The organism is Streptomyces sp. NBC_00637 (assembly GCF_045161545.1).
Lineage (GTDB): Bacteria > Actinomycetota > Actinomycetes > Streptomycetales > Streptomycetaceae > Streptomyces.
In genome coordinates this window covers 3,845,940-3,903,083 of record NZ_CP109046.1, presented here as the reverse complement: position 1 = coordinate 3,903,083, position 57,144 = coordinate 3,845,940, and the positions used below count along the sequence as shown (strand labels likewise).

Annotated in this window: 53 protein-coding genes (2 of these 53 running past the window's edge); 31 read left to right on the top strand and 22 right to left on the bottom strand. The window is 71.1% G+C overall.

The genetic code is table 11. The annotated features are described in order from the left end of the window. Positions 1-257, top strand: the 3' portion of a protein-coding gene (locus tag OG440_RS16990; RefSeq protein ID WP_406007666.1) for a hypothetical protein. 37 nt of this gene lie to the left of the window's left edge; 257 of the gene's 294 nt are visible here — the last part of the coding sequence; its start codon lies off the left edge, out of view; the stop codon is at positions 255-257. Positions 258-277: 20 nt separating this feature from the next. On the opposite strand, the gene OG440_RS16985 is transcribed toward OG440_RS16990, so the two are convergent. The 4 genes from OG440_RS16985 to OG440_RS16970 form a co-directional block, all read right to left on the bottom strand. After that, complete coding sequence (locus OG440_RS16985) at positions 278-928, bottom strand: hypothetical protein (RefSeq protein ID WP_351766993.1); 651 nt, start codon at positions 926-928, stop codon at positions 278-280. A 59-nt stretch (positions 929-987) separates the two neighbouring features. Further along, positions 988-3,567 (bottom strand): glycosyltransferase, encoded by a 2,580-nt coding sequence (locus tag OG440_RS16980; protein ID WP_406007665.1) that lies wholly within the window; start codon positions 3,565-3,567, stop codon positions 988-990. Beyond that, positions 3,564-4,265, bottom strand: a complete 702-nt coding sequence (locus OG440_RS16975) for a GntR family transcriptional regulator (RefSeq protein WP_406007664.1) — start codon at positions 4,263-4,265, stop codon at positions 3,564-3,566. The genes OG440_RS16980 and OG440_RS16975 overlap by 4 nt, the downstream gene beginning before the upstream one ends. Positions 4,266-4,420: 155 nt before the next feature. Next, positions 4,421-5,776, bottom strand: coding sequence for an aspartate aminotransferase family protein (locus tag OG440_RS16970; RefSeq protein WP_406007663.1), 1,356 nt, complete (start codon positions 5,774-5,776; stop codon positions 4,421-4,423). Positions 5,777-5,979: 203 nt separating this feature from the next. Here OG440_RS16970 and OG440_RS16965 point away from each other — a divergent pair, with 203 nt between their 5' ends. From OG440_RS16965 to OG440_RS16950, 4 genes are all read left to right on the top strand, one after another. Continuing rightward, positions 5,980-6,588 (top strand): DJ-1/PfpI family protein, encoded by a 609-nt coding sequence (locus OG440_RS16965; RefSeq protein WP_406007662.1) that lies wholly within the window; start codon positions 5,980-5,982, stop codon positions 6,586-6,588. Next, on the top strand, positions 6,585-7,043 hold the full coding sequence (locus OG440_RS16960) for a MarR family winged helix-turn-helix transcriptional regulator (RefSeq protein WP_406007661.1): 459 nt from the start codon (positions 6,585-6,587) through the stop codon (positions 7,041-7,043). Before OG440_RS16965 ends, OG440_RS16960 begins: the two co-directional genes overlap by 4 nt. A gap of 93 nt (positions 7,044-7,136) precedes the next feature. Then, a complete protein-coding gene (locus OG440_RS16955; protein WP_406007660.1) occupies positions 7,137-9,029 on the top strand; it encodes a protein kinase domain-containing protein in 1,893 nt (630 codons plus the stop codon). Positions 9,030-9,130: 101 nt separating this feature from the next. Further along, positions 9,131-10,651, top strand: a complete 1,521-nt coding sequence (locus OG440_RS16950) for a substrate-binding domain-containing protein (protein ID WP_406007659.1) — start codon at positions 9,131-9,133, stop codon at positions 10,649-10,651. 71 nt (positions 10,652-10,722) lie between these two features. Here the strand turns inward: OG440_RS16950 and OG440_RS16945 are convergent, their stop codons facing one another. Continuing rightward, complete coding sequence (locus OG440_RS16945) at positions 10,723-11,457, bottom strand: SLATT domain-containing protein (RefSeq protein ID WP_406011378.1); 735 nt, start codon at positions 11,455-11,457, stop codon at positions 10,723-10,725. Between the two features lie 320 nt (positions 11,458-11,777). On the opposite strand from OG440_RS16945, the gene OG440_RS16940 reads away from it, so the two are divergent. The 3 genes from OG440_RS16940 (at position 11,778) to OG440_RS16930 (ending at position 13,452) form a co-directional block, all read left to right on the top strand. Further along, entirely contained in the window at positions 11,778-12,116 is a 339-nt protein-coding gene (locus tag OG440_RS16940) for a YbaB/EbfC family nucleoid-associated protein (protein WP_406007658.1), read from the top strand. A gap of 78 nt (positions 12,117-12,194) precedes the next feature. Continuing rightward, entirely contained in the window at positions 12,195-12,794 is a 600-nt protein-coding gene (recR, locus tag OG440_RS16935) for a recombination mediator RecR (RefSeq protein ID WP_406007657.1), read from the top strand. After that, a complete protein-coding gene (locus OG440_RS16930; RefSeq protein WP_406007656.1) occupies positions 12,787-13,452 on the top strand; it encodes a DUF5063 domain-containing protein in 666 nt (221 codons plus the stop codon). The genes recR and OG440_RS16930 overlap by 8 nt, the downstream gene beginning before the upstream one ends. Before the next feature lie 147 nt (positions 13,453-13,599). Here the strand turns inward: OG440_RS16930 and OG440_RS16925 are convergent, their stop codons facing one another. Further along, complete coding sequence (locus OG440_RS16925; RefSeq protein ID WP_406007655.1) at positions 13,600-14,328, bottom strand: sulfite exporter TauE/SafE family protein; 729 nt, start codon at positions 14,326-14,328, stop codon at positions 13,600-13,602. Between the two features lie 129 nt (positions 14,329-14,457). On the opposite strand from OG440_RS16925, the gene OG440_RS16920 reads away from it, so the two are divergent. Then, positions 14,458-14,646 (top strand): hypothetical protein, encoded by a 189-nt coding sequence (locus OG440_RS16920; protein ID WP_406007654.1) that lies wholly within the window; start codon positions 14,458-14,460, stop codon positions 14,644-14,646. 108 nt (positions 14,647-14,754) lie between these two features. Continuing rightward, positions 14,755-15,252: an SgcJ/EcaC family oxidoreductase gene (locus OG440_RS16915; RefSeq protein WP_406007653.1), complete on the top strand. Its 498-nt coding sequence runs from the start codon at positions 14,755-14,757 to the stop codon at positions 15,250-15,252. On the opposite strand, the gene OG440_RS16910 is transcribed toward OG440_RS16915, so the two are convergent. Both OG440_RS16910 and OG440_RS16905 read right to left on the bottom strand, forming a co-directional pair. After that, positions 15,253-16,617: an ATP-binding protein gene (locus OG440_RS16910; RefSeq protein ID WP_406007652.1), complete on the bottom strand. Its 1,365-nt coding sequence runs from the start codon at positions 16,615-16,617 to the stop codon at positions 15,253-15,255. Continuing rightward, entirely contained in the window at positions 16,614-17,387 is a 774-nt protein-coding gene (locus OG440_RS16905) for a response regulator transcription factor (protein WP_406007651.1), read from the bottom strand. Before OG440_RS16905 ends, OG440_RS16910 begins: the two co-directional genes overlap by 4 nt. 228 nt (positions 17,388-17,615) lie before the next feature. On the opposite strand from OG440_RS16905, the gene OG440_RS16900 reads away from it, so the two are divergent. From OG440_RS16900 to OG440_RS16885, 4 genes are all read left to right on the top strand, one after another. Then, positions 17,616-18,908, top strand: coding sequence for an aspartate kinase (locus tag OG440_RS16900; protein ID WP_406007650.1), 1,293 nt, complete (start codon positions 17,616-17,618; stop codon positions 18,906-18,908). After that, positions 18,908-19,966, top strand: coding sequence for an aspartate-semialdehyde dehydrogenase (locus OG440_RS16895; protein ID WP_406007649.1), 1,059 nt, complete (start codon positions 18,908-18,910; stop codon positions 19,964-19,966). Before OG440_RS16900 ends, OG440_RS16895 begins: the two co-directional genes overlap by 1 nt. 501 nt (positions 19,967-20,467) lie before the next feature. Further along, positions 20,468-21,091, top strand: a complete 624-nt coding sequence (locus OG440_RS16890; RefSeq protein ID WP_406007648.1) for a SigE family RNA polymerase sigma factor — start codon at positions 20,468-20,470, stop codon at positions 21,089-21,091. Positions 21,092-21,225: 134 nt separating this feature from the next. Then, entirely contained in the window at positions 21,226-22,251 is a 1,026-nt protein-coding gene (locus OG440_RS16885) for a hypothetical protein (RefSeq protein WP_406007647.1), read from the top strand. Here the strand turns inward: OG440_RS16885 and OG440_RS16880 are convergent. Continuing rightward, positions 22,221-23,045 (bottom strand): SURF1 family protein, encoded by an 825-nt coding sequence (locus OG440_RS16880; RefSeq protein WP_406007646.1) that lies wholly within the window; start codon positions 23,043-23,045, stop codon positions 22,221-22,223. The two genes, OG440_RS16885 and OG440_RS16880, sit on opposite strands and share 31 nt — an antisense overlap. 201 nt (positions 23,046-23,246) lie before the next feature. Here OG440_RS16880 and OG440_RS16875 point away from each other — a divergent pair, with 201 nt between their 5' ends. After that, entirely contained in the window at positions 23,247-25,067 is a 1,821-nt protein-coding gene (locus OG440_RS16875; RefSeq protein ID WP_406007645.1) for a prolyl oligopeptidase family serine peptidase, read from the top strand. A 22-nt stretch (positions 25,068-25,089) separates the two neighbouring features. On the opposite strand, the gene OG440_RS16870 is transcribed toward OG440_RS16875, so the two are convergent. After that, a complete protein-coding gene (locus OG440_RS16870) occupies positions 25,090-27,000 on the bottom strand; it encodes an NAD-binding protein (protein WP_406011377.1) in 1,911 nt (636 codons plus the stop codon). Between the two features lie 248 nt (positions 27,001-27,248). On the opposite strand from OG440_RS16870, the gene OG440_RS16865 reads away from it, so the two are divergent. The 5 genes from OG440_RS16865 to OG440_RS16845 all read left to right on the top strand — a co-directional run bounded on the left by OG440_RS16865 (position 27,249) and on the right by OG440_RS16845 (position 30,583). Further along, entirely contained in the window at positions 27,249-28,310 is a 1,062-nt protein-coding gene (locus OG440_RS16865) for a permease (protein WP_406007644.1), read from the top strand. Next, positions 28,307-29,104 carry a TIGR03943 family putative permease subunit gene (locus OG440_RS16860; protein WP_406007643.1) on the top strand — a complete coding sequence of 266 codons (798 nt, stop codon included), beginning with the start codon at positions 28,307-28,309 and terminating at the stop codon, positions 29,102-29,104. Before OG440_RS16865 ends, OG440_RS16860 begins: the two co-directional genes overlap by 4 nt. A 148-nt stretch (positions 29,105-29,252) precedes the next feature. Next, positions 29,253-29,648 (top strand): luciferase family protein, encoded by a 396-nt coding sequence (locus OG440_RS16855; RefSeq protein ID WP_406007642.1) that lies wholly within the window; start codon positions 29,253-29,255, stop codon positions 29,646-29,648. 223 nt (positions 29,649-29,871) lie between these two features. Then, entirely contained in the window at positions 29,872-30,375 is a 504-nt protein-coding gene (locus OG440_RS16850) for a hypothetical protein (protein ID WP_406007641.1), read from the top strand. 25 nt (positions 30,376-30,400) lie between these two features. Then, on the top strand, positions 30,401-30,583 hold the full coding sequence (locus OG440_RS16845; RefSeq protein ID WP_406007640.1) for a ferredoxin: 183 nt from the start codon (positions 30,401-30,403) through the stop codon (positions 30,581-30,583). Here the strand turns inward: OG440_RS16845 and OG440_RS16840 are convergent. The 4 genes from OG440_RS16840 to OG440_RS16825 form a co-directional block, all read right to left on the bottom strand. Then, positions 30,573-31,343 (bottom strand): glycosyltransferase family 2 protein, encoded by a 771-nt coding sequence (locus OG440_RS16840; RefSeq protein WP_406007639.1) that lies wholly within the window; start codon positions 31,341-31,343, stop codon positions 30,573-30,575. The genes OG440_RS16845 and OG440_RS16840 overlap by 11 nt on opposite strands. Before the next feature lie 224 nt (positions 31,344-31,567). Continuing rightward, on the bottom strand, positions 31,568-35,788 hold the full coding sequence (locus OG440_RS16835) for an NACHT and WD repeat domain-containing protein (protein ID WP_406007638.1): 4,221 nt from the start codon (positions 35,786-35,788) through the stop codon (positions 31,568-31,570). A gap of 518 nt (positions 35,789-36,306) precedes the next feature. After that, positions 36,307-37,923, bottom strand: coding sequence for an MFS transporter (locus OG440_RS16830; protein ID WP_406007637.1), 1,617 nt, complete (start codon positions 37,921-37,923; stop codon positions 36,307-36,309). 148 nt (positions 37,924-38,071) lie between these two features. Next, positions 38,072-38,482: a hypothetical protein gene (locus tag OG440_RS16825; RefSeq protein WP_406007636.1), complete on the bottom strand. Its 411-nt coding sequence runs from the start codon at positions 38,480-38,482 to the stop codon at positions 38,072-38,074. A 387-nt stretch (positions 38,483-38,869) separates the two neighbouring features. Here OG440_RS16825 and OG440_RS16820 point away from each other — a divergent pair, with 387 nt between their 5' ends. Next, on the top strand, positions 38,870-40,291 hold the full coding sequence (locus OG440_RS16820) for a DUF2252 domain-containing protein (protein ID WP_406007635.1): 1,422 nt from the start codon (positions 38,870-38,872) through the stop codon (positions 40,289-40,291). A 50-nt stretch (positions 40,292-40,341) separates the two neighbouring features. Here OG440_RS16820 and OG440_RS16815 read toward each other — a convergent pair whose 3' ends face one another. The 5 genes from OG440_RS16815 to OG440_RS16795 all read right to left on the bottom strand — a co-directional run bounded on the left by OG440_RS16815 (position 40,342) and on the right by OG440_RS16795 (position 43,705). Continuing rightward, positions 40,342-40,920: a dihydrofolate reductase family protein gene (locus OG440_RS16815; protein WP_406007634.1), complete on the bottom strand. Its 579-nt coding sequence runs from the start codon at positions 40,918-40,920 to the stop codon at positions 40,342-40,344. Between the two features lie 250 nt (positions 40,921-41,170). Beyond that, entirely contained in the window at positions 41,171-41,611 is a 441-nt protein-coding gene (locus tag OG440_RS16810) for a hypothetical protein (RefSeq protein ID WP_406007633.1), read from the bottom strand. Between the two features lie 86 nt (positions 41,612-41,697). Beyond that, positions 41,698-42,261: a dihydrofolate reductase family protein gene (locus OG440_RS16805; protein WP_406007632.1), complete on the bottom strand. Its 564-nt coding sequence runs from the start codon at positions 42,259-42,261 to the stop codon at positions 41,698-41,700. Positions 42,262-42,672: 411 nt separating this feature from the next. Further along, entirely contained in the window at positions 42,673-42,915 is a 243-nt protein-coding gene (locus tag OG440_RS16800; RefSeq protein WP_406007631.1) for a hypothetical protein, read from the bottom strand. 334 nt (positions 42,916-43,249) lie between these two features. Continuing rightward, positions 43,250-43,705, bottom strand: a complete 456-nt coding sequence (locus OG440_RS16795; RefSeq protein ID WP_406007630.1) for a hypothetical protein — start codon at positions 43,703-43,705, stop codon at positions 43,250-43,252. 200 nt (positions 43,706-43,905) lie between these two features. Between OG440_RS16795 and OG440_RS16790 the strand changes: the two genes are divergently transcribed. Beyond that, on the top strand, positions 43,906-44,955 hold the full coding sequence (locus OG440_RS16790; protein ID WP_406007629.1) for a tyrosine-type recombinase/integrase: 1,050 nt from the start codon (positions 43,906-43,908) through the stop codon (positions 44,953-44,955). A 632-nt stretch (positions 44,956-45,587) separates the two neighbouring features. Here OG440_RS16790 and OG440_RS16785 read toward each other — a convergent pair. The 3 genes from OG440_RS16785 to OG440_RS16775 all read right to left on the bottom strand — a co-directional run bounded on the left by OG440_RS16785 (position 45,588) and on the right by OG440_RS16775 (position 49,229). After that, a complete protein-coding gene (locus tag OG440_RS16785) occupies positions 45,588-46,820 on the bottom strand; it encodes an MrcB family domain-containing protein (RefSeq protein WP_406007628.1) in 1,233 nt (410 codons plus the stop codon). 451 nt (positions 46,821-47,271) lie between these two features. Next, a complete protein-coding gene (locus tag OG440_RS16780; protein ID WP_406007627.1) occupies positions 47,272-48,066 on the bottom strand; it encodes a fibronectin type III domain-containing protein in 795 nt (264 codons plus the stop codon). Between the two features lie 344 nt (positions 48,067-48,410). Further along, complete coding sequence (locus tag OG440_RS16775) at positions 48,411-49,229, bottom strand: class I SAM-dependent methyltransferase (RefSeq protein ID WP_406007626.1); 819 nt, start codon at positions 49,227-49,229, stop codon at positions 48,411-48,413. 58 nt (positions 49,230-49,287) lie between these two features. On the opposite strand from OG440_RS16775, the gene OG440_RS16770 reads away from it, so the two are divergent. From OG440_RS16770 to OG440_RS16730, 9 genes are all read left to right on the top strand, one after another. After that, positions 49,288-50,004, top strand: a complete 717-nt coding sequence (locus OG440_RS16770; RefSeq protein WP_406007625.1) for a GntR family transcriptional regulator — start codon at positions 49,288-49,290, stop codon at positions 50,002-50,004. 640 nt (positions 50,005-50,644) lie between these two features. Continuing rightward, positions 50,645-50,902 carry a DUF6284 family protein gene (locus tag OG440_RS16765; protein WP_406007624.1) on the top strand — a complete coding sequence of 86 codons (258 nt, stop codon included), beginning with the start codon at positions 50,645-50,647 and terminating at the stop codon, positions 50,900-50,902. Continuing rightward, positions 50,902-51,189 (top strand): DUF6303 family protein, encoded by a 288-nt coding sequence (locus OG440_RS16760; RefSeq protein ID WP_406007623.1) that lies wholly within the window; start codon positions 50,902-50,904, stop codon positions 51,187-51,189. Before OG440_RS16765 ends, OG440_RS16760 begins: the two co-directional genes overlap by 1 nt. Further along, positions 51,186-52,160 carry a DUF2637 domain-containing protein gene (locus tag OG440_RS16755; protein WP_406007622.1) on the top strand — a complete coding sequence of 325 codons (975 nt, stop codon included), beginning with the start codon at positions 51,186-51,188 and terminating at the stop codon, positions 52,158-52,160. Before OG440_RS16760 ends, OG440_RS16755 begins: the two co-directional genes overlap by 4 nt. Then, on the top strand, positions 52,160-52,501 hold the full coding sequence (locus OG440_RS16750; RefSeq protein WP_406007621.1) for an RRQRL motif-containing zinc-binding protein: 342 nt from the start codon (positions 52,160-52,162) through the stop codon (positions 52,499-52,501). The genes OG440_RS16755 and OG440_RS16750 overlap by 1 nt, the downstream gene beginning before the upstream one ends. 82 nt (positions 52,502-52,583) lie before the next feature. Next, positions 52,584-54,140: a hypothetical protein gene (locus OG440_RS16745; protein ID WP_406007620.1), complete on the top strand. Its 1,557-nt coding sequence runs from the start codon at positions 52,584-52,586 to the stop codon at positions 54,138-54,140. Positions 54,141-54,142: 2 nt separating this feature from the next. Next, positions 54,143-56,260 carry a hypothetical protein gene (locus tag OG440_RS16740; protein ID WP_406007619.1) on the top strand — a complete coding sequence of 706 codons (2,118 nt, stop codon included), beginning with the start codon at positions 54,143-54,145 and terminating at the stop codon, positions 56,258-56,260. A 233-nt stretch (positions 56,261-56,493) separates the two neighbouring features. Continuing rightward, complete coding sequence (locus OG440_RS16735; RefSeq protein ID WP_406007618.1) at positions 56,494-56,802, top strand: hypothetical protein; 309 nt, start codon at positions 56,494-56,496, stop codon at positions 56,800-56,802. A 43-nt stretch (positions 56,803-56,845) separates the two neighbouring features. Continuing rightward, positions 56,846-57,144: the 5' portion of a hypothetical protein gene (locus OG440_RS16730; RefSeq protein WP_406007617.1), read on the top strand. 64 nt of this gene lie beyond the right edge of the window; only the first 299 of its 363 coding nucleotides appear in the window; its start codon is at positions 56,846-56,848; its stop codon lies beyond the right edge, outside the window.

The following is a 57,144-nucleotide window of genomic DNA, read 5'->3' as shown; positions in this document are numbered from 1 at the left end:
AGGCGAACGAGGCCATCCGGAACGGGACCCTCGGGAAGCTGATCGAGGAGTCCATGGCGCAGCTCAAGCCCGAGGCCGCCTACTTCACCGCCGAGAACGGCCGCCGCACCGCCTTCATGTTCTTCGACATGGAAGAGAGTGCGCAGATGCCCGTGTTCAGCGAGCCGTTCTTCCTCAACCTCGGGGCAGAGGTCTCCTACACCCCGGTGATGAACAGGGAGGACGTACAGAAGGGCCTCTCGCAGCTCGGCCGTTGACCGCCCACCCGATCGGCCGCTCAGCTGAACACGATCATCGACCCCTGCGCCAGACTCCGCGTCGCCGCCGCGTGCAGCCCCAGCCAGACGTGCCGCTCGCGCGCGAAGGGGCTGGAATCGTACGGCGCCGGAACGGCCGGCTCCTCCAACTCCGTGGGTCCGGAGGGAGGTTGCGGCGCCAACGGCGGATTGGCCGGATCGATGCCGATCGACGGGGCCACGAACTCCAGCTCCCGCAGCAGGGACTGCGCGGAACCCAGCGGCCCGCCGCCCGCGAGGAGTTCGTCGTTGGACAGGGGCTGCGGGAAGTCGACGGGAACGTACGCGCCCGCGTGGTCGTAGTGCCAGACCAGGTGCGACTGCTGGGCCGTCGCCTCGAACATCTCCAGGAGCTGCTCGTAGTCGCCGCCCAGCTCGTCCACCGGGGTCACCGGCAGCCCGCACACCTGGAGGAGGTAGGCGCGGCGCAGGAAGTGCAGGGCGTCGTAGTCGAAGCCGGCCACCGGGGCGACCTCGCCGGACAGCCCCGGCATGTACTGGTACACCGGCACGGGCGGCAGACCCGCCTCGGCCAGCACCTTGTTGTACTGGGCGAGTTCGTCGGCGAAGGGATTGTCGGGGGTGTGGCACAACACGTCGACGAGCGGCACCAGCCACAGGTCACAGGCCAAAGAGAGCTCCTCACTCAGTACGTTGACCGGTCAGGGAAGACTAGTCGGTGCTACCCGCATCAGCTCCCCTCGTGCAGGTCCCATACCCACACTCCGGCCACCCTCCTACCCGGTCGGCCGACCAGCTTCTCCACCGTCTCACGCAGCCGGTCCCCGTGCGGTTGCGGGGCCAGCACCAGCGCACCCGCCCGCCAGTACGCGAGGTCCTCGCGGGTCTCGGCCCGGGCCCTGTCGTCGATCACCGGGACCACGCCCGTGGACCGCACGTCCCGCAGCAGACCCGCCGTGAAGCGCAGCGGGACGCCGTAGACGCCGCTGCGGTCGCCGTCGCCGTAGGGGCCGTTGAAGTAGCCGCCGGGCATCCGGAAGCCGAGGCCGGCCGCCGTCTGCCAGTGCAGCGCCTCGGCGTCCTCGGGGTCGGCGAGCGGCACCGGGACCAGCGTCTCGTCGCCCCGGACGTACGTCTTCCAGGCGCCGTCGGTGAAGAAGGCGGGCACCTCGGCGCGCGGCTCGGACCTCAGCGGGGCGGGGACGAGGGGGAGCAGGGCCAGGCAGACGGCGAGCAGACCGGCGTACGGCGTGCCCAGCCGGCGGGCCCGGGCGAGACGGTCGACCGCCAGCGCGAGCAGCATGCCCAGCGGCGGGGCACAGACCAGCGCCACCCGGCTCTCGACGACCGAGTCGAAGAGAGGCAGCCCCGCGAGCAGGGACCAGGGGCCGGGGACGGTGGTGTCGGTGAACGGGAGGGGGACGCGCGAGCCGAGGGACAGCACGGCCGCGGCCGCCGCCGTGGCGGCCAGCGCCCGGACCGCGGGCCGCCGCCACAGCCCCACCGTGATCGCGAACGCGAGCAGGACCAGCGGCCAGCCGTAGAAGGCGTTCTGCTCGGTCGGGTTCAGGGAGAGGGCGTCGGCGCGGTGGGCGTCGCCCGCGATCAGGGAGCGCTCGGCGAAGGAGAGCAGGGCCCGGACGGAGTTGGCGACGCCTGGCGCGCTGCCGTGGTCGATGCCGGTATAGCTCTGCGGGCCGGAGAACTGCCAGGCCAGCGGGTAGACGACGATCGGGAGGCAGACGGCGGCGGCGACCGCGAGGCCGTTCAGCAGGGGCCGGGCGGCCTGGCGTGCGACGTCGGGGCGCACGGCCGCGTAGGCGGCGGCGAACAGCAGCATGCCCATCGCGGCGAGCAGCAGCGGCTCCTCGCCGAGGAAGAACTGCCAGGCCGCCATCAGGCCGAGGGCGACCGCGTCGCGGGTGACCCGGTCACCGGCCGTGAGGCGCAGCGCGCGTTCGATGATCGGCGGGATCATGAACAGCACGACGAAGTTCGGGTGCGCGTTGGCGTGGCTGATCATGGGCGGCGCGAACGTGGCCAGCGCGGCTCCGGCGAAGGCGGCAGCGCGCTGGCGGACCAGCCGTCTCACGATCAGCCGGTACCAGGCGACGGCCGTCGCGGCCAGGCCCAGCGTCATCACCAGGCTGAGCGTGACGGCCGGTCCGAGCAGCAGCGTGACGGGCGTGAGCGGGACGGACAGGCCCGGCATCGTGGTGTTGGCCATCAGGTTCACGCCGTCCGGGGCGCCCTGGAGGCCGGTGAACAGGGGATTGCGCAGGTGGGCGATGTTGTCGGCGGTCACCGCGAAGAACCACTCCCACTGGTTCTGGTCCTGGAGGGAGTCGGTGAGATAGCGGTGGGCCGGGTCGAGGAGGCGGCCGGAGCACAGGGCCACCGCCATGGCGAGGAACAGCAGGACGGCGACGACGTCCGCGGGTCTCGGCACCGGGATCCGGAGCCGGACCAGATCGCGCAGGACCCGGAGGTAGTCCGCCGGACGGACCTTCGAGCCGGGCTGGTGCGACCAGTGCACGGGCACCTCGGCGACCGGCCAGCCGACCCGCTGGAAGTGGCGCAGTACCTCCACGTCGATGGCCCAGCCGTTCAGGCGGGAGGCGGCGAAGGCGGCGCGCGCCTTGTCGCCGTCGAACAGCTTGAACCCGCACTGGGTGTCGCGCGTGCCCCGCAGGGTCGTCCGGCGTATGAGCAGGTTGCCCGCCCGGCCGGCGAGTTCGCGTATCCGGTGCTGGCGCTCGCCGAGGGTCGCGCCGGATACGGCACGCGAGCCGATCGCCGCCGCGTTGCCGTCGGCGAGCGCCTTCTCCAGGCGCTCCAACTCCTCGACCGGAGTGGCGAGATCGGCGTCCATGACCAGCACCTGGCGGCCCCGGCCGGCGGCGACGCCGCGGCGCAGGGCGTGGCCCTTGCCCCGGTTGCCGGAGCCCGCGACGAGCTTCACCCGGGGGTCGCGGCGGACGGTGACCAGCTCACGGGTGGCGTCGGTGGAACCGTCGTCGGCGACCAGGATCTCCCAGGTGCGCCAGTGGCTCCCGGGCGCTTCGAGGTAGCGGGTGACGGCGTCCAGGGTGCGGCCGAGCCGGCGCTCCTCGTTGAAGGCGGGGATGACGACGGAGAGTTCGACGGGCGCGGTGCGGTGCGCGGGAGCGGGTCCGCGGGGACGCGTGCCGGCACGGGGATCGGGCGTGCCGGAGGCGGAGGCGCCGGGGGTGCCGCGAACGGGTGTGTCGGGGGTGCGGGTGGCGGGAGTGCCGGGGGCGGGCGGGTCGAGGGCGTCCGCCCTGCTCATTGCGCCGCCAGTCGCTCGATCAGGGCCATGGAGTCGTCGTTGTACGCGGCGAGCATCGCCCGGGCGGTGGTGGTGTCGCGGTCGTACAGGGCGTCGACCAGTTCGGTGTGGCCGGACCACAGCCGGCCGCGCAGATCGGTCGGCCGGCGCAGGTGCTGCACCGTGCAGACCCAGGACTGGAGGCGCAGCCGGTGCAGGAAGTCGGCGAGGTAGGGGTTGCCGAACAGGGAGCTCAGTTCGCGCCAGAAGCGCAGGTCGTAGCCGATGAGGACGGTGAGGTCGCCGGCGGACGCGGCCCGCTGGGCCTCCTCGCCGCGGCGGCGCACCCCCGCTATGGCGGCGGCGGTCCGCGGGTCCTCGTAGTTGTGGTGGTGCTGCCGGCCCTCGTCCAGGGCGAGGAACATTCCCTCGATGATCAGGCTGCGCGCCTCGATCATGCCCCGGAAGTCCTCGACGGAGTACTCGTGGACCCGGAAGCCCCGGTGCTGGTCGGCCTCCAGAAGGCCCTGCGCGGAGAGGTCGACGAGGGCCTCGCGGACGGGGGTCGCGGAGACGCCGTACTGCTCGGCGATCTCCTTGACGGTGAACTCCTGGCCCGGCTGGAGCCGTCCCCCCAGCACCTCGTCGCGCAGCGCGTCGGCGATCTGCTGTCGCAGGGTGCTGCGCGTCACGGCTCCGTTGCCGGTGCTGCCGGGCATGGTCGGGGCGTCTCCATCGTCGGGTGCGGGAAAGCGGCGTGCTCGTCGGTATGTACGAGCACGCCACCTTACGCGTTCGACGAAATCAAGACCTTGGACGAGTGGCTCCCGGCCACCGGCCCGCCGACGGGACGAAAAACGCGTCCCCGCCCGGTCTAGTCCGTGTACTCGTCGGCCACCGAGAGCGCCGCGTCCAGGGCCGCGAGGCCCTCCTTGACCTCGGACTCGGAGACGTTGAGCGGCGGCACGAAGTGGGTGCGGTTCATGTTCACGAATGGCCACACCCCGGCCTTCTTGGCGGCCGCGCCGAAGGCGGCCATGGCCGCGTTGGCCTCGCCCGCCGCGTTGTACGGCACGAGCGGCTCGCGGGTCTCCCGGTTCTTCACCAGTTCGAGGGCCCAGAACATGCCGACGCCGCGGACCTCGCCGACGCATCCGTGCCGCGCGGCCAGTTCCCGCAGCCCCGGCTCGACGACCGAGGCGCCCAGGTTCTTCGCGTTCTCGACGATGCCCTCCTCCGCCATGACGTTGATCGTCGCGACGGCGGCCGCACAGGCCAGTGGGTGCCCGGAGTACGTCAGGCCGCCCGGATAGGGCCGCCGGGCGAAGGTCTCCGCGATCGCGCCCGAGACGGCGACCCCGCCCAGCGGCACGTATCCGCTGTTCACGCCCTTGGCGAAGGTCATCAGGTCGGGCGTCACGCCGAACAGGTCGGCCGCGAACCACTCACCGGTGCGTCCGAACCCGGCCATGACCTCGTCCAGGACGAAGACGATCCCGTACGTGTCGCAGAGTTCGCGCACCCCGGCCAGATAGCCGGGCGGCGGGACCATGATCCCGGCGGTGCCGGGGATGGTCTCCAGGATGATCGCGGCGATCGTCCCCGGCCCCTCGAAGGCGATCGTCGTCTCCAGGTGTTCGAGCGCCCGCGCGGTCTCCTGCTCCTCCGTCTCCGCGTAGAAGCGGGAGCGGTACAGGTAGGGCGCCCAGAAGTGGACGACCCCGGCCGTCGCGCTGTCGGAGGCCCAGCGGCGCGGGTCGCCGGTGAGGTTCACGGCCTGCTGGGTGCCGCCGTGGTACGAGCGGTAGGCGGACAGCACCTTGGGGCGGCCGGTGTGCAGCCGGGCCATGCGCACGGCGTGCTCGACCGCGTCGGCCCCGCCGTTGGTGAAGAAGATCTTGTCCAGGTCGCCGGGGGTCCGCTCGGCGATCAGCCGGGCCGCCTCCGAACGGGCCTCGACCGCGAAGGCGGGCGCGAAGGTGGTCAGGTGCGCGGCCTGCTCCTGGATCGCGGCGACGACCTTCGGGTGCTGGTAGCCGATGTTGGCGTAGACGAGCCCGCTGGTGAGGTCGAGGTACCGCTTGCCGTCGTAGTCCCAGAAGTACGACCCCTCCGCGCCGGCCACGGCGAGCGGGTCGATGAGCTCCTGGGCGGACCAGGAGTGGAAGACATGCGCGCGGTCCGCGGCCTTCACGGCGGCGCCGGCCTGGGGGCTGGACTGAGGGGTCATGCCAGTGAGCGTAAATGTCCGCGATGCGGAAGCGGTATCGGCGTCCTGTTCCGTGGACGGGGCGATTCCGCGACAGGTTGTCGGGCGTGAGGAGGGGCGCGCCATGGGCCGGACGACGGAGCCCGGGGCTTCCGGTCGATGTTGACAGTCTACTGTCCAAATGGCAGTCTGCTGTCATAAGGATTCGCTCGCGAGGAGGAGCCATGAGCCGCAAGCCGGTGCATCTCGCCGTGTACGACACGCTCGCCGACTGGGAGACGGGGTTCGCGACGGCCTACCTCGCGCGCAACGGGTACGAGATCCGGACGGTCGGCGGATCGGGGGAGCCGGTGGTCAGCGCCGGCGGCCTGCGGATCCTGCCCGACCTGGCGCTGGACGCCGTACGGCCCGAGGACAGCTCGCTGCTGATCCTGCCGGGCGCCGACCTCTGGGACACCTCCGGCGACCTCGCGCCCTTCGCCCGCACGGCACGCGCGTTCCTCGACGCCGGGGTGCCCGTCGCCGCGATCTGCGGAGCCACCGCGGGACTCGCCCGCGAGGGACTGCTCGACGACCGGGACCACACCGGCGCGGTCTCCTTCTACCTGGCCGCGACCGGCTACGCGGGCGGCGAACGGTACGTCGAGGCGGACGCCGTCACCGACGCGGGCCTGATCACCGCCGGCCCGACCGAGCCGGTCGCCTTCGCCCGCGAGATCTTCCGCCTCCTCGGCGTCTACGAGGGCGAGGTGCTGGACGCCTGGTACCGGCTGTTCCACGACTCCGACGCGGCCGCGTACGCGGTACTGGAGAAGGCGACTGCCGGCCGGTGAGCCGTGAACGACAGGATCTGCTCAGCCGCAGCGCCCTCGGGGTGTTCCGGCTGAACGGCCGGTTCCTCGCCGTGGCGGAGGAGCTGGCGGGGCCCGCCGGGCTCACCGCCGCCCGGTGGCAGGTGCTCGGCGCGGTCCTCGGCGACCCGCTGCCCGTGTCCGGGATCGCCCGCGCCATGGGCATCACCCGGCAGAGCGTCCAGCGCGTCGCCGACCTGCTGGTGGAGCAGGGCCTCGCGGAGTACCGGCCCAACCCCGCCCACCGGCGCGCCAAGCTGCTCGCGCCCACGCAGGCGGGGCGGGCCGCCGTCGCCCGCATCGACCCCGGGCACGCGGCCCTCGCCGACCGGCTGGCGGAGGCGTACGGGGAGGCGGAGCTCGCCCAGGCCGTACACGTACTGGAACGGTTGTCCAAGGTGCTGGACGAACTGGAGCCCGCTGTTACGCAACCGTAGACACCGCGCGGCACTACTCCCCGAACGGCCGGATTATTCTCGGCTGGAATGCACATGTCTCGATCACACATGTGCGGGAAAGGCGGCGCTGCGATGGAGAAGCTGGGCCCGGAGGACCCGCAGCGCATCGGCGGCTACCGGCTGCTCGCGCGGCTGGGCGCGGGCGGCATGGGGCAGGTCTACCTCGCCCGCTCGGACCGCGGGCGCACCGTCGCCGTGAAGCTGGTCCGGCGGGAGCTCGCCGCGCGTGAGGAGTTCCGGGCCAGGTTCCGGCAGGAGGTCCGCAGCGCGCAGCGGGTCGGCGGGTTCTGGACCGCGCCCGTCCTGGACGCCGACACCGAGGCCGCCGTGCCCTGGGTCGCCACCGGCTATGTCGCAGGACCGAGCCTCCAGCAGGTCGTGAGCCACGACCACGGTCCGCTGCCCGAGCGGTCGGTGCGCATCCTCGCCGCCGGGCTCGCGCACGCGCTGGCCAACATCCACGCCGCCGGGATCGTCCACCGTGACCTCAAGCCGTCCAACGTGATGGTCACCATCGAAGGGCCCCGGGTCATCGACTTCGGTGTCGCCCGGGCGCTGGAGAGCGTGACCGGCGACAGCCGGCTGACCCAGACCGGCGCGGTGATCGGCTCGCCCGGCTTCATGGCCCCCGAGCAGCTGCGCGGCGCCCCGGTCACACCCGCCGGCGACGTCTTCTGCCTCGGCTCGGTCATCACCTACGCCGCCACCGGCGCCCTGCCCTTCGGTTCCGCCGACAGCGGGGCATCCGCGCTGATGTTCCGCATCGCCGAGGACGAACCCGACCTCTCGGGCGTCCCCGAGGGCATCGCCGACCTGGTCCGCGCCTGTCTGCGCAAGGACCCGGCCGCCCGCCCCTCCCTCGACCGCGTCCTGGAACTCACCGGCGTCGACGACACCGTCGCCGACGGCCGCTCCCGCGACCCCTGGCTGCCCGGCGCCCTCGTGGCGCAGCTCGGCCGTCACGCCGTACGGCTGCTGGAGGTGGAGGACCCGGAGGGCACGGGTTCCTCCCCCTCCGGCTACCCGGCGCGCCCCACCCTCCTGGACCACTCGGCGGCCGGTGCGGAGGCCTCCCCGCAGCACTCCGGTCCGCGCGGCGCGGCGCCCTCGCCGTACCACCGGCCCACGCTGGTCGCGGGCGCCGACGGCATCCCGGCGCAGCCAGGCCCGCCCGGTGGGCAGGCCGCCCCTGCCCACCCGGTGTACGGCCACGCCCAGCAGCATCCGCAGCTGTACGGCCACCCCCATCAGCCGGCCGCCTGGTCCGCGGACCCGGGCCGGGCAGCGCCGTACAACCCCTACGCGGACGGCACCGGCGCCGCCGCGGGTCCCGGCAGCACCCCCGGGTACGACCCGTACGGGCCGGCCGACCCCGCGGGTCCACCCGAGTCGCCGCGCCGCAGCGGCCGGACCACCGCCCTGCTCGTCGCGGTCGCCCTGGTGGTCGCGCTCGCCGCGGGCGGCTCGGTGTACGCGTTCATGCACGGTGACGGCGATGCCACCGCGAACGCGGCGCCCACCACCTCCGGCGGCTCGACGCCGTCCTCCGCGAAGGCCTCGGAACTGCCCCCGCCCGACGCGTCCGCGTCTCCCTCGGCCTCTCCGTCCGCGTCCCCGACGGACGGGGCGGTCCCGGCGGCCTACCTCGGCACCTGGACCACCACGATCGAGAACGAGAGCGGCACGAACACGCGCCGGCTGACCCTCGCCCAGGGCAAGGTGGGCGACGCGGTGCTCGCCCTCGTCGCCGACGGGGACGGCTACCACTGCGAGTTCAGCGCCACCCTCTCCGAACGGCCGGGCGCCGACGGCCCGTTGGCGATAGGCCCGTCCAAGGTCACCGCCGGTGAACCCCTTTCCTCGTGCAGCCCCGGCGCCGCCTCCGAGGTCACCCTGCTCGCCGACGGCACGCTGCGCCGGGTGAACACCGGCACCGGGGAGAAACTGACCTACACCCGGCGGTGAACGTCGGGCGAACGTCGGTCGACGGGTCCGGAATGTCCCACCGGACGGACATACGGTGACCCCCTACGACCAGGCCGGCGGGAGTCGCGGGGGCGCCCACAGTGGAGTGGCTGAACGCTGAGAACGTGGTGGCCGTGGGGACGGCCTTCGTGGGCATCGTCGCGTCCGGGATCATGGTCTGGTACGAACGACGGGTGCCGCGCCGGAAGCGGGTCGGCTACCGGGTGCAGATGGACAACCCGATCGGCGACGACGTCAGATCCGGCCGCCCCAACCGCCGTCTCGGCCTCTTCGACGAGGCACCCGGCATGTCCGACGCGACCCTCGTCCTGCTGCGCATCGAGAACGACGGCTCGCAGGGCATCGCCCGCGACGACTACACGGGACCCGAACGCCACGGTCTGACCGCCGTCTTCACCGACCGCACCATCCGCGGGGTCTCGGTCACCCAGCCGACCGACACCGACCACCTCATGGACCACTTCACCGCGGACCGGGGCTTCGGCTACGAGGGCAACACCCTGCGCATCCCGCGCGTCCCGCTCAACCCCCGCGAGCACTTCAAGCTGCTCGTGCTGCTGTCCGGCGGCGACGTCGGGCGGGGGATACGGCTGTACGGCGGCCTGCGCGACGGCGAGGTGCATCCCAACCGCAGCGCGACCCCGGACGACACCCCGCCGCTGTTCAGCCGGGCCGCCCGGCTGATCTCCATCCTGCTCACGGTCTGTGTGGTCACCCTCGCGGCGATCGTCGTCGTCCGGGACGCACCGCCCCCGGTCGGCTGCGAGCGCGGCGCGCTCACCGTGACCGGCTCGACCGCGTTCGCACCGGTGATCCGGGAGGTCGCGGCCAAGTACCGGAACGACTGCGAGGGTGCCCGGATCACCGTGGACCCGCACGGCTCGACGGCCGGGATCCGGGAACTCGCCGCGGCCGCCGCGGACGGGAAGGGCTCCCCGCCGGTCGTCGCCCTCTCCGACGGCCCCAAGCCGACCGGGCTCGACGCACTGCGCGAGAACCGTGTCGCCGTGTCCGTGTTCGCGCTCGTCGTCCACGACGACGTCCCGCTGAAGAACCTCTCCACGGCGGACGTACGGCGGCTGTACCTGGGGCAGATCACCAACTGGGAGGAGGTCGGCGGCCCGGACCTGCCCGTGGTCCTGGTCAGCCGGGACGCCAACTCCGGGACCCGGCAGGTGTTCCAACGGCGGGTGCTGGGCCGCGGCGAGATCGCGAACTCGTCCGTCGACTGCGTCCACAAGGACGACCCGACGGCCCCCGTCGTCCGCTGCGAACTCGACTCCACCGACCAGGTGCTGTCCACGGTCGCCGCCACCCCCGGCGCGATCGGCTACAGCGAGCTCAACCTCGCCGAACGCGCGAAGGGCCTGCACCCGCTCGACCTGGGCGGCGACCCGCCCTCCGTCGACGCCATCGAACACGGCACGAGCGACTACCCGTACCGCGAGATCGAGTACGCCTACACCTACGGCCGCCCCCCGGCCGATTCCCTGGCGTCGAGCTTCCTGACCTACCTCACCCGGGGCAACGGCCAGGACGTGATCCGCACCCACGGCCACCTGCCGTGCTGGACCCCGGAGGGCATGCGCCTGTGCCGGTGAAGCCACTGCCCCCGACCACCCCCGGGACCCGACGGCCGTCCGTGGTGTCCTCCCTCCGGCGGAGCCGGTCCTCAGCGAGGCTCCGGCGGCCGCTGGCGGGGCATGTTCGGCCGGGCGTTCGCCCCCGGCGGCATCGGGAACCGCCCGTACCCTCCGCCCGGGTCCGTCCGCCCGCCGGAGACGACCGCGCCCTGGATCCCCATCGGCGCCGGCCCGGTCCGGAACTCGACCATCCAGTCCGCCGTCTCCGTCCGCACCAGCTCCGCCACGTCCTCTGAGAACCGCCGCAGCACCGCCAGGCACCGTTCCGCGGCCTCGCCGGCCGTGCCCTCCGCCGGGCCGAGCACCTCCCGGACGCTCTCCGAGGCCCAGTCGAACTGGAGCACCTGAAGCCGGCGCTGCACCGCCTGCGCGGTGGCCACATCCCTTATCCAGCCGGACGTCACGCCGAAGAACCGGTCCACCGCCACACACGCCACCGCGAGCAGCAACGCCAGATACCCCCAGGCGGCGACATCGCCCAGTACCCGGGTGAGGTCCAGCAACGGCAGCGCGGCCGCGCACACCGCCCCCGCCGCCGCCCCGCTGCGCAGGCCCCGGGCGCCGCGCCGCTTCCACGTCCGGTCCGCGAGGTACCAGGCGGCGGTCTCCAGCGCCCCGCGCTCCACCCACCGGTACAGCTCGTCCAGCCGCTCGGCGGGCTCACCCCAGTCCCCGAGCGGAAACGTCCGCCCGGCCAGATCGCCCGGCCGCAGCCCGGCCGCGCCCTCACTCCGCCCGTCCTGGGGCGGACCCTCGGGCTGCATCTCCGGCTGCTGACCCACCCGGCACTCCCTACTGATCCCGACCGATTGATCCCGACCGATCCGCGACCGCTCACGTTGCGTGACACCCGTGACGCCTGATGCTGCTGCGCCGGACCTTTCCTACCTCCCAATGGGTGGCGAAGAGGAAGGTTTCATCTCTTTTACGCCCGGAAGTGGGCCTTGATCAGGTATAGGCCTCACACCCGACTCACTCGAAAGAGTGCTGGGGCGACACCCGCACAGACCACGTAGGCTCGTGCCGAGCGGGAAAAAACCCGCCCGAAGGCACGCCCGACAGTCGTAGGACACAGGAGCTGATCGTGATTCCCGGTGGTGGCCAGCCCAACATGCAGCAGCTGCTCCAGCAGGCCCAGAAGATGCAGCAGGACCTGGCCCTTGCCCAGGAGGAGCTGGCGAACACGGAGGTCGACGGACAGGCGGGCGGCGGCCTGGTGCAGGCCACGGTGACCGGCTCGGGCGAGCTGCGCTCGCTGCGGATCGACCCGAAGGCGGTGGACCCCGAGGACACCGAGACGCTCGCCGACCTGATCGTCGCGGCCGTCCACGCGGCCAACGAGAACGCGCAGACGCTCCAGCAGCAGAAGCTCGGCCCGCTGGCCCAGGGGCTGGGCGGCGGCATCCCGGGACTGCCTTTCTAGGCCGTTCGGCCTTTCTAAGACAGCCCTCGGCCAACTACCGTACGTACCGCAAGGAACCCCAGGAAGGACGGCAGTCCGTTGTACGAAGGCGTGGTCCAGGACCTCATCGACGAGCTGGGGCGACTGCCCGGCGTCGGTCCCAAGAGCGCGCAGCGGATCGCCTTCCACATCCTCCAGGCGGAACCGACGGACGTACGGCGGCTCGCGCAGTGCCTGATGGAGGTCAAGGCGAAGGTCCGCTTCTGCGCGACCTGCGGCAACGTGGCGCAGGAGGAGCTGTGCGGCATCTGCCGCGACCCGCGCCGCGACCCGAGCGTCATCTGCGTCGTCGAGGAACCCAAGGACGTCGTGGCGGTCGAGCGCACGCGCGAGTTCCGCGGCAGGTACCACGTCCTGGGCGGCGCGATCAGCCCCATCGAAGGTGTCGGCCCGGACGACCTGCGTATACGAGAACTTCTCGCGCGGTTGGCCGACGGGACGGTCATGGAGCTGATCCTGGCCACCGACCCGAACCTGGAGGGCGAGGCGACGGCCACGTACCTCGCCCGCATGATCAAGCCCATGGGCCTGAAGGTCACCCGCCTGGCCAGCGGCCTCCCGGTGGGCGGCGACCTGGAATACGCGGACGAGGTGACCCTCGGTCGCGCCTTCGAGGGGAGACGACTCCTAGATGTCTGACGCCACGCTGCACGCGACCGACCACAACCCCGACGATTTCGCGGTCCAGATCGCGGATCAGGTCGAGAGCTTCCTGGTAGCCGTCACGGAGGTGGCGAAGGGCGACGAGCCGGGCCTGGCGGTCCCCTTCCTCCTCCTGGAGGTCTCCCAGCTGCTCCTGGCCGGCGGCCGCCTCGGCGCCCACGAGGACATCGTCCCCGACGAGCGCTACGAGCCCGACCCCGGCTTCGAGCCGGACGCCGACGAGCTCCGCGAGAACCTCGCCCGCCTCCTCGAGCCGGTCGACGTCTACTCGGAGGTCTTCGACCCCTACGAGCCCCGCAAGGCGCCCGTCCCGGCCCGGATCTCCGACGACCTCGCCGACGTCATCGCCGACCTGCGCCACGGCATGGTCCACTACCGCGCGGGCCGCGTCACGGAGGCCCTGTGGTGGTGGCAGTTCTCCTACTTCTCCAATTGGGGCTCCACCGCCTCGGCGACCCTGCGCGCCCTGCACTCGGTCCTCGCCCACATCCGCCTGGACCAGCCCCTCGAGGAACTGAACGGCCTCGACACCGACCAGTCGACCCTGGGCGACGAGACCCTCGAGTTCGAGGCGGGCCGGGTCATGGAAGAGGAGATCGGCGGCCAGCTGGGCCTGGGCACGGTCAAGGGCTGACCTCGCCGCGCTCACCGGAGGGCTCCCCGGGCTCCGATTCCCAGACGAGCCCGGGCACGTGAGGCAGCGCGGCGAAGACCCTTATGCCGACGCGGACTTCGCCCATCCGAGCCCCCGTGCGGGGCCCCCAAGCGGTTCGTGGGCTGATCACAGCCCCCACATGCCTTTGCCCACCGCCGTGACTCCGCCCGCCAGTGCCAGGGTGAGGACGAGGCGTCGGGCTCGTGGCTCGGGCAGTCGGCCCGCGAGTGCCCGGCCGACGAGTGCGCCCACCACCAACGCGGCGCCCACCCAGGCCCATTGCGTCCCGCTCAGTTCCGGGACCCCGTTCGCGGTCAGCGAGAAGGCGTTGACGACGACGCTGTAGAACTGCGCGTTCGGGATGAACTCCCGTACCGTCCAGCCCGCGTTGACGGCGTACAGGGAGACGGGCGGGCCGCCGACGCCCGCCGCGGAGTTCATGAAACCGCCCGCCGCGCCGGCCACGACCGCGCCCCGGGTGCCGCGCAGGGCGGGGACGCGGACGCCGCGCATGGCCAGCAGGACCGACACCGTCACCAGCCCGCCCATGACCAACAGCAGGGCGGCCTGGGGGAGTCGGCGGGTCAGCCAGGTCCCGGCCGGGACCGTGCACGCGGCGGCCACGCACAGGGGGACCATCACGGCCGGGCGTACCCGGCGCCGGCCGCCCGCCAGGCCCACGACGCTGATCGCGCCCGCCGCGCAGTTCGCCAGGACGACCCCCTGGGCCGGCCCGAGGAGCAGCACCAGCGCGGGGACGGCCACCAGGGCGAAGCCCATTCCGGTCAGCCACTGCACACAGGAACCCAGCAGCACGATCCCCGCCAGCAGCGCCTCGCTCGTCCCACTCGTCATGGTGTACCTGCCTACACCATGACTTCGGGAGCGCGCTCCCTCGTTCGCGGGGGCCCGGGACGGGATCGTTGATCTTGCAGGCGAAACCGCCCCCGCCCCGACTCCCCGACCTCACGAAGGAATCCCGCCATGAAGGCTCTGCTCTCCTCCCGTCCCGTTCTGTGGTTCCTCTTCCTCTTCAACCTCGTGGTCGCCGCCGTCGCACCCTTCGTGGTCGAGGGATCGCAGGGCGTCCTGACGGCCGTCGGGATGGGCGTCGTGTCGCTCGGGGCCGGTGTCAGCCTGGTCCGTGACAGGGGCGGGAAGGCCGTCGCCTGAGGATTGGCAGGGCCCTGGACGTCCGTTGTATCCGGGCTGCACGGGCGCTAACCGGCCGGTCGCGATTCTTGAGTCATCCCAACAGCAGCCAGCCGCACAGGAGTTGCGATGACCCGCACGACCCGCATACGCGCCGCCCTCGTCACCGCCACCGTCGTCGTCACCGCCGCCACGGTGTCGGTCGGAGTCAGTGCGGCCGGGTCCGAGAAGCCCTCGAAGCCCACCAAGAAGCAGATCGCCGCGCTCTTCGACGGCTGGAACGCCGCCCTGCGCACCGGTGACGCGGAGACCGTCGCGGACCGTTACGCCAAGAACGCGGTCCTGCTGCCGACCGTCTCCAACAAGGTCCGCACCGACCGCGCCGGCATCGTCGACTACTTCGAGCACTTCCTCCAGAACAAGCCGGTCGGCAAGAAGGTGCTGACGGTCGTCAACGTCCTCGACAGCGACTCCGCCATCGACACCGGCGTCTACGCGTTCACGCTCACCGACCACGACACCGGCGCGAAGCGCGTCGTCGAGGCCCGCTACACCTACGAGTACGAGAAGCGCGACGGCGTGTGGAAGATCGTCAACCACCACTCGTCCGCGATGCCCGAGGGCTGATCAGCCCGCCCGCCGGCCGGCCCGGAGCGTGACGCGCACGCACAGGCCGCCCCCGGGAGCGTCCGTCAGGGTCACCGTCCCGCCGTCGTCCGTCACCAGTTGCCTGACGACGGCGAGGCCGAGACCGGAACCGGAGCGACCGGTGAGGCCCTGGCCGCGCCAGAAGCGGTCGAAGGCGCGGGACTTCTCCGCGTCGGACATGCCCGGGCCGTCGTCGAGGACCGACAGCACCACCCGGTCGCCTTCCCGCTCCGTCCGGACGGTGATCTCCCCGCCGTCGGGTGACACCTCCAGGGCGTTCGAAAGCACGTTGTCCAGCACCTGGTCCAGATGACCGGGGCTGGCCAGCACAGACGGCCGGTCGTCGACAACACTCCCCCTGAGCGCGATGGTGACTCCGCGCTCGTCGGCGGCCGGCCTCCACACCGACAGGCGTTCCGCCACGATGTCCGTCAGGGACAGCGGTTCCGCCGCCGTCACCTTGGCCTCGGCCCGGGCCAGCACCAGCAGGCCGTTGACCAGCCGGCTCATCCGCACCACCTCGGCGGTGGCCTGCTCCACGTCCTCCCGCACGAACTCGTCGTCGACGCCGTCCGCGATGTTGTCCAGGGAGAGGCGGAGCGCCGTCAGCGGGGTCCTCAGCTGGTGCGATGCGTCCGCCACGAAGATGCGCTGCGAGGCGATCAGGGTGTCGAGGCGTTCGCCGGCCTGGTTGAGGGTGCGGGCCAGGGTCTGGGTCTCCTGGGGGCCCGTCACGGGGGAGCGGGCCGTCAGGTCGCCGTCGCTGAACTTGCTCGCCATGTCGTTCAGCTGGCGCAGGGGGCGGGTGATGCGGCGGGCGACGACCGCGCCGATCAGGGCCGCCACGCCGAGCACCGTCACCGCGAGGCCCGCCCGGAAGCCCCAGATCGTCCACAGCCTGTGGGTGAGCCCCGAGGTCGAGTAGACGATCCGTACGGCGCCGACGACCTGGCCGTCGTCCTTGGCGGGGACCGTGATGACCAGCTCGCGGCCCCAGATGAAGTCCGATCCCCAGTCGGTGGTCGGCCGGCCCCGCTCCAGGGCCCCGGCCAGCGCCGCGTCGCGCCCGGGGCGGGGCAGGGCCGGCGTGCAGCGGGCGGTGCCGGTGGCCTGCACCTCGTCCTCGGTCTGTTCGGCGTACGCCCGGGCCATCTCCTCCAGTGCCTGGCAGGAGGCGGTGTCGCCGTTTCCCAGCAGCAGCGCCATGGTGGTCGCCTCGCGTTCGACGGACACCTCGGTGTCGCCGCGCAGCTGGGCGGTGAGGGTGAAGGCCACCGGCACGGTGAACAGCAGGATGGCGACGGCGACCAGCAGCACATAGCTGCGGATCAGTTGCTTGATCATGACGCCGGGCTGCCCGGGGTGCCGGGGGTGCCGGGGGTGCCCGGGCCGGTCGGGTCCCCTGCGCCGGTCGGGCCGGCCGGGCCGGGGGCGGGTCCGTCGACGATCTCCAGCCGGAAGCCCACCCCGCGCACCGCCTCGATGGCGACGACCCCGGCGAGCTTCCGCCGCAGTGCCGCCACGTGCACGTCCAGCGTCTTCGTCGGCCCGAACCAGTTCGCGTCCCAGACGGCTTCCATGATCTGCTCGCGCGACATGAGGGCGCCCGGCTCCTCGGTGAGGAACGACAGCAGGTCGTACTCCTTCGGCGCGAGCGCTATCTCCTCGCCGTCCACGTGGACGCGGGCCGCCTTGCGGTCGACGGTCAGCCGGGAGCCGTAGCGGTCCGGGCCGCCGGCGGCGCCGCCCTCCGCCGTACGCGGCCGTACGCGCCGCATCACCGCGCGTATGCGTGCGATGACCTCGCGCACCCCGAACGGCTTGGACACGTAGTCGTCGGCGCCCAGCTCCAGGCCGACCACCCGGTCCGTCTCGTCGCTGCGGGCGCTGATCACGATGATCGGGACGTCGCCGCGCTCGCGCAGGGCCTTGCACACGTCCAGGCCGTCGGTGTCGGGCAGGCCCAGGTCCAGCAGGACGACGTCATAGGGGCCCGAGTGGGCGAGCGCGGCGGCACCCGTGGTGACCCAGTCGACCTCGAAGCCGTAGCGCGTCAGTCCGCGTCGCAGTGACTCGGCGACCGGTTCGTCGTCTTCCACGAGGAGTACGTGCACAGCCGCACGATAGTGCTTGAAACTTAATTCACAGCTATCACTTCGGCGTCAGTGGGAAGGGAAGACCCGACGACGGGCGCCCGGACCCCTTTCCGGCCTCTTCCGTGACTCTCGACGAGTCTCACCATGCGGTACTCGGGAGGTGGTTTTCGGGCGCTCGTTAGACTGAGCCGACCCGCAGTACAAGGGCGTATGTGCGGAAACAGACAAACTGAGCGAGGAGCGCACGTGGGCCTTGTCGTGCAGAAGTACGGAGGCTCCTCCGTAGCCGATGCCGAGGGCATCAAGCGCGTCGCCAAGCGGATCGTGGAAGCGAAGAAGAACGGCCACCAGGTGGTCGTCGTCGTTTCCGCGATGGGCGACACGACGGACGAGCTGATCGATCTCGCCGAGCAGGTATCCCCGATGCCCAGCGGCCGGGAATTCGACATGCTGCTGACCGCCGGAGAGCGGATCTCCATGGCCCTGCTGGCGATGGCGATCAAAAACCTGGGCCACAGCGCCCAGTCGTTCACGGGCAGCCAGGCAGGCGTCATCACCGACTCGGTGCACAACAAAGCCCGGATCATCGACGTCACGCCGGGTCGCATCCGGACCGCGCTGGACGAGGGCAACATCGCCATCGTCGCCGGGTTCCAGGGTGTCAGCCAGGACAAGAAGGACATCACCACGCTGGGGCGTGGCGGGTCCGACACCACGGCCGTCGCCCTCGCCGCCGCGCTCGACGCCGAGGTCTGCGAGATCTACACCGACGTGGACGGCGTGTTCACCGCCGACCCGCGCGTGGTGAAGAAGGCCCGGAAGATCGACTGGATCGCCTTCGAGGACATGCTGGAGCTCGCGGCCTCAGGCTCCAAGGTGCTGCTCCACCGCTGTGTGGAGTACGCCCGCCGCTACGACATCCCGATCCACGTCCGCTCGTCCTTCAGCGGGCACGAGGGCACGTGGGTCAGCAGTGAACGACTCGTTCACCAGACACAGCAGCAAGGGGAAAAGCCGGTGGAGCAGGCCATCATCTCCGGTGTCGCGCACGACACCTCCGAGGCCAAGGTCACGGTCGTCGGCGTGCCGGACAAGCCGGGCGAGGCGGCCGCGATCTTCCGCACGATCTCCGACGCCGAGATCAACATCGACATGATCGTGCAGAACGTGTCCGCCGCAGCCACCGGCCTGACGGACATCTCCTTCACGCTTCCCAAGGCCGAGGGCCGCAAGGCCATCGACGCCCTGGAGAAGAACCGGGCCGGCATCGGCTTCGACTCGCTTCGCTACGACGACCAGATCGGCAAGATCTCCCTGGTCGGCGCGGGGATGAAGACCAACCCGGGCGTCACGGCCGACTTCTTCAAGGCGCTGGCCGACGCGGGCGTGAACATCGAGCTGATCTCGACCTCCGAGATCCGCATCTCGGTCGTGACGCGCGCCGACGACGTCAACGAGGCCGTGCGCGCCGTGCACACCGCCTTCGGGCTCGACTCCGACAGCGACGAGGCCGTCGTCTACGGGGGCACCGGCCGCTGATGGCCGACAAGGTGCGGCCGACCCTCGCGGTCGTGGGAGCGACCGGGGCCGTCGGCACGGTCATGCTCAAGATCCTGTCCCAGCGGGCCGACATCTGGGGCGAGATCCGGCTCGTCGCCTCCCCGCGCTCGGCCGGCCGCAAGCTGGCCGTGCGCGGCGAGGAGGTCGAGGTGGTGGCCCTGTCGGAGGAGGCCTTCGACGGGGTCGACGTCGCCATGTTCGACGTGCCCGACGAGGTCGCGGCGCAGTGGGCGCCGGTCGCCGCCGCCAAGGGCGTGGTCGTCGTCGACAACTCCGGCGCCTTCCGGATGGACCCGGAGGTGCCGCTGGTCGTCCCCGAGGTCAACGGGCACACGGTGCGCAACCGGCCGCGCGGCATCGTCGCCAACCCCAACTGCACGACCCTGTCGATGATCGTCGCCCTGGGCGCGCTGCACGCCGAGTACGGGCTGCGCGAGCTGGTGGTGTCGTCGTACCAGGCGGTGAGCGGGGCCGGGCGGGCCGGCGTGGAGACGCTGCGGCGGCAGATCTCGCTGGTCGCCGGCACCGAGCTGGGCACCGGTCCCGGCGACCTGCGGCGGGCCGTCGGCGACGACACCGGGCCGTTCCCGGAGCCGGTGGCGCTGAACGTCGTCCCGTGGGCCGGGTCGCTGCGCGCGGACGGCTGGTCGTCGGAGGAGATGAAGGTACGGGACGAGTCCCGCAAGATCCTCGGGCTGCCGAAGCTGCCGGTGGCCGTCACCTGTGTGCGCGTCCCCGTGGTCACCACGCACTCCCTCACCGTGCACGCCCGCTTCCAGGACGAGGTCACCGTGGACGGCGCCCGCGAGATCATCGCGACGGCGCCCGGGGTCATCCTCTTCGACAACCCGGCGGCGGGGGAGTTCCCCACGCCCGCCGACGTGGTCGGCACCGACCCGACCTGGGTGGGCCGGGTGCGGCGGGCCCTGGACGATCCGACGGCGCTCGAACTGTTCGTGTGCGGGGACAATCTGCGCAAGGGTGCCGCGCTGAACACCGCGCAGATCGCGGAGCTGGTGGCGGCCGAACTGTCGTGAGGTGGGGGGCGGCGGCCGCACGGGTGGGCGCCGGGCGCGCCCGGGCGGACGCACCGGGGCGCTACCGCGAGTAAAAGCGCTGGCCAGGGCTTGGCGGGTTTGTAGGATCTCCGGAGCAATGTGAGCCGGTCGTAGGTCCGAACCACTTGTATCGGACACCTTTGGCATCCGAAGATTTTCCTCCCCGCTCTCCGCAACCGTGCGCAGGGCGGGGAGCGTCTTTGCGGTCACCCTCCGGGGTGTGCGCAGGCATGTGAACGATCACAGCGTTCGGGGACGCGGTGTTCTGGACGTGGGGACGTCCGTTCGTGTGGCAAACAGGGGAAGAGCGGGACAGATGAGACGGGTGCGCGGGGCCTTGGCCGACGCAAAAGTGACGCCGGACGCGTACAACCCCCACGGGGGGAAGTGTGTCCAACTGGCGTGGCAGAGGTACTCGAACTCCCAGTGGCGCCCCGCGGCGCGGCCCTTCGGCCGCCGCGAGCCGTCCTCCGACCCCGCATGCCCGGCGCGCCCGGCGGCATGCCGGTGATCGCGCCCATGCCCGCAGCGCGGCCCGCCCGCGTCCCCAGCCAGCGTGACGGCGCCGAAGCCGCCGAGGCGACCGTCGTCGCCGAGACCGCCCAGGCGGCCGGCACCACCGTCGACCATCTCACCGAGACCTACCGGGCCCACTACCGCTCGCTGCTCGGTCTCGCCGCCCTCCTCCTCGACGACACGGCCTCCTGCGAGGACGTCGTCCAGGAGGCCTTCATCCGCGTCCACTCCGCCCGCAAACGCGTCCGCGACCCGGAGAAGACCCTGGCCTACCTGCGCCAGACGGTCGTCAACCTCTCCCGTTCGGCCCTGCGCCGCCGCATCCTCGGCCTGAAGCTGCTCTCCAAGCCGATGCCGGACATGGCCAGCGCCGAGGAGGGCGCCTACGACCAGCTGGAGCGCGACTCCCTCATCAAGGCGATGAAGGGCCTTCAGCGCCGTCAGCGCGAGGTCCTCGTGCTGCGCTACTTCGCCGACATGACCGAGGCCCAGGTCGCCGCGACCCTCGGCATCTCCCTCGGCTCGGTCAAGGCCTACGGCTCGCGGGGCATCGCCGCCCTGCGCATAGCCATGGAGGCACCGGCGTGAGCGGTGAAGCCGAAGGGCAGGGCTCCCACGGGAGCCACGACAGTCACGAGCGCCACGAGCCGTTCGCGTGGCACGAGCCGACGTCCTCGTCGGGCACACAAGAGCCGAAGCAATCGCACGCTGGGAACCCAACCGTGAACCACCACCTCGACGACCAGGGCCCCGGCGGGCTCGACTCGGACGAGCTGGCACTGCGCCGGATGCTGCACGACGCCGTCCAGGAGATGGAGCCGCGCGACGGCTCGCTGGACCACCTGCGACGGGCCGTCCCCGTCCGGCGGGCCCGCAAGCGGCAGGCGGCCGTCGGCATGGCGGCCGCGGCCCTCTTCCTCGGCACCGCCGTTCCGGCCGTGCTGCACGTCTCGAACGCCGGCGGCTCCGACGCCAACCCTTCCCTCGCCGGCCAGGCCTCACAGGCGCAAGGAGGCGCGGATCAGGGGAAGAACCCCGACGGCGGCTCCTCGGGCAAGGTCGGCGACTCCTCCGGCAAGACCGGTGAACAGGGCAAGGGCGGCGCCACCGAGTCCGGCCAGGGCAAGGAGTCCGCGGGCGGCACCGCCTCCAGCGGCACCGGCCCCAGCTCCGAGTCCGCGGCGAGCGCGCCCGCCTGCACCGCCGACCAGCTCGAGGCCGGCACCCCCGACCTCCACGTCCCCGACTCGGCCGGCACGGTCTACGGCACCTTCCTCGTCCAGAACGCCTCCAGCGCCACCTGCACGGTCAGCGGCGCCGTCTCCGTGACGTTCGGCGCCCAGGGTGCCGCCGACGCCTCGAAGATCACCGTCGTGGAGCACACCTCGGGGGACGCGGCGGCCGGCCTGCCCGACCCCTCCCTCTACGTCTCCCAGCACGCCCTCGCCCCGGGGTCGGCCTACGAGGTGAAGTTCGCCTGGGTGCCCTCCGAGACCTGCCCCACCACGGGCGGCAGCGGCGACGGCGGCGGCTCGGCGTCCCCCTCGCCGACCCCGAGCGAGCAGTCGGGCACGACCGGCGAGACCACTTCCGGCACCGCGGCCCAGATGTTCACCGAGGACGGCACGGCCGAGGGCAGCGTGAACGTGTCCTACACGGCCGAGAGCGGGTCTCCGACGAGCGTGGCCACGGTGTCCGGGGCCTGTGCGGGGACCATCTACCGGACGGGCGTGCTGGCGTCTTCCTGAACCCGCGGCACGCCGTGCCCGGCCGGTTCGGCGTCCTCCGGGAGGATGCCGAGCTCCGCGTCCCGCGCGAACTCGACCTCGCGGCGCAGCAGCCGGAACCACATGAACACCACGAACCCGGCGAAGACGAACCACTCGCCGGTGTAGCCCAGGTTCTGGAACGCCTTCAGGTCGAGCCCGGTGTCGGCGGCCGCGGTCGCGGGCACCGCCGTCATCCCCGAGTCGGCGGTGGCGAGCGTGACCCAGGCGTCGTAGAGGTCGTACGGCACCAGGTTGACCAGTGACGCGGCGCTGATCGCCGAGGTCTGGCCGGCCGGCAGGCCGCCCTGTGCGCTCACCCCGTTGTCGCCCGGCGTCTCGGAGGCCTGGAGCGTGCCGGTGACCGTGACCTGGCCGGCCGGCGGCGCCGGGGCCTTCGCGGTGTCGGCACTGCCGGGCAGCCATCCCCGCACCACGGGCAGCGCCTTGCCGCCGTCCGTGCGCAGCAGGGTCAGCACGTAGTAGCCGTCCCGGCCGTCGAGCTGCCGGTCGGGCACCAGCAACTGCTTGCCGTAGTGCCCGGTGGCGGTGGTGCGCCGGCCGGAGGTCGCCTTGTCCACGGGCAGCAGCTCGGCCAGCGGTCGCGCGCCCTCGGTACGGGCCGACTCGGCCTGCTCCTTCGCGCTGCGGTGATCGTCCACCCGCGCCTCGAACCGGCTCAGCTGCCAGGAGCCCATGAACACGCAGAAGGGGATGGCCAGCAGCACGAAGACGTTGATTCCCCACCAGCGGGGCGTCAGCAGGAACCGGTACACGCCCTCCACGGTACGGGGCGGGCACCGGGCGCCGAGCCGCGGGGTGACGCTGGGACGGGGCTCGGGCGAGCCCCGGGTGGGACGCGGGTGGGGCGCGGGCCCGGCCCATTGGTGGGAAGGAGGTGCGAAGTCGGTGGGAAGTTGTCCACAGCCTGGGGACCTTGGCGTCCCGACGTCGTCGCGGACGGGCACTATGGGGTCATGACTGAGAGCAACGGGTCCGCCGCACCCGAGCAGTACGAGGAGACACCGGACTGGGAGAAGCGTTTCCGGGCGCCCCGGGTGTCGCTGCCCGACTGGGCGCAGGACGCGCCGGACCGCGCCCTGTTCGTTTCCAATGCGACGGGGACGTACGAGCTGTACGCCTGGGACCGGGCCACGGGCCACCAGCGCCAGGTGACCGACCGGGCCAACGGCACGACGGACGGCGTGCTCTCCCCGGACGGCGCGTGGATCTGGTGGTTCGACGACAAGGACGGCGACGAGTTCGGCGTCTGGCGCCGGCAGCCCTTCGGCGGCGGAGCCGACGAGCCCGCCACCCCGGGCCTGGAGGCCTCCTATCCGGCGGGCCTGGCCCTCGGCCGCGACGGCCGGACCGCGGTGGTCGGCCGCTCCACGGACGAGGAGGGCACGACGATCCACGTGGCGCGGACCGGCGAGCCCCCCTTCGAGCTGTACCGCCACCGGGAGTCGGCGGGCGTGGGCGACCTCTCCCACGACGGCACCCTCGTCGCCGTCGAGCACACCGAGCACGGCGACGCGATGCACTCCGCGCTGCGCGTCCTGCGCCCCGACGGCTCGAAGGTCGCCGAGCTGGACGACACCAAGGGCGGCGTCGAGGAGCTGGGCCTGGAGGTGCTGGGCTTCGCCCCGGTCGACGGCGACACCCGGCTGCTGATCGGGCACCAGCGCCGAGGCCGCTGGGAGCCCCTGGTCTGGGACGTGTCGACGGGCGTGGAGACGGACCTGGACCTGGACCTGCCGGGAGACGTCAGCGCCGAGTGGTACCCGGACGGCTCGGGCCTGCTCGTCGTGCACAGCTTCGAGGCCCGCAGCGAACTGTTCCGCTACGACCTCGCGAGCGCCGCGCTGGAGCGGATCACCACCCCGCCGGGCACGGTCTCCGGGGCCACGGCCCGTCCGGACGGCAGCGTGGAGTACCTGTGGTCGTCCGCGGCCCGGCCTCCCGCGGTCCGCTCGACGACCGGCGACGTGGTCCTGGACCCTCCCGGCATGAAGTCCCCCGGCTCGGTCCCGGTGGAGGACGTGTGGGTCGAGGGCCCGGGCGGCCGCATCCACGCGCTGGTCCAGCGGCCCGCCGGCGCCACCGGCCCGCTGCCCACCGTCTTCGACATCCACGGCGGCCCGACCTGGCACGACAGCGACGCCTTCGCGGCGGCCCCGGCGGCCTGGGTGGACCACGGCTACGCGGTCGTCCGCGTCAACTACCGCGGCTCCACCGGCTACGGCCGCGCCTGGACGGACGCCCTGAAGCACCGGGTCGGCCTGATCGAGCTGGAGGACATCGAGGCGGTCCGCGAATGGGCGGTGGGCTCGGGCCTCGCCGACCCCGCCCGGTTGATCCTCACCGGCGGCTCCTGGGGCGGCTACCTCACCCTCCTCGGCCTCGGCGCCCAGCCCGACTCGTGGGCCCTGGGTATCGCGGCCGTCCCCGTCGCCGATTACGTCACGGCCTACCACGACGAGATGGAGGCACTGAAGGCGATGGACCGCACGCTGCTCGGCGGCACCCCCGAAGAGGTCCCGGAACGCTTCGAGGCCTCGTCCCCGCTGACGTACGTCGACAAGGTGCGGGCCCCCGTCTACATCTCGGCCGGCGTCAACGACCCCCGCTGCCCGATCCGCCAGATCGACAACTACGTCAAGCGCTTGGAGGCGAGAGGAGCGGTCCACGAGGTGTACCGCTACGACGCGGGACACGGCTCACTGGTCGTGGACGAGCGCATCAAGCAGGTAAGGCTGGAACTGGAGTTCGCGGAACGCCACCTGAAGCAGCCCTGAACCTGCGGGACGGGTCGGGGGGCTAGCCCCCCGACCCTCCTCGTTCCCGCCGCCGCAGCAACTGCGCCAACCCCCGCCGGGTGGCCGCCAGCACCACCCGATCCGAGCCCCGCAGGACATACGTGTCCGGCAGATCCCACACCAGCCCCGGCTCCCCCTGGGGTTCCCGCCCCCCGTCCAGCGCCAGCACCCGCCAGTACCCCGCCCGAAACGCCTCCCCGACCGTCTTGCCCTCCAACTGCGCGTGCCCCCCGACCTGCAGCGCGGCGAACAGCAACACCCGCCGCTCCACCGGGATCGCCCCCAGGATCTGCCGCCCCATCATCGCCCCGGCGAACGACGGCGCCGCGAGATGCGTCACGCTCCGGCTCCGGGTCAGCGCCTGCGGATGCGCGGCCCGCAGGGTGCGGTACACGGCGGTCGCGAAGTCGTCGTCGTACAGCCGCAGCACGACCCGCAGGTCGGGCCGCAGCGACCGCGCGTACAACGCGGCCTCCAGATTCGTCGTGTCGGAGCTGGTCACCGCGAGGAGCGCGTGTGCGCGGTGGATCTTCGCCGCCTCCAGCACCCCCTCCTGCGTGACGTCGCCCAGCACCACCGGCACCCGTAACCGCCGCGCCACCGCGAGTCCGCGCGCCTCCGGCCCGGCCTCGACGCACACCACGGGGATGTTCAGCTCACGCAACCGCGTCAGCACCCGCGTGCCGATCTTCCCCAGCCCGAGCAGCACCACATGTCCGCCGAGACCCCGGGGCGGCCGGCGCAACGTCCCCGCCCCGCGGAACGTCCCGAGCGCCTCCAGCACCGCCGCGAGCAGCACCGGCAGCAGCAGCAACCCCATCAACCCGGAGAGGAGTTGCAGGACCTGACGTTCGGTGGTGGCGCCGACGGCCGGGTCGTTGATGGCGAAGAGATCCAGCAGCGTCAGATACAGCGCCCCCAGCGGATGGATGCCGGTCACCAGCCACAACGCCACCGCCAGCGCGAACACGCACGCGACCAGCCCGGCCAGCGACCACCGCAGCCGCCGTGAGAACAGCGAGGCGAACGGCGCCATGACCCCGACGCCCCGCCCGGACGGCAACGCGGGCCCGGCGGAGTACGCGACCTGCTCCAGGACGACGGACCCGCGCCGTCCGGACGCGGCCGCCTCCCGCACCGCCGCCGCGTCGGGCAACAGCAGCGGCCCCTGCTCACCGCTGGTCTCGGACCCGTCCGCGAAGGCCGGGTCGCTGCCGTTCGCGGAGAGCAGCGCGAGCGTGGGCAGGCCCGGCGGGTCGGACTCCCCGGGCCCGGTCGGCGGCCGTTCCACCGCGCGCAGCAGCAGTCCGTTCGTCTGGACGACCTTGCTGGTGCCGACGACGGCGGTCGCGGCGAGCGCGGGAGCGGCGGTGTCGGCGTCGGACAGCACGGTGGTCGAGGCGTCGCCGGAGAAGGCGTCGGAGGCGTCGCCCGTGCCGCCCGCGCTGCCGGCGGCCAACGCGGCCGCCTGGTCGAGGAGTTCCTCGATGTGCTGGCCCAACCGCCGGTTGTACAGGCGCAGGACGAGCCGCAGCCGGGGATTGAGCCGCCGGGCGGTGAGGGCGGCGCGGATGTTGGTCTCGTCGTCGTCGTACACGAGCGCGAGCGCGGCGGCCCGCTCCACCCCGGCCTCCGCGAGCACGGCCTCGGTGGCCTCCACGGCCTCCAGGGTCCGCTGTCCGCCGACGGGTTCGCTCGGGGCGGGGGGCGTGCCGTTGCCCGCCGCCCGGTTGACGGCCGCGCTCACCACCCGGTCGAGCAGGGCCGCCGAGACGGCACGTGCCCGCCCGACGACCGGTGGCCGTACCGCCCGCTCGGCGGGCGGAACGACGAGCGTGACCTGCTCCTCGTACACTCCCCGCAGTTCGGCGGCGAGCCGGTGCGCCAGACCGTCGTCACCGCACACCACCATGTGCGCGCCGGTGGCGCCCGGCGGCTGACCCTGACTCGGAAGGCTCCCCACGAGAGAGAAGACTGCCTCACCGGGACGGGAGGTTCCACGGATGAGGTGAACACCCAGGGACACCGGCGGACCTGGGCGAACCCGGGCGGGCCCCGGTGGACACGGGTGAACACCCCGGGGGGAACTCCCGTATGGAAGGGGAGGGAATGCGAGAAACAGGCATCAGGGAGAACACGGAAGCCGGAGGTGCGCGACCCGTGGCCATCACCAGAGCGGCCCCGCACGAGGACGGCGCCCGCCGGAACGGACCGCAGGCACCGCCCGCGCCGCCCGAGGGAGCCGTACCCGAGGGAGCCGCGCCCGAGGGGCCCGGGCGTCTCACCTCGCCCCTGGCCCTGACCATGGTGCTGCTCCTGATGGTGCTGCTCCAGAGCCCGATCCGCCGCGCGCTGTCCGCCCCGGTGATGCAGAGCTGGACGACCGTGTTCGTGGCGGTGGTGGTGCAGGCCCTGCCGTTCCTGGTGCTGGGGGTGCTGCTGTCGGCGGTGATCGCGGTCTACGTCCCGCCGTCGTTCTTCGCCCGCGCCCTGCCGTCCCGCCCCGGGCTCGCCGTCCCGGTCGCCGGCGTCGCGGGCGCGCTGCTGCCCGGCTGCGAGTGCGCCTCGGTGCCGGTGGCCGGCGCCCTGGTCCGCCGGGGCGTGACCCCGGCCGCGGCCCTCGCGTTCCTGCTCTCCGCCCCGGCGATCAACCCGATCGTGCTGACGGCCACGGCCGTGGCCTTCCCCCGCGATCCCGAGATGGTGCTGGCCCGTTTCGTCGCCAGTCTGCTCGTGGCGTGCGCGATGGGCTGGCTGTGGCAGCGGCTGGGCCGTACCGACTGGCTGCGGCTGCCGGCCCACGCGCCGCACGAGGGGGAGACCAAGGGGGCCGCGTTCTGGGATTCGGTCCGGCACGACGTGATGCACGCGGGCGGCTTCCTGGTCCTGGGCGCGATGGCGGCGGCGACCCTGAAGGCCGTCGCCCCGGAGAGCTGGCTGCGTACGGCCGCGGAGAACCCGGCGGTCGCCGTCCTGACGCTGGCCGTCCTCGCGGTGATCCTCTCCATCTGTTCGGAGGCGGACGCGTTCGTCGCCGCGTCCCTCACCCAGTTCTCCCTCACGGCCCGGCTCGCCTTCCTGGTGGTCGGCCCGATGATCGACCTCAAGCTGTTCGCGATGCAGGCGGGAACCTTCGGCCGGGGCTTCGCGCTGCGCTTCGCCCCGGCGACCTTCGCGCTGGCCATCGCATCGGCGGTTCTGACGGGATGGGTCCTGCTGTGAACCGACAGTCCCAAGCGGCCGTCCTCTTCCTCCTCGGCGCGGCCCTGCTGCACGCCGGCACCACCGACCTCTACCTCCGTTACGTCAAGGCGGGCCTGCGCCCGCTGCTGCTGGCGTCCGGCGCGATCCTGATCGTCACGGCGCTGGCGACGGCGTGGTACGAGCACCGCAGGACGAAGGCCAGGCGCCGCCGGCAGGAACAGGCCGACGCCGAGGCAGGCGCGGCGGCAGACGTAACGGCGGGCACGGCAGCCCACGCCGAAGCGGACGCACAGGCTCACGCCCATCCCGAACCGCGGGTCTCCTGGCTCCTGATCCTCCCCCTCCTGGCCCTGATCCTGGTCGCCCCGCCGGCCCTGGGCTCCTACAGCGCGACCCGCACGGGCACGGCCCTCCAGGAGCCCCTCGCCTACCCGTCGCTGCCCGCCACCGACCCGCTGCCCCTGAGCCTCGTCGACTACGCGGGCCGAGCCGTATACGACCACGGCCGCACCCTCGGCGGCCGTCAGGTCCGGCTGACCGGCTTCGTCGCGCTGGACCACGACGGCACGCCGTATCTGGTCCGCATGGCCCTCAACTGCTGTGCCGCCGACGCCCAGCCGGTCAAGGTCGGTCTGACCGGCGAGATCCCCCCGGTCCTCCAGCCGGACACCTGGCTGACCGTCACCGGCACCTACATCGCTCGCACCTCCCGCGACCCGGTCAACAACGGTCCGATCCCCTTCGTCAGGGTCACCACCGCCAAGCCGACCGCGACCCCCCGGGATCCCTACGACGAGTCGTGGAACAACTAGGGGACGACCGAAGGGACAACGCAGGGTTCGTGTCCGTCCACGCTCAGCTCCGTAACGCGTCCCGCACCCGAAATTCCCCCTGCTACGGGCCGGTTAAGGCTCCCTCAACCCCTGGTGGCCGGGCGGTGAGCGCCTCATGATGGGGACCATGACGGCGGCCTCGCGTGCCTTGACACGACTGGCGACCTGGCCGGACCTCACGGAGGTCCGGCCCAGCTGCGGCACCGGTCGGGCGTTGCGCTCGGGCGGCGTCGAGATCGCGCACTTCCACTCCGACCGCAGTGTCGACCTGCATCTCACGGGCAGGGCGATCCGCCTGTTCGAGAGGGACCTGCGGCACTCCACCGCGATCCGGCTGCGGCCGGGCTCGCCCTGGGTGACCGTCCATCTGGAGTGCGAGACGGACATCGACCTGCTCATGACGCTGGTCAGCGCCGCTCTCCAGGCCCATCAGAGATGCCCGGTCGCGGACGTCGCCGTCCTTCCGCGCTGCAACGAGGACCGGGAAGTGGCACTCACCCGCGAGAGCCCCGTCGGCATCTAGACCTCCGGGCGCCTGTCACTCCACTCGCCTTCACACCACTTCACGCCACACCAGCCACGCCACTCCGTGCCGTTCGGAAGATGGAGTCCGCGATCGTGGCGGCCGCCCGGTGACCGGCCCGCCGACCCGCCTCCGCCGTCTGGTGATCTGACTACCCGTCAGCTAACGTCGCCCTACCGCGCCGATGCCGATGTGTGTGCCGATCACGGAAGGGGCGAGCGCCGTGGAGACCGATCCGGACCGTCCGACCCGACGTCCCCCGAGCCCGCAGCCGCCGGGCGCGCCGCGCTGGGTGGCGATGTTCTACGACCCGGCCTCGGCGTCCTGGCGACCGGGCGCCGAATCCCCCGACCGTACGCCCGTGCTCTACGCGATCGGCGAGATGACCCAGGTCAAACGGGCCCGGGGCGACGAGGTCGCCGTCGTCCTGTGGGGGCCGAAGGACGGTGCGTGGCAGCGCTTCGACGCGTCCCCGGCCACGGTCGCGCCGGAGGTCGTACCGCCGCCACCGGGGGACGGCACCGCGCGGCCCGGCCACGCCAAGCTCGCGGAACGCATGGAGGACCGCCGGCACCAGGTCCTCATGGCGGGCCTGGGCAAGGCCGGCCTCTACGACCTCGCGCCGGACGACGTGACGGCCGTACGGACCCTGGTCGACCAGGTGGACGAGGCCACGCTGCGCAGGGTCGCGCACTGGATGGCCGTGGCGGGCACGCCGGTTGAGTGAGCCGGCCGAGGGGCAGACACGTCGTATGACGGTCTCCGTGAACCGCGAACTCTGTTACGGCTCCGGCGAGTGCGCCTTCCGCCTGCCCTCCGTCTTCACCGCCGCGGACGGCTTCGGCGCCGTCCTGCCGGGCCGGGAGGACACGGGCGACGATCCGGAGGTGCGGGACGCGGCCGAGCGCTGCCCCTCCCAGGCCATCAGTCTCTAGGTGTGCCCCGGGGCGGATAGCTCCAGCGGAAGGACTCCAGCGCCCGGGTCCGCGCCTCCACGACCGCCATGCGCGCCTCCCGTTCGACGGGGTCGACATGCGCGGACTGACCCGTCACCTGCCCGTCCCACTTCCGGTAGAACAGTCCGGTCCGCGCCGAGAACCAGCCCCGGCTCACCGAGTTGAGCGCCAGCAGGACACCGGTGTCCTCCGACGCCGGCAGGGCCATCCAGCCGCCGAGCGCGGTCAGCAGTTCCCGCCGTACGAAGAGACTCGCGGGATGCACGGGTGCGCGGAAGTCGTTCGCCTTCCAGTGGTCGAGTACGGCCCCCCGCTCGATCGGCCCCTCGGCGGGATCGCCGGGGAAGCCGACCGTGGAGCCGTCCGGCAGGAGGTCGAGGGCGCTCGACGTCGCCCAGCCGAGGCCCGGATCGCGTTCGAGGGCGGCCAGGTCGCGGGCGAGGGTGCCGGGCGCGAGCCGGTCGTCGGCGTCCAGGACCTTCACGTACTCGCCCTCGGCGTGCGCGAGCGCGAGGGTGCGGGCGACTCCGGGTCCGCCCGGGCGTCCCTGACGGAAGGTCACCCGGGCGTCGTCGGGGACGCGGGGCGCCACCTCGTCCGTCGTGCCGTCCTCCTGGATCACCCAGTGCCAGTCCCAGCCGACCGGTAACTCCTGTGCGCGCAGCGACTCGTAGGCCTCCGGCAGATACCGGGCCGAAGGGGCGTGCACGGCGGTGACTATGACGATGCGTCGGCTCACGACGGCACTTCCAGGCGAGGTATCGGCACCTCGCCAGCCTACGACCGCCGCTCACCGGAACCCCGGCGAGGGTTCACCGGGACGAGCCGGGCGGTGACAGGGCAGGAAAAGGCCCGGTCGCTGGCGACGGGGGATGCACCAGCGACCGGGCTATGGCCAAGGCTAACAAGGCTGCCGTGCCGACGGGAGCCGACTTCTCAGCTGCCCTGCCGTTGTGATCGGGATCACTCTCCCGCTCGGTCCTCGCACGGCGGCTCGTACGACAGCCGGGGCAGGTACTCGTGCCATTTGTCGGCCGTCAGCACGCCCCGCGTGGTCGCGCAGATCCGGGTGATCGCCTCGTCCACGTCCAGGTTCCACAGCCGTACGGTGTCGGCGCCGCTGGAGACACCGAGCATGTGGCTGCCGGGGCTGAAGGACAGGAAGTTGCCGGTTTTGGCGTTGGGGCTCATCGACTGCCCGATCGGGGAGGCCGAGGCCGGGTCGGACACGTTCCACAGCCGGATCGTGTTGTCGTTGCCTCCGCTGGCCAGGGTGTCGCCGTCCCGGCTGAAGGTCAGCGACACCACCGCCTCGGTGTGGCCGGTCAGGGGCGCGCCCCGCAAGGAGGCCTGCGCCGGGTCGGTCACGTCCCACAGCCGTACCGTGTCGTCGTCGCTGCCGCCGGCCAGCGTGTGACCGTCCGGGCTGTAGACGAGCGCGTTGACGGGACCGGTGTGCCCGGTGAGCGGCTTGCCGACGGGCTCGGCGTGTCGGGGGTCGGTCACGTTCCACAGCCGTACGGTGTGGTCCGCGCTGCCGCTGGCGAGGGTGCTGCCGTCCGGGCTGAACACCAGGGCGTTGACGAACCCCTTGTGCCCGGTGAGCGGCGAACCCAGCGCGGTGACGTGGGCGGGGTCGCCGACGTCCCACAGCTGGATGGTGCGGTCGTCGTAGGCGGTGGCCAGCGTGCGTCCGTCCGGCGCGAAGGCCAGCGCGTCGGGGCCCAGGAACCGGGTGCGCAGCTCGACGGGCGGCCCGGCCGACACCGGTCGGGCCGGGTCGGTGACGTCCCACAGGTACACCGCCCGGTTCGCCGTCAGCACGGCGAGCGTACGGCCGTCGGGCGAGAACGCGAGCGTGCGCTCGCTGCCGTCGTCGGGCATGAAGGGCGCGCCCAGCGTCACGGGCCGGGCGGGGTCCGCCACGTTCCACAGCCGGACCCTGCCGTCGCGGGCGGCCGTGGCCAGCACCCGCCCGTCGGGCCGGAAGGAGCCGCTGCGGCCGGGCATGTCCGACGTCGGGATCGACCAGAGCCGGACCTTGCCGTCACCGTTGCCGGTGGCGAGGGTCCGGCCGTCGGGGCTGAAACCGACGGCGTACATCTCCCCGCTGCCGCCCGCGAGCGGCTCGCCGACCTGCGAGGGGTACGCCGTGTCGCTCACGTTCCACAACGTGGCCGCGCTGTCCGCGCTGCCGGCGGCCAGCATGGTCCCGGCGGAGTTGAACGCCACCGACCACACGGGCCCGGTGTGCCCGGCGAGCGGCGGGCCGAGCTGGGCCGCCCGGCCGGGGTCGCTCACGTCCCACAGCCGGATCGTGTCGTCCGTGCTGCCGCTGGCGAGGGTGTCGCCGTCCGGGCTGAAGTCCAGGGAGTGCACGGTGTCGGTGTGACCCGTCAGCACCCTGTCGATCCGCCGCGGCCGGCGCGGGTCGGCCGTGTCCCACAGCCGGATCGTGTTGTCGTCACCCCCGGTCGCGAGGGTCCGGCCGTCGGGACTGAACGCCACGGAGCGCACGGCGGCGGTGTGACCGGTCAGCACGCCGAGCGGCGCCGGCCGGTCCGGCCGCGTCATGTCCCACAGCCGTACGGTGTGGTCCTCGCCCGCGGAGGCCAGGGTCCGCCCGTCGGGGCTGAAGGCGAGCAGGTAGATCGTGCCGCTGTGGCCGGCCGACGGCTTGCCGAGCGGTCGCGGGTGGGCGGGATCGCGGACGTCCCACAGCCGGATGGTGCCGTCGTCACCCGCGCTGGCGAGCGTGTGGCCGTCCGGGCTGAACACCGCGCTGCTCACCCAGCTCCTGTGCCCGGTGAGCGGCTTGCCCAGGGGCACCGGACGGGACCGGTCGCGCACGTCCCACAGCCGGACGGTCCGGTCGTAGCTGGCGGTGGCCAGGACCTTGCCGTCCGGACTGAACGAGGTGAGGTAGACGGCGCCGGTGTGACCGAGGAGCGGCGTGGCCAGCGGCGCGTTCACGATCGAGATCAGACGGTTGTTGGTGCCCGCGTCGTCCGGTCGCAGGTCGTGCGCGACCAGGTCGAGCTGCGCGGACAGCGACGGATCCGTGTACTGGACACGGTCGGCCTCCGCGACCACCTGCTCGAACACGGCGTCGTTGCGCTGCTGCCAGGCGACCACGGCCGCGCCGACGGCGAGGATCGCCAGCACCACCAGTGCCGACACCGCGCCCCTGCTGATCCACACGATGCGCCTGCGCAGCCTGACCGACGCGGCCAGGAACTCCACCGCGCTGCGGGTCAGGAAGGTGTCGCCGGCGGACTTCGCCCAACTGCGCGCCTGCTCCAGCCGGGAACCCCGGTAGAGCAGCGCCGCGTCGCGGTTCGAGCTGTCCCAGGCCCGGCCGTCCTCCTCCAGCCGCTGCCGCAGCAGATGGTCGCTGCGGTCCTCGTCGATCCAGTCGCGCAGCCGCGGCCAGGCGTGCAGCAGCGCCTCGTGGGTGATCTCGACGGTCTCCGCGTCGAGGGTCACGAGCCGGGCGCGCACCAGGGCCTCGAGCGACTCCTCCGTCTTGCCGGGATCGGCGGACTCCTCGGCCAGCTGCCGGCGCGTGCCCCGGCGCCGGGTGGCCTGCGTGTCCTCGCCGAGCCGGACCAGCCGCATCAGGAGCAGCCGGGCCGCGGTGCGCGCCGCCGGGTCGAGCCCGGACCAGGCGCGCTCGGCGGTCGCCGCCACCGCGCCCTGGATCCCGCCCGCCGCACGGTATCCGGCCAGCGTCAGCCGCCCCGCCTTCCGGCGCTGCCAGGTGGCGAGCAGAGCGTGCGAAAGCAGCGGAAGCGCGCCCGCGTGCGCTCCGCGCGGACCGTCGACGGTCACCTCACGGATGATCAACTCCGCGAGGCCGGGCTCGAGCTCCAGCCCCACGGCCCTGGCCGGCCCGGTCACCGCCTCGCGCAGCTCCGGAGTGGACAACGGCCCCAGCACCATGTGCCGGTGCTGGAGCGCGTCGGAGAGCTCGGGGTGGCTGAGGCACTCCTCGTAGAAGTCGGCACGGACACCGAGGACGACGAGGACGGGGGGCGATAAGGAGGTGACGCCCACGCCGGTCGCGGCCGGGGTGCAGGCCGCGTGCAGGAGCTGGATGAAGAGACGCCGGTCCGCCTCGTCGGGGCAGAGCGTGAAGGCTTCCTCGAACTGGTCGACGATGATCACCGGCCGGGCGGGGAGAGCGGGGGGACCGGAGGCGGAGGGGATACCGGAGGTAGAGGGAAGGCCGGCGGGACGGGAGGCTTCGGAGGAGGGAGCCGTGGATCGGTGCGCCCAGGCGGCGACCGCCTCCCGGACGGCCCGCGCGAAGCCCGGGGTGCCGGGCCGCGGGCCGACGGCGGCGGTTGTGGCCGGGACGGCGGCCGATCCCGATGCCGATTCCGGTGCCGAAGCTGCTGCTGCCGAGGCCGATTCCGAGGCTGATGCGGTGAACGGGGCGAGCTCGGGGATACGGCTGGTCAGCTCGGCGAGCGGATCGGCGCCCGGCACCAGCTGAAGGACGTTCGCGGCGGCATGGCCGGCTTTCGTCGCCGGGCCGCCGCCGTTCCGGTCGGCCGGCGCACCCTTCTGGAGTGCGGGCACGAGACCGGCGCTGAGCAGGGAGGACTTGCCCGCCCCGGAGGCGCCGACCAGCATCACCAGGCCACCCGTCCGTTCCGCCGCCCTGAGCTGGGCGACGAGGGCGTCCGTGCTCCGTTCCCGGCCGAAGAACCAGCGGGCGTCCTGCTCACGGTACGAGGCGAGCCCGCGGTAGGGGCACACCCCGCCGGGCACACCTTGAGGCTCGGTCGGCGGCCGCTCACCCTCCTCCTTCACCGGGGCGACGGGGGCGTCCCCGACGACCGGATCGGCCACCGCCCGCTCCCACAGCCGCTGCCACTGACCGAGGTCGTACAGCCCGGTGGACACGGGGGCGGGCCGGGCGCGCCGCGCCTCGGGTATCAGGACGTGCAGCACCGCGGCGAGCGCGGCGAACTGGGCGGGCACGTTCTTGGCCCGGCGCCAGTCGCTGATCCGCTGAGTGGACACCCTGACGGGTCGTCCCCGCTCATCGACCCGCTGCAGCCGGGCGACCGTCTCGGACACGCGCTTGAGGGGAGGGTTGCCGGCCTCCTTGTACAGCAGCGCGAGTCGTTCCGCGAAGGCCGTGCGTGCGCCCGAGTCGGAACTCAAGGCTTCCACCCCTAACTTCCTCCGCGCCTGCAATCCGGACCGGAAAAACCACTTTATATGGCTGACCTGCGGTTAAGTGGGTGACCGGCCATCGGATCCTCCTCGGTTCGGGCCGCGGGTGGCAGGATCCCGAGGCAGAAGCGCATCTACCGGGCGTAACGCGGGCGACCGCGCGCCCGGCGCGCGAACCGCGCCGTCTTGGCGTGGTCGACTCCGCCCGCACCGTTCGTCACCGGTCCGCACGAGGGGAGGGACCGGTGCCGAACGGTGCGGCGTGTGACGATCCCCAGGCGCAGCCCCTGCCGGCCGCCCTGACACCGACGCCGCGTCCACCCCGCGACCGCCGACGACGGGTCCACCCCGAGACCGACGACGACGGGTCCACCCGAGACCGACGACGACGGTCCGCCACATGACCGCCGACGTCCTACCGGACCCGGAGGCCTCGCGACGACGGACGACGTAAGCCCGGCCGGCTACGACCCGGCCGAGCAGCCCCGGCTACCACCTGGCCGGGCCCGCCCCCGCTACGACTCGGCCGAGCCCGGTTGAGTGGTGGGGATCCGGTGGGTGAAGAACAGCGCGAGGAGCGCGGTCAGCGCGAGGACGGCGAGGGCGGCGCGCAGTCCGTCGAGCCGGGCCTCGGTGTTCGCGTCGAGCGCGGCGTCGGTCACGGCCGCGGTCGCGTTCGCGTCGTCGAGGACGTCCTTGAGCTGAGCGTCCGACAGGAAGGGCGCCCCGCTCCGGAGCTGGACGTTCGCCTGGTTTTTGACCCGGTCCGGGACCGCCGGGTTCTGTTCGATGCTGGTCAGGAACGAGGTGGTCAGCGCGGCGATCAGCATCGACCCGGCGAGCGCCGTACCGATCGAGGCACCGAGGTTGGTGACGGAGTTCTGGATGCCGCCGACCTCCGCACTGCGCTCGTCCGGCACCGCGGAGACGGTGACCGAGCCGAGCTGGGAGGCCAGCGCGCCCATGCCCAGCCCGATCAGCAGCAGCGGAATCGTGACGATCGCCGCGCCCGCGTCCGCGTCCAGCGCGGCCATCAGGATCACGGCCCCGGCGATCATCGCGAGGATCCCGAGCCGCACGACCCGGCGCGGTGAGACGTGCGGGAGGAGCCGTGGGATCAGGATCGCGGCGGCCAGCAGGGTCAGCGAGAGCGGCAGGATGCTGGCGCCGGTCCTGAGCGCCGACAGACCGAGCGCCACCGACAGATAGAGCGGTACGACGAAGAAGACGCCCATCTGTACGAGGTACTGGAAGAAGAACATCGTCAGGCCGCCGGTGAGCTGCCTGTTCCGCAGCAGGGCCGGTTCCACGAGCGGTTCTCGGCCCCGGCCGACGAGCCGGCTCTCCCAGCGGAGGAACAGCCAGACGAGGAACAGGCCCGCGAGCACCAGCCAGACGACCGCCGAGACGCCCAGCCACGAGGGCGCGTCGGGTTTCGGCCGGAACCAGCCCCACTGGGACGAACGCAGGACGCCGAACACGAAGATCCCGAGCCCCAGGGCGGAGAGCACGGCCCCGAGGAGGTCGATGCGCGGACGCGTGCCGGGCACCGCGTCGGCGACCCGGCGGGCCAGCACCAGGATGCCGCCCACCAGGATCACCTCCCCGGCGAACACCCAGCGCCAGGAGAAGTACGTGGTGGCCACGCCCCCGATGAGCGGCCCCAGCGCGATGGCCACGGCCCCGGCTGCGGCGACGAGCCCGTAGGCGGCGGGGCGGCGCTCCACGGCGAAGTTGCCGGCGACCAGCGCCACGATCGCGGGCAGGATCAGCGCCGCCCCGATCCCCTCCAGGAGTGACCAGCCGACCAGCAGCACCGGCAGGTTCGGGGCGAGTGCGGTGGTCAGTGATCCGCATCCGTAGATGCCGCAGCCGATCATGAAGGCCCGTTTGCGGCCGATCAGCGCGCCGACCTTGCCGCCAGGGATCATGAGCATCGCCATCACCAGGGTGTACGCGGTGATCGCGCCCTGGATCCCGGTCACGGTCGAGTCCACGTCCTCGGCCACCGTGGCGATCGACACGTTCATGACGGAGCTGTCCAGCGCCATCAGGAACTGCCCCGACGCGAGTGTCAGCAGAACGATCCGCGCCGTTCCCGAACGCTTGTTCGTGTCCGCTGTGGGGGTCATTGTCGAATTTTCACCACGGCCACGTGCAACGCCTCCGCGACCCGCCCGCGGATTCAGCCGTATGGCGGCCTTCCGTGACGCGACCGCTCGCCGTGACGCGACCGCTCGCCGTGACGCGACCGCTCACCGTGACCCGGCCGCCCGTGCCTCAGCGTTCCCGCGGGGCGGTGCACAGGGCCCAGATCACGAAGGCGTACAGCGCGATCAGGGTGAGCGACCAGACGGGGTAGTACGGGATCGACAGGAAGTTGGCGATGATCAGCAGCCCCGCGATGCCGACCGCGACCACCCGTGCCCACGTGGCACGCGAGAAGAGGCCGACGCTCACGCCGATGGCGATCACTCCGAGGATCAGCTGGATCCAGCCCCAGCTCGTCAGGTCGAACTTGAAGACGTAGTTGGGGGTGGAGACGTAGATGTCGTCGTCGGCGATGGCCATGATGCCCCGGAACAGATCAAGGACACCGGCGATGAAGAGCATGACGCCGGCGAAGGTCACCAGCCCGCCGGCGGCGGCCTCGGACCTGGACGACCTGGGGTGCACCGTACTCGTGGTCATGGCGGATTCCTCACTTCGTCGATGATGCACGACATACACGGCGCGCACGGCATACGCGGAATGAACGACATACGCGACGTGCGGCCCTGCGTCTCCGAGCCTGGGGGACGACCGGGGGCGGGAGATCACCCCAGGCGGGTGAAGTCCGCGGCCCGGATGAGTGGTGGCCTGGAAGCGGACACACGGACGGCGCGGCAGACGTCCGACGGCTCGCACGAGCCGGCACCGGCAGCTACGACGCACCGGAGTCGGCATCGACGACGGGCCACAGCCGGCCGCGCCCACCACCACGATCACGCCCACCACCACGATCACGACCATGACCACGGCCATGACCGTCACCGGCGCCCCGGGCGTTCGGCGAGACCACTCCACGGAGCCGCAGCCATGACCGACAACCACCTGGACGGACACGACGTGCGGCACCGCACCGTGCAGGAACGGGCCGCGCTCGGCAAGGCGGCGCGGGCCCGCGCGCCCCGCTCCAGCCACGCGGAGTTCGCGCCGGGACCGAAGCGGCAGGACCCGTTGCAGATCATCGAGAAGCAGTCGGCGACGCGGCTGCCCGACCTCGTGCCGATCCGCTACGCCCGGATGTCCGAGTCGCCGTTCCGGTTCTACCGCGGGGCCGCCGCCATCATGGCGTCCGATCTCGCGAACACCCCGACGACGGGGCTGCGGACCCAACTGTGCGGTGACGCCCACATGTTGAACTTCCGGCTGCTGGCGTCACCCGAGCGGCGCCTCATGTTCGACATCAACGACTTCGACGAGACACTGCCGGGCCCCTGGGAGTGGGACGTCAAACGCCTGGCCGCCAGCCTGGTCATCGCGGGCCGGGCGAACGGCTTCAGCACCAAGGAGCGGACGGCGATCGTCCGGGCCACCGTGCGGTCGTACCGGGAGAACATGCGGTCCTTCGCCGGTCTCGGCAACCTGGCCGTCTGGTACGCCCAGTTCGACGTCGACTGGGTACGGGACCGGTTCGGTCCCGACCTGTCCGCACGGGGCCGCGAGCGGTGGTCGCAGGCCGTCACCAAGGCGCTCTCGCGCGACACCGTCCAGGTCTTCGACAAGCTCACCCACGTCGTCGACGGCAGACGCCTCATCGCCCCCGACCCGCCGCTCATCACCCGTCTCGACGACCTGCTGCCCGGCGAAGGACGCGGCGGCGACGTGGAGAAGGGCCTCCGGCGGCTCATCGAGCGCTACGGCGAGTCCGTCCAGTCGGACCGGCGGTACCTGCTGGAGCAGTACCGGGTGGCCGACATGGCCCGCAAGGTCGTCGGCGTCGGCAGCGTGGGCACCCGCTGCTGGATCGTGCTGCTGCTCGGCAAGGACGACGAGGACCCGCTGTTCCTCCAGGCCAAGGAGGCCGACGAGTCCGTCCTGGCCCCCTACGCCGGGGTGAGCGCGTACCGCACGCAGGGCGAGCGGGTGGTCGCCGGACAGCGGCTGATGCAGGCCACCAGCGACATCTTCCTGGGCTGGGAACGCGTCGAGGGCATCGACGGCCGCCGACGGGACTTCTACGTACGGCAGTTGCGGGACTGGAAGTGGGTCGCCGTCTCCGAGGACATGGTGCCCCGCGGCATGCGCACCTTCGGCGCGCTGTGCGGCGCGACGCTCGCCCGCGCCCACGCGAGGTCCGGCGACCGGATCGCCATCGCCGCCTACCTGGGCGGCGGCGACAGCTTCGACCGGGCCCTGGTGACCTTCGCCGAGCGCTACGCCGACCAGAACGAACGCGACCACGAAGCACTCGTCTCGGCCGTCAAGGCCGGCCGCCTCCCCGCCGAAGAAGCCTGAAGCCCTCGCGGGGAGGACCGCCCCGCCGACGATGTCGGCCGCGCCACTCCCTACGCCCCCTGCCGAACGACCCGGTAGCGGAGGTGGGTCACGGCCCCCGCGATCGGTTTCCCCAGCGAGACCAGCTCGGCCCGCTCCCCGGCGAACAGGGGCGTGCCCCGCCCCATCAGCAGCGGGACGAGATGGATGTGCACCTCGTCGAGCAGACCGGCTCCGAGCAGCTGCCGGGCGACTTCCGCCCCCAGTACCAGGACGTCCTTGTCCCCCGCGGCCTCCTTCGCCCGCCGGGCCGCGGCCGACAGCTCGTCGAAGACGAACGTCCCGCCGTTGTCGCCGGGGAGGTCCTCCCTGATCCGGTGCGTGACCACGAAACTCGGCACACCGGGCCACGGCGTACCGCCCCACGGCCCCAGGCCGAGCTCGAAGGTACGCCGTCCGATGACGACGGCCCCCACCCGCGCGTCCACCTCCTCACGGACGCCGACGTCCACCCCGCCGTCGGGCCCCTCCCCGGCCATCCACTCGTGCAGCCGTTCCCCGCCGACCCCCATGGGCTCCTCGGCACGGACATGCGGTCCGGCCGTGAACCCGTCCAAGGACATCGACACATCCAGCACCACCTTGCTCATCCCAGCCCTCCTCCACCAGGCTCACACGCGATCGTCGAGGTCGGCCCATACCCCGCTTCTCTACAGCTTGGGCGGTTCCGCGGGCATCGGCGAGACCGCCACGGCTGATCAGGGCGCCGGGGCGGTCGCGGAGGCGCGGCAGGCGCTCCGCCGTTCCCAAGCCACCGGAGCAGGGCCGGGCCGCTCCTCCACTCCTCCAACCGTCGGTGCGGCTCGCCGGCGAAGCCCCCGCCGCGTGCCGATGGAAACGTCAGTCCCGCCATCCGTCCCGGAACAACCAGGCCAACCGCTCAGCGCTGTGGTGCCGCCAGAGCCACAACGGCAGCCGCCGGTGGGCTACGAAGGACCACAGATCGTCATCGGCTTCGTTGCCGCGCGGGCAACCTCGCAGGAGAGCGAGAGATCGTCGATCAACGGTCCGGTGCAGACGTGCGACGTGGGCCAGAGCGACGACACCTTGGCGGCGGATCTCCGGATCCTCCGACTCCAGCGCCCTGCGGACTCGGGGCAGGATCGTGTCCGCGTCCGCGTGATTCAGCGCGAGGGCGATGACAGCCACGCCGACGAGCGGCTCGCCCCTGTCGAACGCCGCGTCGACCTCGCCGGGCTGCTCGATCCAGCGCAGCGTGGAACCGTCCTGCCAGTTCAGAACGGGCCTCGGATCGACAGAGCCCCTCTCACGGGGGTACACGGCCCGACCCTACCGAGCGCCTGCGGGAGATACCCGGTAAGGGCCCGCCGGCGCCTCCGTGGACGAACAGATCCGCCGTCGGGCACTCAGCGCCTGGTCTCGTACCTGGTCAGGGCCACACCGTCCGGAAACGTCCGGGTCTCCACCAGACTCAGTTCCACCCAGTTGTCCAGGGCGGTGAAGAACGGCGTGCCGCCGCCGACCAGGACCGGATGGGTGACGATCGCGTACTCGTCGATCAGCCCGGCCCGCATGGCCGCCGCGGCGAGTGTGGCACCACCGATGTCCATGGGCCCGCCGTCGTCGGCTTTGAGCCGGGTGATCTCGGTGACCGCGTCGCCGGTGACCAGACGGGTGTTCCAGTCGACCGTGCTGGTCGTGGAGGAGAACACCACCTTCGGCATGTCCCGCCAGCGGCCGGCGAACTCGATCGCCGCCGGTGTGGCACCCGGCTGCTTGTCGGCGGTCGGCCAGTGGGAGCTCATCGCCTCCCACAGCTTGCGCCCGTACAGCGCCAGGCCCGTCGCGGCCACCCGGTCGGACCACCACTGGAACAACTCGTCGCTCGGCACGCTCCAGCCGAGGTCGTCGCCGGGCGCGGCGATGTACCCGTCCAGGCTCATGTTCATGGCGAAGATCAGTTTCCGCATCGCGTCAGCCTCCGGTGAGTCGGTATCCGGCGTACAGACCAACACGGCAAGCCAAAATCATCGGCCAGGCCCGCTCCGCAGTGGCGTTCGCACGGAGGCGGCATGCCCCCTGACGTGGGTCGCGTCTGGGTAGTCCGTGGGTTCATGAGCCGTTGGACGCTCTACGACCACGGGTACGCCGATCTGGCCGGTCTCTCTGTCGAGCAACTCCGGGAGCGTAGCCATCTTGTGAGTCGTCCGAGCCTCAGCTGACGACAGTCAGCCACGACGCCGGGTGCGCCGGCGCATCAGGCGCGCGTCTGTCTCGCTGCACCCCTACCGGCCTCAGCCACGCCCTCGGAGTGTCGACCAGAGCAACCCGTGACACGAAGCGCCACAGCCGTATCTCACGGCGACACGGGACCGGACAGCTCACTCATCCGGGATAACGCAGATCCAGACGCCATCGGTGTGGAAACAGATGGTGCGGGCGGAGCGCGTCTCTGGTTCCGAAAAGGACACGAAGATTTTGGCAGACAGCTCGACATAGTCATCGTTGCCACGGAGCTTGCCGGCAGCATCCCGGAGAACCGCCGAGAGTACGGTGCGACCGAAGTAATCCGGCGTGCAGATTTCGTCGAGGACTTGGACTAGCGACTGCTCCTGCTTAGCCATGGCCATTGTCGATCCACTTTCTGGGAGACGGCACGGTGACGCATGCTCAGCGTGCAGGGCATGCGACGATCACGCACCCGGGCATGAAGGAACTTCGGCCGCACGGGTCACGGTGGGCATAAAGGAGCCGGAAGCCCCGCCGGAAACCACCGCTTCAGCGTGTGAGCGACTGCTGTGCTCGCGCGGCACGGGCACCGGGCGGGCTGGAGCGGGGCGAATGCAGGAGCGCAGGTCTCCCCGCGCGCGGGGATGGGAGCGAGCCGCCCTGAACCAGTGGAGAAAGTCGTAACTCAGTCGGCAGTGGGAGGCTTGGAGGACCGCTGGGCTGCTTGCATCAGAGGTGAACCAGGATCCATAGGCTGAGAAGCAAGCCGCCGGCACCTATGGCTGCGTGGAGTACGACCCAGAGGACCCAGATCTTGAGTTTGAGCATCCGGGGGAACTTGGTTCGATGCTCAGCCTGGTTGTCCGCGATGAGAACGTGCAGCCGCAGTCCTGGGTGTCGTGCCCCCAGCTCGAGACGCAGCCGTTTTGCGAGGCCGGAGTGGACTGCCCAGCGTTCGCCGTACTTGGCGCTCGCCAACGCCCCGAATGTGCCCAACGCGCACAGGGGCAGGGTCAGACCCAGCGAGGAGGCACTGAGGCCTCCCTGCTGGGTGAGAAAGCCCAGGGTGGCGGCTGTCACGACGATCACGATGTTAGTCAGAGCTGCCCGCTGGTTCTCCATCTGCCGAGCTTCCTCGCGCTGGCCCTTCAAGAGTTCCAGCAGAACATCAGACTCGTCTGCCATCGGTCACCCCTCCCCTGGAACCAGGAAAGCCCGACGGAAGCTCCTGGCCAAGAGGACGAATTCACGGGCCGGCGCTCCGGCATGGTGGGCGCGCCTCCTCGGGCGGGAGTGGTGGTGAGCCTGAAGTCCAATGCACACGGGAGGAGTTCGACTCACTGACGGTATGCCAAGGGCAGGAGGAGTGCTGGTCGCACCATCCCATGATGCGCGTGCTGGCGTGCGTGTTGATGCCGTCCATGGCATCCGGTGCAACAAGGCTCGTTTCGCGCGTCGGAGGTCGGCGCTCCCCACCCCCGCAAGCGGCTCTTCCTCCTCGCCACTGCTGCCGACAGCACGGCGAGACGAAGACGAGGAAGAGCCGCCGCACGATCGCTCTGCCGAAGCAGGTGGTTGACGTCCTCGCAGAGCACGAGCGGTGGCAGCGACGGGCGCGGGCATCGAGGGGGATGGAGTGGAGCCGGACCAGCCGTGTCTTCACGACCAGGACCGGCGAGCCGCTCGACGCGGCCAACGTTCGGCGCGACTTCAAGGCCATCGTGAGAAAGGCCGGCCTGAATCCGGAGTGGACGCCGCGGAAGCTCCGGCACAGCTCCGTGTCCCTGTCCTCCGACCACGGCATCCCGCTCGAGACGATCGCTCTGCTGGTCGGTCACAGCAGCCAGGCGACCACCGAGGCGGTCTACCGGAAGCAGCTCCGACCCGTGATCACGAAGGTGCCGAAGCCATGGACGACATCTTCGCCGATGACCAGGAAGGGGAGGAGGCGGGGGAGCAGGAAGAGGGCGGCGCGGTGGCCTGATCAACTTCCTTTGGCCCCCTGTTTGGCCCCCCGAGCACGACAGCGGCCACATACGGAAATCCGTATGTGGCCTCTGACCTGTGTCGGGGTGGCGGGATTTGAACCCACGACCTCTTCGTCCCGAATTAGGCCCTGGGAGATCGTCTATCTGGGCCCTAGGTCAAATGTGCAGGTCAGGGCGTTGGAGAGCGTCGGTCTTCGTTTGCGCCTCAGGGATACCGATGCAAGATCATCTCCAGGAATTCTCCAAGGCTCGCTGCGCGCGATGCAGGAGCCGGCGAGTGGTCCGCGGATTCGTGGTCCGCTGGCCGCGCGGTCGCTCATCTGTCAGGCAGCTCGTGGAGTGCCGACGGGAACACCACGCGGCCGACCCCAGTGGCAACTACCGCTGCCCCCTTTGGGACCTGCGCTTCTGAGAGGGCGTTCCAGGCGTCGAGGGTCAGTCGGCTGAGTGTCGGTATCCGCTGCGCATGGATGGCCCCGCGGGATCGGCTTCGCGAAAGGTTACGAGGCTGCCAGTCACCGGCTGTTCGCCGCCGACGGCTGTTCAGCGATGGAGACGTTGCCAGTTGAAGAGTGTGCTCCAACGCGAGTCCGCAGACCATGGAACCCATAGCCTCGACCTCTATCCGTTCGTACGCCGGTACCTGGGAGAGCAGGAGTGGCCAGCGGATCACCACCACCCTCTCCCAGACCTCGGGTGGCACCGTGTTGGCCAAGTGATGACTCTCGCCCACTGGAAGGTCGCGCAGGCGACGTTCGGCCTCCTGCGTTTGTCCCACGTAGCAAAGCCCTGCGCCGGACGCGAACACTCCGTAGAGCACCGGACCCATCGTGGCAGAGCTGCCTCCACAGCTTTCGGTCAGCAGAACTCCCACTCGGTGAGCGAACTGATATCGACGCTCCTGCCACTGCGCCAGCAGTGAGGCATCCCCCAGCAGACTCGTCAACGACGATCGCCAGGAGTGATAGGCGTCCTCGTACGCCTGGTCACTCACGGACACACCCCCCCGAGAGATCATGTACACACCGCAGCGTAGGACTCCGCACTGATGACCGTGGGGCAGTTGGGAGCCGTCCCGGTTACAGCGGGCTCCGCTCACCATCTGCCAGCTGTGGTTTCCCCTGCGCCTGCCGCTGCTGGGGGACACCTGAGGGAATCAGAGGCTGCTCACCGGCTACCTCACCGGACGGCTGAATGCCAACCTCGGTTCGATAGGCGTACGAGATCACTGTGAGGTCTTCGTCTTCCACAACCCATGGAGAAGTGCAATGGAGGACACCCCCAGACGTGGCTGGCTCAGACCCCGTACGGTCCAACTGGATCGAGTGAACGACGACCAGCGCGTTGTTCGGGTGATACTCGCGCTGCTTCTCTACCTCAGCCCGCGTGAGGATCACGTCCGTGCCCGCAGAGGTAGTTCCCTTCACCTCCACTCGGCATCGTTCGTCACCTCGCGAGAGGAGAAGGTCGAAAGACTCTCTGGCGCCGACGTCCTTGACCGACCAACCTTGAGCCCTGAAGTGTTCGGTGGCCATGCGCACGCTGTGAAGCTCGATAGCCCGACGCTCGCCAGCTGTGAGCAGGAAGCCCTGCCCGGAGCGGCGCGGCAGTGTCCCCTTCGGCATGCGGCGGCCGGCGGTTCGGGCCGCGCTCTGCTCGGCTTCCAGTACCTCAGGCGCGGGGTCCCCCGGGATGTGGGGGGCAAGGCGTTCTTCCCTGTACAGGGTCCTGAGGAGCCCCGTCATGAAGAGCAGATCCGCGAGCAGTACCTCTTGTCCGGGGATACTGTCGCGCTCGTAGGAAATGGCCACGACGTTTCCCGGGCCGTAGCCGCGGCCCAGTGGGGTCCTGGCGTCCAAGTGAATCGTCTCGTGAAGGTCCTGGCGCGTAGCCATCGCCTCCGCCAGAAGCGGGCGGGCCCAACCGACTCGGGCACGGAGGTCTTCAGCCTTGCGGGCCTTGTAGTCGCCCCCCGTCCAAATGGTCGTGCCCTGGTTCAGTGACAGGTAGACCCGCTGGCCCGATGCACCGAAGAGGTACACCACGTACCAACCGCCGGTCGCGCTGGGAGACTCTTCGCGCCCGAAGACGCGGACCCAGGGCACCTCGGTCTTGAGGCCCGTCCCGTCCCGCCCTTCTACTCCTAGCTCATCAGGTGCGGTGCCAAGCGCGCGCGCCAGAGCCGCCCCGTGCTCCCGCAGCGAGCCGGGGATCTCCTGCCTGATGGTTAGACCACGGATCTGCATCTCTTCGGTGTTGGTCGACGTCCAACTCGGCTGCAAATCCAGAACCTTGCTCAGAAGATCATCCACACGCGCAGGGTAGACCTAGCCACTGACACTCAAGCGCCCGCCAGGTAGCGGTTTTCCAGAGGGTCGTGATGTCACAGCCCAAACCATCTCTAACCTGCACATCTAAGCTGAGCAGTGCACCCTTCCACGGCGCTGGCCCACACATGGCCCATGGAATCCCGAGTCGGGGTCGTGGCGAGGGTTGGGCGAGCGTCTACATTTCGGTCGTCGAGAGCCCGACGGCGAGAGCCCCGCGTAATCCGAAGAGGTAGGCCACGCCCTGCGCAGTGACCGGATGAGGCTGTGCCATCCCAGCCGCTTTGGCCTGCATCATGCTTCCGTGCACATGGTCGCTGGCCCTGCTGCATGTTGCTGTTCCTGATCCGGACGCCCACAGCTCGACCTACGTGCTGGGTACGGAGCCCTTCGCCCGGGGGCACCCGTCAGCTGGTGAGCCCTTTCGGGACGGCTCTCAGCTCACGTTCTTACCTACGCACATAGGAAGCCACAACCCGCCCGTTCCCGGTATCCAGGAGGAGACGCCGAAATCGTTCACGGCGCGGACGCTGAAGCATTGCCTCTCCTTGGTGCTCAGGCCGCCCCAGGTGAACCGGGTTGTGTTCGGATCTGCCCGCCTGATCTCCCCCGTGTTGTTGTAGCGGACTTCAAACGCCTTTTCGTTGCTACTAGCGTCTTTCCATTCGACAGCAACAACACGCTTCAGTGAGATCGAATTGAGGACCCTTTTCGCGGATACCCTTTCCGGCGAACGAGGTGGACCATCGTGACTCACCGTAAAACTTACGTCCATGAGGTCGGGCGAAATGAACTCGGGGTTCACCAAGTAGAAGAAGTCACCCTTTCTGGTGGATTCGCCCAGCTGGAGGGGTTGATTGCCTCCGCTGTCCTCCCTCGCGTCTAGGTCCTTGGTGTCGCAGGAATCACCCTCGAACAGGCGTGCCTGCTCCCATACCCACATTGTGTCGGATTCATCGAGCTGAGCAAGGACGTCAAAGACCCCCTTCACCTCACCACCGTGGCAATTCACGACCGTAATCACTTTCCTCTTGTCTTGGTGTGTGAGTTGCACGCTTCGATTGAAGTGAAAGGTCTCCTCAGAACTTCCAAACTCACCGGTATCCACCAGGCGCATCGACCCTTTGACGGTGACGGTGTGGGGAGTGGACGCCGCAGCGGGCTGCGCTATTCCAACAAGAGCGACGGGAGTCAACAGGACTGCGACCGCCAGAGAACGTCCCAGTTTCATGGCGTGACCTCGCGTATATCTTCTCGCTCGCATGGACTCAAGCCCCACCCCACGCCCTGTATCAGTGTCTCACTGTCATGTCCTCCCTGCATCCCGGAAGGGACGCCTTTGTCCGGTGGAAGTTCCCAAGGGGGTGCTCCATCGGCTCCAAGTGCTCGGCCCTGATGATGAGCGATTGCATAGGCACTCGCCAGTAGTAGGGCTTTAGCGTCGCCGCTTTTCTGACGTCGATGTTGTGCTGCCTATTGCCGCGTCGGCTCGCATCGTTCGGTGCGAGCCGACGCTACGTGCACTCGGTCAAGCGAGAGGCTAAGGCGAACGGGCGCCGCCGGCCCCCAGGCCGGTCAGGCGGAAGCGCTCACCGGGGCACGACCCACCGCAAGCAGGTGAGAGCTAGCTGCGAGCAATTCCGGGTACGGCTCAGCCATCCGTGCGGCTGCGATAGCGGAGGCAATCAGGTCGTCGGTGGGGCCGTCGCCAGGCTGTTGTTCCACGGCCTTGACGAGTGACCATGCTGGGCCCTCGATGCCGAACACCTGCACGTCGTCGAGTCCTGCCTCCCGGAGCTCATCCGCCAGTTCCTCGGCCCGGTGGAAGTAGGCCAGGGTGAAGTGGTCCCCGTCGTGCACCGCCGTGCGGAGGATCTTGGACACCGGCCCATGCATACGCTCAGTGTGCAAGTGCGCGTACGTGACGTGCTCAAAGAGCGAGGCGTAGCGGTTGATCGCTGCTGCGGCCACGAGCCCGCCTGGCTTAACTACACGCCGCGCTTCAGAGAGCGCCGTACGGCGATCATCGGCATCAGGCAAGTGGTAGAGCGGGCCGAGGAGTTGCACCACGTCATAGCTGCCATCACCCGCGTCCAGCGCTCGGGCATCTCCAAGCGACGCCGCACAGATGGCGGCGGCCTGCTCAACATGACGGGGGATGGGATCCACCAAGGAGACGGTGTACCCGTCCTCGACCAACCACTCTGCATGCACTCCGGGGCCGCCTCCGACGTCCAGCACGCTCGCGGGTGCCGGCGGAAGGAAGCGCCGTAGAAGTTCCTTGGTCCGAGCCAGCTCAAGCCGGCCATCCGCGGAGCGGTGCAGGCGCCTGCCCTCGTCCACGGTTTCGCCGTAGAAGCGCAGAACGGAAGGAGCCAATCCGACATTCGACATAACGGCAGTATGCTGTGTACCGGTGGACCAGTCCAGCAGTCCAGCAAGAGAGGCAGCCATGGCACTACTGAAGTACGAGGAGATCGCCGAATCGCTGCGCGCCCGCATCGCCGCCGGCGAGTTCGCACCGGGCGAGATCTTGCCATCGGGGCGTGACCTCGCAGAGCAGTGGTCGGTGTCGCGCGCAACGACCGTCAAGGCGCTGGACGTGTTGCGAAACGACGGCGTGGTCACGGCCAAGCAGGGGACAGGCTTCGTGGTGACGGAGACCCCCGTTGCACGGCCTGCGGGGGCACGACGGGCGGGATCCGCCCGCATTGCAGGAGGCATGCCCTTCCTGCGCGTCGGCGAGCCGGATTGGGCGGAGCCACCCAAGCGAGTGGCTGACGTGCTGGGAATGGCTCCCGGCACCACCACCCTGCGGCGGATCCGGGTCCTGCAACTCCCGGACGGAAGCCCCCACAGCTACGCGGAAGCATGGTTCCCGCCGGACATCGCGGAAGCCTCCCCCAGGCTCACGCAGACTGCACCCATCCCGGAAGGAACGACTCGCTACGTGCGCCGGCAGACCGGCCGCTTCCCCGCCGAGGGAGTGGATGTCACCACGGTTCGCATGGCAACCGAGACGGAAGCCCACCACTTGGGCCTCTCCGAACCGACAGCAGTCGCCGTGGTTCTGCACACCGCCTACGACCAAGACGGGCGCCCCCTCGTGTGCGAGGAGGGCATCACGCCTTCCCCTCACTACGAACAGGTGGACACCTATGCGATGTAGGCCCGAGTGACCCATAAGCTGGACCGGTCCGCCGGTCCAGCTTTTTTTATGGCGTTCAACCTGTCTGACCAGCGCGAATATCCAACTACCCAACAACGGCGGCAACTTGGCGCTTGACTGGACCGGTCCACCGGTCCAGTCTATGGGTGTGCCGAAGAGCAGCTCCCAAGCAAGTCGGGGATGTACCGGCACAGCTGTTTGACCTGCACGAATGCTTAGGGCGGGGACGCTGCAATCCCGCTAAAGGCCAGGCACAACAGGGTTTCGACCCGTACTGGCGAGGTGGCCCGGCGACCGCGAGCAACGGCCGGCGTGTGGGGACGTGGTCCCCCTTGCAGTGATGTTCCGTGCCTCTTCGACAGAGGAGTCCCAATGCACCAACGACAGCTTTGGGTGTCGCCGTGATGGACCGGCCGACGGCGCCTGTGCAGTAGCTCGGTCCACTCGCTTTCAGCCCTCGCGGCGGCTCACGCTGCGCCGGTTGCCTCCCTCGCCCGTCTGGCCCGCGCTTCGGCGCGCTGGTCGTACGGGCGGGGTTGAGGGGAGCCGGATATTCCGACCCCAACGGCAAGCGCCCCCGGTGCTGTAACACCGGGGGCGCGGTTCGGGCCGTTGCCACCTTGCAGGGAGAACACGACCCATGGAGCACATCGTCACTGTTCAGGAAGCTGTTACCACGCTGCCCGATTGGATGGAGCCGACCGACTCCGAGCTGGACGCGATCGAGGCGGAGCTGCCGCAGATCCGCGCCGACGTCGAAGCGCTAGACGTACAGATCGCCCTGCTCAACCAGACGCCCACCGAGCTGGACCAGCGGCGCGCGCGCCGCGGCCGGCGCCGGGTGCTGTCCGAGCGGGCGACGCTCGCTAACCGCGCCATCTCGGGTGCGGTGGCGTGATGGCACGGGAGCTCCGAGCGCAACTGTCCGCGAGCCAGGGCGGTTGGCGTCTGTACGTGGTGGTGCGCGGCTCGCTCGATCCGTGGCCCGAGCACAGCTTCGGCCCCGGCGAGCGGGTGCCGACGTTCACGGAGCGGGCGCAGGCGCTCACGGCACTGGGGTTCGTTCAGGCGCCGGCGGCTGGGTGGGAGTGGACGGAGTTCAGCACGGACCCCGCCGACCCTGCCTCACCGGTGTGGCTGCTCGCTTCCGTGCTGGTGCGTTCACGGCAGGAGGCTGCCGCGTGAACGGCGTTCAGATCCGTTCAGCGGAGCGGGCCCTGAACGTGGGGACGTGGCTGATCGTGTGCGGCGCCATGCTGTACTCGATCCTCACCGTCACCCCGCTCATGTCCGCCCACACCCCCGCCAAGTGGGGGTGGACGGCGCCGATCCTGCCGCTCGTCGTGGACGCGGCAGTGGTCATCGTGGTCCGTCTCGACTCCGTCCTTGCCCGCCTCGGTGGGCACGGCGGACGCTGGCCGATCGTGCTGCGGTGGATGACCGGCACCATGACGCTCGCCCTGAACACCGCCGACTCCGCCTTGCAGAAAGACCTGGTCGGAGTGGCGGTCCACTCGGTGGCGCCGCTGCTGCTGATCGTCACCGCGGAAACGAGCCTTGCCTACCGCCGTGCCATCACCGCCGCCGTCACAGCCCTGGAGGCACGGCAGAGGGCTGAACGCGAGGCAGCCCAGCAGGCAGCCCGCGAACGCGCGGAGGCTGCCCGGCGGGAGGCGCGCGAGGAGCGCGAGCACGCCGCGACACTGGCGCGTGAACAGCGTGAACACGAAGCCCGATTGGCCGCTGAAGCGACCGAGCGCGAGGAACGCCGGCGGCAGGAGGAGCGCGAGGACCGCGCCGCCCGCGAGGCTGCCGAACGCGAAGGGCGTGAACGCCGTGAACGCGAGCGTGAACAGCGCGAGCGCGACCGTGAACATGCTGAACGCGAGGCCGCCGAACGGGTAGCGAAGGAGGCCCGGGAGCGTGCGGAGGCCGCCCGCCGTGAACACGCCGCGCTGCTGGACGGTCCGCCCGTGAACACCAAGCAGCCCGAGGACTACGCCCGGCGGATCGTCGCCGCCGCGGTCGCCGAGGGCGTGTCCGTGCGGCGCGCCGCGGACCTGTGCGGCTGGTCGGTCGGCTGGGTCTCCGCCCGCTACGCCGAGTACCGCGACCCCGGCGAGGGTGGCGCCGAACTCGCGATCGGGAACCGGTGATGGCCTCCTTACCGATCTACACCTGGCGCCTCGCGCCGGACGGGTTGGCCACGCGCCGCCAACTCCGCGCGAAGGGGCTGCGCCCCGGGGGTCAGGACGTGGTCGCGCAGATCGAGCGGCCCCGCTACCGGCGTTCACCGCTGGTCGCCTACCTCTACCGCATTGAGGCAGCGAAGCCCGTACGCCCCATGACGCCGGCCAGGCAGGCAGCGCTGGACAAGGCCAACCGGGCCCGCCGCACCTGCCCGCAGTGCCTCCGAGATGCCGGCTACGTCATCCCGGCGCAGCTGGGCGTGTGCGTGCCCTGCGCCTATCCCGACGACGAACAGCGCGCCGCCTGAAACCTCACACGTCAGCAGGCCCGACCGGCAACTTTCCAGGGCTTCCGGTCGGGCCCTACTCCCCAAAAGGAGTGCTCACAGCATGACGGAACTCAGCACTGAGCCGGTAGTAGTCCCGGCCGCACCGCCCCCGCCGCCCGCCGCCTCATCCACCACGACCAAGGACACGGGAAAGGGTGTGAAGGAGCTGGAGCACACTCCCGGCGGGTGGCCGATCGTCCCGCTTGCCCTGTCCGGCGCGAACAGCACCGTTGGCGCGGTCGCCGCCGCTTCCCTGGCCGGTGGTCCGATCGCTGCGGCGGTCGCCGCAACCGGCATGGTCGTGCTCGGCACGGTCGCCGCCGCCCGCTCCCGCAAGGCGGGCCCGCGTCGCGAGGCTCGCCGGACCGCGGCCCGCGCCGCCGGCCGCGCAGCGGCACGCTCCACGGGCCTGCGCAGCACCGGAACGGGCGCCCGCAGCGGCTCCGGAAGCCGTTCGGGCGGTTCACGTGCCGGTGGTCCCGGTGGCCGATCGGGCAAAGTGCCCGGCCAGCACCGCCGCACCACCGCCCCTACGACCAGCGCGAAGACTCCCGGTGGTCACAGCTCGTCCAAGCACGCGGCGAGCACGGGCAGGGCCGCGGGTCGGGTCGGGCAGGTCAAGGCTCTGCGGGCCGCGCAGAAGGCGGCGGCAGGCTCGCGTAGCGGGCAGCGGGCGCAGACCACCAGCACGCGCCGCGCGGTCGCCGACGCGCGCCGCAACGCCAAAGCCGCTGCTGGCACCACCCGGCCGGGCAAGCGTCCCGGTCTGGCCGGCCGCCTGACGGGTGGCGCGGTCCGCAAGGCACGCGCCGCCCGGGATGCGGCAGTCGCCAAGCAGCGCAACCAGCGCGACGCCAAGACCGGCGCCACCGTCGCGGCGCAGCGGGCGCAGGTGCGTAAGGCCCCGGCCCGCCGCGCGGCGCGCAAGGCGCTGCGCAGGTCCGCGGCCCGCTTCCAGGGCCGTCGCCTGCTGGCCGCGCTGCTTGCGCTGCCGGTCGGGCTGCTCGGCATGGTCACCACGCCAATCGGACGCAAGTTCGATTTGCCGTGGCTGATGTACCCCGGTCGCCGCTTGTTCTGGCAGATCGTCCGCACCGCCACTGAGCAGCGCGCGGCCCGGGACGAGACCACCCGCAAGACCCTGCGCGAGCAGGAGGCCGCCGCCGATGCGGAGGCCGCGCAGGACGGCACGGGCGGCCTGGGCGAGCAGGTGGAGCGCCCGGCCGCTGACATTCCGACCCCCAGCACATCCGCGGTGAGTGAAGGAGAGCACGTGTCCGGTTTCCGGTTCGAAGAGGTCGCCTCCGAGATGGAGCAGGCCGCCAACCAGTACGACCCCGAGAACGCCATGGAGATCCTCGCCATGGTCGAAAGCCTGCCCGCCGCACTGACGTCGGTGGCGAACGTGATGAAGATCCTCGCGGAGCGCTCCGACTCCGAGTTCCCGCTGGAGAAGGAAGTCGCGGACGGCTTCAACGACATCTTCGGCGCCCTGATGAGCGCCGTCGCGGTCGCCGAAGACATGGGGCCGCTGTTCCGGCAGGCCCACGAGCAGGACATCGCCCGTCACGAGGACCCCCGCAACGGCCCCGAAGCCGAGAAGGGCTGGAACGTCTAACCATGAGCAGCACCGCCACCGCCAAGACCAAGAAGCAGCACGTCAGCAGTGGCCCGGTGCTGGACTGGGCGGCCGGTCACGGACCCGTGACCGGCGCCCTGTCCGCCACCACCGGAGCCTTCGCCCTCGCCACCACCGGCGCCGCCACCGCCATGCCCCCCGGATGGGCACTCGCCGTCGGCGCCGCCGGCGCCCTCGGGCACACCGTTGCCGGGCTGCGGGTGCGCAACGCCGGCCGCACTCTCGCCACCCGCGCCGCCTCCTGGCTCGTCGGAGCCGGCTGGACCACGTGGGCCATGACCACCGGCCCCCTCACCTGGGCCGCCCTCGGCTCCCTCGCCACCATCGGAGTCGGGATCGGCGCTGCCGCCCGCTCGTCCGCGCTGTACGAGGAGGCGCGCGAAGAGGAGGCCATCGCAGCCGAGCAGCGGGCCGTTGCGCTGGAGTTGTCCGCTGAGCGTCGGGCGATCGCTGAGGCGTGGGTGGAGCGCATCCAGCGGATCTGTGGCATCTCCGTGCGCGTCCTCGCGGTGGAGATGTGGCCCACCGGAACCGGCTACTCGCTCGATCTGGAGCCGCAGGGCGGGATCACCTGGGATCGCATTGCGGGGTACTCCGTGCCCCTGTCCGGGGATGCCAAGCTGCCGCACGGCTGCACCGCCGCCGCCTCGCCCGGCATCCATCAGGGCCGCACGATCCTGGACGTGACCACGGTCAACGTCCTCAAGGAAGCGCTGGACTACCCCGACGACTACAGCCGTCTGTCAGTCCTCACCGGTCTGCCGTGGGGAGTGCGCACAAACGGGGAGACCGTCTCCGCCTACCTGCGCGAGCAGTGCGCGCTGGTCGTGGGCCCGACCGGTTCGGGCAAGACGAACATGCTGCACGGCATCCTCGCGAGCTTCGCGCGCGCCGATGACCTGCTCACGTTCGTGATCGACCTCAACGCCGGATCAGCCGGCCTGCCCTGGGTCCTGCCCGCCCTCAAAGGCGAACTGAAGACCGGAGACGACAAGCCCGTCCGGCCCGGGGTCGACTGGCTCGCCGGCACCTATGAGGAAGCGCTGATCATGTTGGATGCGGTGCTGGACATCGGGCTGCACCGCAAGAAGGCGTACCAGGACCTGCTGTCCAAGGCGAACACCGATCTCCTGCCGATCAGCGCGAAGATCCCGCAGATCATGCTGGTCGTCGACGAAGGAGCCGAAATCCTGGTCAGCACCGACCGGCAGATGAAGGAACTTGCGAAGAAGATCCTGGAAGTCATCCGGATGCTGCGCGCCATGGGCATCCGCACCGTCCTCACCGCCCTCGGCGCGACCGGGTCGGTGCTGGGCAACCTGATGATCCGCCGCGAGGGCAAGGTGCGCGTCGCCCTCACCGGTGGCGAGACCGAGGGGATGGACCTGGGGAAGATGTTCCCCGGCCGCCGCGGACTGCGCGTCGAGCAGGCCCCGTACAAGGGGGCTGGGTTCATAAGCACCCCCGAGTCACCGGCCGCGCTGTTCAAGGCGTGGCGGATCCTCCCGAACCAGATCCGGGACATCACCGTCGCCACCTCCGACCGGCACCCGCGACTCGATGAGGTGTCCGCGAAGGCTGCCGGACCCGCCTACGCCCGGCGCTGGGACGCCGAACGCACCGCATGGATGCTCGACCTCACCCCCACCGACGACGACCCCACCGCGGACAGCCCGGCCGGGCAGGGCGGGCTGAACCTGTCCGCGCTGCGCGGACAGGACAGCGGGCAGGGCTCGCCTGAGGACGAGATGCTGCGCCGCTTCCGGCAGGAGATCGACGCACAGTTCGGCACCGCACCCGACCCGCACACCACCGACCAGGGCGCCGGACCGGACCAGCCGGCCGGACTGAACCTGTCCGCGCTGCGGGGCGAGCAGGACAGCCCCGCACAACGCGCAGCGCTCGCCGCGCTGCTCGCCGCGGGACCGGAGGGGACCGGCGCATCGGCGATCGCCCGCGCACTGTCTGACGCGTACGGCACGACGCGTCAGACGGTCGTGGGGTGGCTGAAAACGTGGATGCAGGACGGGACCTGTGTGCGCGTCGGGGAGGGCACCAAAGCCCGCTACGTCCATCGCTCCCACGCCTCCGACGCCTGACCGCTTGTCGCTTGTCGCCCCCGACTCATCGCATGCCGCTTTCCGGGGTCTGGAGCCCCAAATCCGGCTTGTGACCTGGGAGGCGACAAGCGACAAGACAAGCGACAAGGCAAGCAAGACGACAAGCCGCACGACAAGAGAGACGACAAGCCACGCGACAAGCACAGCATCCACCGCACGGGCCCGCGCCACCTGTTGGCGCGGGCCCGCGGCACACCCCGAGGGAGCCTGAAATGAGCCAGCACACCCCGCCCGGCCAGATCGCCACGCACATCCCCGCCGATGTCTTCCAGCGCGCACAGGCGACCGGTCAGCCGGTCGTGTTCGTCGTCAACGACCGTCCCGCGACGGGTGTCGAGTGGCGGCGGTTACTGCTGCCGTTCGCGGTCGCCGGCGCGACCGTCGCTGGCGGGTGGGGACTGGTCGCCGCCCTCTGCTTCCTGCTCGACGCTGCCGCCCACACCTTCACCGTCATCGCCGGCGCCGCCGGACCCATCGGGGTGGGCGGCATCACTCTCCGGTTCGCCCGCAACCGGCACTAGCCCACAGCCATCGGCCCATCCGTCAGACCCGAGAGGACACCACGTGACCGAGCAACCCACCACCCTCAGCCCCGGGCCGGAAGTCTGGCCGGCCCCGGAAGCGGCTTACGTGCTCGCGCCGAACATCCTGCGTGAGATCGGCTGGACCGCCCGCACCGCGCGACAAGTCATTCACCGGCCGTTCGACGGCGGAGAGGCCCGTGAGTACTTCCTGCGCAAGGCCGCACTGCTCGACCGCATCGCGCTTCAGAGCGAGGAGGACGGCATCCACGGAGACGCCACCGAACTGGCCGAAGCAGCCGCGCTGTACCTGATCGACACCCACCACGCCCGCACCGCTGC

Bases quoted from the DNA above. Each gene is read 5' to 3' on its own strand.
- OG440_RS16945 (WP_406011378.1), bottom strand. From the start codon at position 11,457: ATGCAGCCCGAGGGTCCGCCCCAGGACGGGCGGAGTGAGGGCGCGGCC.
- OG440_RS16760 (WP_406007623.1), top strand. From the start codon at position 50,902: ATGGCACGGGAGCTCCGAGCGCAACTGTCCGCGAGCCAGGGCGGTTGG.
- OG440_RS16965 (WP_406007662.1), top strand. From the start codon at position 5,980: ATGAGCCGCAAGCCGGTGCATCTCGCCGTGTACGACACGCTCGCCGAC.
- OG440_RS16790 (WP_406007629.1), top strand. From the start codon at position 43,906: ATGATGCGCGTGCTGGCGTGCGTGTTGATGCCGTCCATGGCATCCGGT.
- OG440_RS16980 (WP_406007665.1), bottom strand. From the start codon at position 3,567: ATGAGCAGGGCGGACGCCCTCGACCCGCCCGCCCCCGGCACTCCCGCC.
- OG440_RS16855 (WP_406007642.1), top strand. From the start codon at position 29,253: ATGACGGCGGCCTCGCGTGCCTTGACACGACTGGCGACCTGGCCGGAC.
- OG440_RS16750 (WP_406007621.1), top strand. From the start codon at position 52,160: ATGGCCTCCTTACCGATCTACACCTGGCGCCTCGCGCCGGACGGGTTG.
- OG440_RS16925 (WP_406007655.1), bottom strand. From the start codon at position 14,328: ATGACGAGTGGGACGAGCGAGGCGCTGCTGGCGGGGATCGTGCTGCTG.
- OG440_RS16870 (WP_406011377.1), bottom strand. From the start codon at position 27,000: ATGGTGGTGTGCGGTGACGACGGTCTGGCGCACCGGCTCGCCGCCGAA.
- OG440_RS16775 (WP_406007626.1), bottom strand. From the start codon at position 49,229: ATGTCGAATGTCGGATTGGCTCCTTCCGTTCTGCGCTTCTACGGCGAA.
- OG440_RS16825 (WP_406007636.1), bottom strand. From the start codon at position 38,482: ATGACCACGAGTACGGTGCACCCCAGGTCGTCCAGGTCCGAGGCCGCC.
- OG440_RS16970 (WP_406007663.1), bottom strand. From the start codon at position 5,776: ATGACCCCTCAGTCCAGCCCCCAGGCCGGCGCCGCCGTGAAGGCCGCG.
- OG440_RS16745 (WP_406007620.1), top strand. From the start codon at position 52,584: ATGACGGAACTCAGCACTGAGCCGGTAGTAGTCCCGGCCGCACCGCCC.
- OG440_RS16780 (WP_406007627.1), bottom strand. From the start codon at position 48,066: ATGAAACTGGGACGTTCTCTGGCGGTCGCAGTCCTGTTGACTCCCGTC.
- OG440_RS16930 (WP_406007656.1), top strand. From the start codon at position 12,787: ATGTCTGACGCCACGCTGCACGCGACCGACCACAACCCCGACGATTTC.
- OG440_RS16915 (WP_406007653.1), top strand. From the start codon at position 14,755: ATGACCCGCACGACCCGCATACGCGCCGCCCTCGTCACCGCCACCGTC.
- OG440_RS16770 (WP_406007625.1), top strand. From the start codon at position 49,288: ATGGCACTACTGAAGTACGAGGAGATCGCCGAATCGCTGCGCGCCCGC.
- OG440_RS16890 (WP_406007648.1), top strand. From the start codon at position 20,468: ATGCCCGGCGCGCCCGGCGGCATGCCGGTGATCGCGCCCATGCCCGCA.
- OG440_RS16735 (WP_406007618.1), top strand. From the start codon at position 56,494: ATGAGCCAGCACACCCCGCCCGGCCAGATCGCCACGCACATCCCCGCC.
- OG440_RS16895 (WP_406007649.1), top strand. From the start codon at position 18,908: ATGGCCGACAAGGTGCGGCCGACCCTCGCGGTCGTGGGAGCGACCGGG.
- OG440_RS16795 (WP_406007630.1), bottom strand. From the start codon at position 43,705: ATGGCAGACGAGTCTGATGTTCTGCTGGAACTCTTGAAGGGCCAGCGC.
- OG440_RS16875 (WP_406007645.1), top strand. From the start codon at position 23,247: ATGACTGAGAGCAACGGGTCCGCCGCACCCGAGCAGTACGAGGAGACA.
- OG440_RS16805 (WP_406007632.1), bottom strand. From the start codon at position 42,261: ATGCGGAAACTGATCTTCGCCATGAACATGAGCCTGGACGGGTACATC.
- OG440_RS16845 (WP_406007640.1), top strand. From the start codon at position 30,401: ATGACGGTCTCCGTGAACCGCGAACTCTGTTACGGCTCCGGCGAGTGC.
- OG440_RS16740 (WP_406007619.1), top strand. From the start codon at position 54,143: ATGAGCAGCACCGCCACCGCCAAGACCAAGAAGCAGCACGTCAGCAGT.
- OG440_RS16955 (WP_406007660.1), top strand. From the start codon at position 7,137: ATGGAGAAGCTGGGCCCGGAGGACCCGCAGCGCATCGGCGGCTACCGG.
- OG440_RS16830 (WP_406007637.1), bottom strand. From the start codon at position 37,923: ATGACCCCCACAGCGGACACGAACAAGCGTTCGGGAACGGCGCGGATC.
- OG440_RS16800 (WP_406007631.1), bottom strand. From the start codon at position 42,915: ATGGCTAAGCAGGAGCAGTCGCTAGTCCAAGTCCTCGACGAAATCTGC.
- OG440_RS16820 (WP_406007635.1), top strand. From the start codon at position 38,870: ATGACCGACAACCACCTGGACGGACACGACGTGCGGCACCGCACCGTG.
- OG440_RS16920 (WP_406007654.1), top strand. From the start codon at position 14,458: ATGAAGGCTCTGCTCTCCTCCCGTCCCGTTCTGTGGTTCCTCTTCCTC.
- OG440_RS16975 (WP_406007664.1), bottom strand. From the start codon at position 4,265: ATGCCCGGCAGCACCGGCAACGGAGCCGTGACGCGCAGCACCCTGCGA.
- OG440_RS16765 (WP_406007624.1), top strand. From the start codon at position 50,645: ATGGAGCACATCGTCACTGTTCAGGAAGCTGTTACCACGCTGCCCGAT.
- OG440_RS16815 (WP_406007634.1), bottom strand. From the start codon at position 40,920: ATGAGCAAGGTGGTGCTGGATGTGTCGATGTCCTTGGACGGGTTCACG.
- OG440_RS16910 (WP_406007652.1), bottom strand. From the start codon at position 16,617: ATGATCAAGCAACTGATCCGCAGCTATGTGCTGCTGGTCGCCGTCGCC.